This is a genomic window from Kitasatospora sp. NPDC058032, from assembly GCF_042885845.1.
GTDB lineage: Bacteria > Actinomycetota > Actinomycetes > Streptomycetales > Streptomycetaceae > Kitasatospora.
In genome coordinates this window covers 90,810-147,745 of record NZ_JBHVRK010000004.1, presented here as the reverse complement: position 1 = coordinate 147,745, position 56,936 = coordinate 90,810, and the positions used below count along the sequence as shown (strand labels likewise).

Sequence of the window (56,936 nt, the reverse complement as noted above, 5' to 3'; positions counted from 1 at the left end):
GTCCGAAGAGGCGCCTGCCGGTCGATGCCCCGGCCCGGCCCGGCTCGGCCGCGGCCCGCGCCGGGTCCGGCGCGATCCTCTCCGCCTCGCCCAAGGCCCCGGCGCCCGCGGCGCCCGTCACGGCGAAGGCGCCCGGCCTGACCCGCTGACCGGCCCCCTTCCCGTCTCCCCGCCGTCCTTTTCCTCCTTCTGTCCTCACCTGTACTTCCGGAGGTTCCACTTGCCTACATCGCTTACCCGCCTCGACTCCCGGGTGGAGGCCGCGCTCGGGCACAGCATCGCCGCGCTGCACGCCGAACAGGCGCGCCTGGACGCCGCCGCCGCTCGCGTGCTGGACGCTCACCGCACGCTGACCCGAGCGGAGACCACCGTCGCCTTCGAGCGCGTACGGCTGCTAATCTGCGCCGACCGTCAGCGCCGGGTCGACGACCAGCTGCTGGACAACCTCAGCGCACAGCTGGAGGTGCTGGAGGACGCCGCCACCGCCCGCGACGAGGCGGAGAGCGACCTACTCGCCCGGATCGAGGAGCACCAGCGCGCGACCGCGACCGCAGCGGTTGCCGGCCCGCCCCGTGCCGTTCCCGTCGTCCAGGCCGCAGGGCGGAGCCGATGAGCCGGCCGCGGCAGGCCCCGGCGGTGCTCTTCGGGTGGGCCTACGACCACGGGGAGTTCGCCGTCGTCGCCGACGAGTCCTCCCCACTGGTGCGGCTGATCCTCGACCACTGCGGGTTCGAACACCGGATCGAGGAACTGGACGCCTGGGGGATCGAACCGGGCGCCGACGACCGTGACCAGCAGACCACCGCCGCCGGCGTTGCCGTCGAACTCCTGGCCGTGGCCGGCCTGAGGGTGGGCAACTGGCACGAGCCCCAACAGGGAACGGCCGACGTCGTGCGGCACTACCGGTGGCTGCGCAGCACGGATCCGTTCCCTGACGCGGCAGCGGTCGAGCGGGCCGCTGCCGCCGAGGCATGGGAGCGGCTTTCGACCCGTGAGCTGGACCCGGTCTCCCGGCAGACGACCGAGGAGGTCGCCTCCGGGCTGCTGCGGGTGGAGGCCCGGCGCACCCTCGACGGCACGGAGTGGATGCTGGCGACCCCGCAGGGCGAGCCCGACCACTACGTCGGCCTGCGCCACGACCTCAAGGACGGCCGTTTCGGCATAACCGACGACTACGCGACGTGGTTCGCGGGCCAGGCCCGGCGCGACTTCCGCATCGACATCCTGCGCGAGACCCGCCCGCCGAAGTCCGCGCGTGCCTGCGCGGCGGCCCTCGCTGGCGCCCCGGTGCGGCTGTCCGCCGGCCTGGCCGACCGTCCTGTCCATCCGGCTGTCGCGGCGCTCGAAGCCCGCCACCGCTGACCCTCGTTCCCGTTCCCCTTTCCACGAGCAGAGGCCCATCTTGCCTGCAGACATCTCCTTCACCCCCGGTGCGGACGGCGCGATCATCGCCGAGATCGCGCCCGGCCTTCCCGCCAGCGCCCGCCGGCTTCTCGAACAGCACGACGCCGTGCGGGGCGAGAGCGGCACCTACACGTTCGCCGGCAGCGACGCCGTCGCGCGGGCGGCCCGTGCCGCGCTGCTCCTGAACACGGGAGGGCTGCGTGTCGACACCTTCACCGGACCGCTGGAGCCCCCGGTGCCCGCCCCCGTGGACGGCGTGGACGTGATCTTCGCGCGCCACCCCACCGAGGGGATCGTCGCGGCCACCACCAGCGACGCCACCGAGGGCCTGGTGCCCGACGTCCTGCGGAAGTTCGGGTTCACGCACGACGGCAGCGCGCCGGACCGCGACATCTACCTGCAGCCCGCTGTCGCCGACGAGCGCCAGGCCCTGGTGGCCGCTGCCCGCGCCAGCATGGTCCTGCAGACCCTGGGCCTGCAGGTCGCTACCCGCGGGCTCGCCACCCCGCCGGCCAGCGCCGACCGGCTCGCCGAGGCCGCCGAGGACCTCGCCGTCGAGCAGGTCAACATCCGCACCCTGACCGACAGCCGGGACATCGCCGACCTGCTGGACGCCGCAGTCGACGGGCACACCGGCGCCCTGCCCCAGCTCAGCGGCCTGCTCGACGACATCAAGGAGTGGGCGGGCGCCCTGCCGGACGGGCAGGACCAGCAGATCCGCGCCCGGATCGACGAGGCCCGCACCGCTACCGAAGCGCTGCTGGCGAACGTCACCGGCCTCCAGCGCGACCTCACCGTCCTCGGTGCGGTCGTCGACGCCCCCGTTACCTCGCTGCGCTCCACCCGCTCCACCGCCGCCACGGCCGCCACCGCGCATGCCGTGACCGGCGGACCGATCCTCCAGGCCGCCGGGCCGGCCAGGACCACAGCGTTCGTCCCGCAGCCCGTCGCCAACCACGCAGCCTCCCTCTAGGAGCCCCGTATCACCGACCTCCCCTCCATCGAGATCGTCCGCCACCCCGTGCACGGCGTTGCGGTGACCGGCCTCGCCCACGCGACCTACCAGCACCGCCGCCTACTGGGCGACTACGGTTTCACGCCGCTCCAGGGCAGCGACGACCTCGTCCTGACTGCCCGGACCGACAACATCTTCATCCACGCCCGGCAGGCTGTCGTGGCCCTGCGCTCCACTGGCGCCGCCGTCAAGGCGGACCCGGCTTTCGACTACGAGCAGCACCCGGGCCACGCGAGCCCGGCCGCCATGGCCGCCGGACCGAACGCCCGGATCGTCACGCCCTCGGGCCTTTCGGTCCCCTCGGTCGACGTCGCGGTCGGCACGCACCCGGAACACGGCATCGTGGCCACCAACCACTCCGGCGACCCGGCCGCAGCCAAGCTCCTCGCCCAGCACGGCTTCTACCGCACCCCCGGCCACCCGACGCTGTTCGCGCTGACCAAGCAGGACACCGACGGGGTCCGGCGGGCTGCGGGCACCGTCGCCAAGATGCGCGCCGCCGGACTGAACGTCACCGCCGACCTCCCGTACGAGCCGGCTGCCGCCGCCCACGCTGCCGAGGACCCGTTCCAAATCCGCATCGTCAAGGTCGAGGAGAAGGCGCCGGCACCGCCTGCGCACGCCGGACCCGACGACCCGTTCCTGACCAGGGTCATCCCCGTCGAGCGGCCGAACAGCGGTGACCGGGCCGCTGCAGAGCCTGCCGTCCACATCACGGCCGATCCGTTCGCGACCCGGCTGCACCCGGCGCCCGCCGTGCGTGCCGGCGCCGATTCCCGGACGGCCGCGCTGCTGGCCAACCGGCAGCAGACGCTGGCGACGATCGAGGAGATCCTTGCCGGCCTGTCCCAGCAGCTGCGCGACGATCCGCAGGCACTGGACCCCGTGCAGGTCTCGGCCGTTCTCGAAGAGGCGCAGAGCACCCTCGGTGGGGTGCGTCGGGACCTGGACACGATCACGGCCGCCACCTCGGCCCGCCCCCGCTCGGCCGCGCCCGCCGTCACTCGCCCGGCCGCCACCGCGACGCTCGGCGCCCGCGCCCAGGCCGCCCGGGCCACCAGCCTGCGCCTGGGACGGGTCAGCGCCGCACAGCCGGTTGAGGCCGCCGCACAGCCCGTCGACCCGCGGCAGAAGTACAGCATCCACATCCGCTGACCTGGAGGTATTCCTCACATTGCCCGTCAAGACGACATGGGCCGTCACCCACACCTGCGGCGACAGCACCGACTATGACCTCTCCTCCCGTCCGGCGGACCAGCGCGCCGGCTACGCCCGCTGGCTCGCCGGGCGCGACTGCACCGACTGCTGGAAGGCCCAGCGCGACACCGCCGGCGCCGCCGACCGGGCGGCGTGGCTGGAGAACAAGCGCGCCGAGGAACAGCAGGCCGCCACCTCGTGGGCCGCGAAGTTCCGGATGCCCCCGCTGGGCGGCCCCGAGCGGGCCCTGGCCTGGGGCGAGCGCTCGCGCCACCAGCTGATGACCAGCGCCTACCGCGTGCTGGTCGCCGAGGGCGCCCTCGGCGAGAGCGGCTGGCAGGAGATCGAGGACCGGGCCCGCACCGTCGACCGCGCCGGCTGGTGGATCGACCAGCGCGACGCCGCGCCCGCGGACCTGCCGGAGCTGCTGGAAGCCGCCACCGACACCGACCGCAGCACCGAAAACCCTTACTGACACCCACCCGCCCGGAGGTACCCGCCGCCTTGTCCCTCACCACCGCCCTGTCCACCGCCAGCCCCGGCACCACCGAGACCGGGAAGATCGCGGCCTGGGCGATCCGCCGGCTCGGCGACCACCTGCACGACAGCGAGTCCCCGGCCGCCAGCGCCACCGCCCTGGAAGCGGTCGAAACCGCGCTGTACGAGGTGGAGGAAGCACTACGGCTCGCCGCCGAGAACGCCGCCGCCGACGACGGCGCCCCCGCCCGGTTCGTCGCAGGCCAGCTGAGCTCCTCCGCTCTGGACGCCGTGCGCCTGCGCACACGCCTGGAAGCCGTCGCGGTGCGCCTGCGCGGGTACGGCGACGACTTCCCCGCGCCGGACACCGAGCCGGCGCGCCGGAACGCCGCCCGCGCCGAGTCCGCCGTCCTCGCCATCGCGGCGGCCCAGCAGACACCCGCCACGGCCACCGGGTTCGAGCGGACGGCGGACCCGGGCCGCGTCGCCAGGAGCCTGCGCTGAACGTGCCCGCCGGCAAGGCGGTCCGAATCCGGCCCGGACGGGTCGGCCCGGTGGAGGTGAGCGGCGCCGACGAGCACGCCCTGCGCCTGATCGCGCCCCTCGGGTTCCGGCCCCCGCCCCGTGGATCCGGTCCGGTGCACCTGCAGACGACGGACGGGCCGCTCGCCCGCCGGGCCCTGGCCACCCAGGCGGCCGACCGCCTGGCCCGGGCCGGATACGCGGTCGACCTCGCCCCCGAGCTGCGGATCTCCGAGGCCGGAGAGCGCACCCTGGAGCTGCTCGCCGACCTCAGCCGCCACATCGACGAAGTCGTCGACGCCCTAGGCGAGTTGGACGATGTCAACGATCTGGCCGACGCGGCGGCCCAGATGGTCACCGGCCCGTACAACCCGCTCGCCGCGCTGCAGACGCTGTTCCGGCGCGCGGGGGACAGCGTGCGCCGCGCCGACGGCCGCGGCGCAGGCCGCGACGAGCTGGCCGCCTGGTTCTACGAAGGCGCCCAGCGGATGGCCGGCATCGTCTCCGCCGCGGGCTCCGTCGCCCACACCCCCCGCCCCGGCGCGGGCGGTGAGCGCCGGGCGGCGGCCACCGCCCGGTCGGCCGCCGCCCGGACCGGCGCGGGCGCACCGATCCTCACGGCGCCCGCCGTCCCCACACCCGCCCCGCCCACTACCCGGAGGACTCTTTGACCACGCCACCTGACGAGGCAGACCCCGCGAGCCACGCCGCCCTGCTGCGTGCCGCCGCCGACCGGCTCCAGCCGGAGGGCCCCGACCGGACCCTCCACCTGCTGTCCGCCCTGCTCGGCGAGACCGGCATCCTCGCCCTCGCCTCCCGGCTGGCCGCGCAGGCCGCCCGGTCCCTGGACCCGGCGACGCCCCTGGGTCACCGAGACCCCTACCGCCGCGTCCTTCAGGTCCGCCGCAGCCTCGCCGCCATCGCCGAGGTGATCGACGCGGAACTGGAGGAGACCGAGGAGGACAGCGACGACCTCCTGCGGGGCCTGGGCGCCTGGGCCGTGATGAGCCCCGCCGAGATCGCCGCGGCCAAGGGCACCTACGACCCGCGCCCGCGCTCCGCAGGCGCCGCCCCCGAGCGCCTCCACCTCTTCTGGGTCGACGGATCCGACCACGGCCCCTACCCCGGCCTGGTCGGCCCCGCCCACACCACGGGCGGCCTCGGCCCCTACTCCACCGCGGGCTTCACCCGCGAGGTGGCCGAGCGGATCGTCGACGACCTCCGCTCCGATCCCTGTGACCTGACCGCGGCCTGGCAGGACGACGTCGCACTGCGCTTCACCTGGTCCGCGGACTACGACGGCGTCGGCGGCACCGAGGAGCGCCGGCCCGACGAGCGCGGCCTCTACCGCATCGGCGGACTGTGGCCCTGGGACTACTCCAACGTCCCCGCCCCCGAGCCGCAGCCCCGGAACGACGCCGCCCGTGCCCACTCGCGCGCCCGTGCCGACAGCGTCCCGCAACCGGCCGCGGCCACCGTCCCGGCCGCGGCCACCGTCCCGGCCGCGGCCACCGTCCCGGCCGCGGCCTCGACGCCGGCTGCGGTCCCCGCCGTGCGGAAGTCGCTGTGACGAAGTCCCCCTCCACCTGGCTGGCGGCCAACGCCGCAGCGGCGGTGCGCCGGCTCACCGACGACCTGGCCGCCACCGCCGATCCGGCGGCGGCGGCACGCCTGATCGAGCTGGTGACCGCCGACGGGGGCGTCCTCGAAGCGGTGTCCGACTTCCTGGGCGCGGCCTCGCGTTGGACCGACGCCCGCACGGACACCGCACACCTTCGCAACCGCCTCGGCCGCGCCGGCGACGAGGTGTACGAGGCGGGCGCCGACCTCGAGACCGTGCCCGCCGAACTGCGCGCCCTCGCCGCCCGCGCCGCCTCCCCGTCCCCCGCCCGCCCGCGCACCGCCGTGGTATCCGCGGCCCCGGCCGCGCCCCGGCAGGCCGCCCCGCCGCCCCTGCGTCGCTGAGGAAACGTTTCCGCCCTGATTCCCTCCATCACCCGCTACGCCAGGACCCGCGACCTGCTCGCCTCCGCGCAGCAGCAGGCCCGCCACCGCCCGGGCGCCCCCGTGCCCCGGATCATCGCCTCGTGGCGACCCGTCCCCGAGCTGCCGCCGCTGGGCAGCGCTCAGCTGGACGCCCTCGCCGCCGACCTGGACGAGGACCTCGCCCGGCTGCGCCCGGAGAGCGAGCGCCGCCCGGGCCGCTCCCGCGACGTGTGGCACTGCACCCTGCGGGCCCACCCGGACTCGCCCGCACTGAGCGACGCCCGGTGGGCCGAGGCGGCCCGCCGCGTCTTGGCCGCCACCGGCGTCGCCCCCGACGGTGACCCGGACGGCTGCCGATGGCTGGCCCTGCGTGTGGACAGCCACGAGATCCGCATCATCGCCCCGATGGCCCGGGCGGACGGCCGCCCGCCGCGCCTGGAGCGCGACATCTCCCGTGCCCACGCGGTCTGCCAGCTCCTGGACTTCGAGTCCCGCCGGGTTGCCACCGTGAGCACTGCCGTCCCCCGTTCCGCCGCCGCCCGTGCCTCGTCGCCGACGGTGCGGGTGACCGGGCCTGCCGCCGTACACCAGAGCGGCTTCGCGGGCCTCGCCCGCACCGCAGAGGCACCGAGGCGCTGACCGAGCCGTCGCCGCTCCTACCGCCCGGTGCGCCGCTTCCCTCACCAGCCCGCTGTGCGGGCTTTCCCCGCCGACCGCGCCACCTCGGGCCGCGGTCCGGCTTCACCACGCCAACCACGCTGTCCCGGAGCGTGGTTGAGCTTCCTGCAAGGACCCCCCTCTGCCCTCCGCTTCCCCCACCTCACCGTCCTCGTCCCCCGGCACCGACGCCCTCCTCTACACCCTGATCGGCGCCGGCCTCGCCCTGGTCGCCTACGGATCCCTCGCGTGGATCGGCGGCAACACCACCAACCTCCTTGCCGGCCACGGTCCGTGGTCGCTCTTCCAACCGGTCACTGCGGCCCTCCACCCGCAGCAGCTGTGGCCCGACCTGACCGGCCTCCCGCTCCTGATCGGCGCCCGCGTCGTCCCCGCAACGGCCGCCGTCGCCCTCGCCGTGCTGGGCCTTCGCCTGTGGCTGCGACACCGCCGTTCCAAGGGCACCGGGCTCGCCACCAGCCGCGACCTCGCCGTCCTCCTGCCGAAGGAGGTCACGCTCAAGGCCCGCAGCCTGCGCCCGAGCCTGGCCGGCGCCAAGCCCGGGAGCATCCGTCCCGAGGACACGGGCATCCTGCTCGGCAACCTCGGTAGCGGCGGTCCGGAGGTCCGCACGTCCTGGGAGGACGTGGCCGTCGCGATCATGGCCCCGCGCTCCGGCAAGACCACCTCGCTCGCCGTCCCGTCCATCCTGGCCGCCCCCGGCCCCGTCCTGCTCACCTCCAACAAGGCCGCGAACGACGCCTTCACGGTGACCTTCGACGCACGCGCCGAGGCCGGACGCGTATGGGTCATGGACCCGCAGCAGATCGCCCACACCGAACAGGCGATGTGGTGGGATCCCCTCGCCGACGCCCGCGATCTGCCCGGTGCCAGACGCCTCGCCGGACACTTCGTCACCGCCTCCGTCGACGCCTCCAACCAGCAGGACTTCTGGTCCACGGCCGCCGCCAACACGTTGACCGCCCTGTTCCTGGCGGCGGGCGCCGACAGCCGGCCGATCACGGATGTCCTCGGCTGGCTCGCCCAGCCCGCCGACCGCACCCCGATCGACCTCCTCAAGGCGAACGGGCTCACCGCCATCGCCGCCCAGTTGCAGGGAACTGTGTCCGGCGCGGTCGAGACCCGCGACGGCATCTACGAGACCGCCCGCCAGTACGCGGCCTGCCTCCTGGACCCGAAGATCGCCGTCTGGGTCACCCCCAGTGAGACGCTGCCGCAGTTCCGCCCCTCCGAGTTCGTCACCGCACGCGACACCCTCTTCCTGCTGTCCAAGGACGGCGGCGGCAGCGCCTCGGCCCTGATCGCGGCGGCGGCCGACAGCGTTATGCGCACCGCCGTGGTGCAGGCCGAGCGTGACGGCGGTCGGCTCGACCCGCCGCTGCTCGCGATCCTCGACGAGGCCGCGAATGTGTGCAAGATCAGTGACCTACCCGACCTGTACTCGCACTTGGGTTCGCGCGGCGTCATCCCGATCACCATCCTGCAGTCCTACCGTCAGGGCCAGAAGTGCTGGGGCGAGGCTGGCATGGACGCCATGTGGTCCGCCGCGACGATCAAAATGATCGGCTCCGGTATCGACGACGCCGACTTCGCGGACAAGCTCAGCCGTCTCGTCGGCGAGCACGACGTCGAGAGCGTCTCCCACTCCACCTCGGAGTCCGGCCGCTCGACCTCGACCTCGATGCGCCAGGAGCGCATCCTTCCCCCTGACCAGATCCGCGCCCTGCCGAAGGGCACCGCGCTGCTCCTCGCGACCGGGATCAAGCCCGCGATGCTGGAGCTGCGGCCCTGGTACAAGGAAGCCGGGGCCGGCGAGATCGGCAAGGCGTCGTCGCGGCAGACCGCGGCGATCACCGAGCGGGCCAAGGCCAAGGCGGAGGCCGCCGCATGAGCCGCCTGCCCGCCACCCGCCCCGCCACTGCCGGCGCCGCGCCCGCTACCCCGACGCTGCGCACGCTCTCGCTAGGCGCCGGGGTCCAGTCGACCACCTTGCTCCTACTGTCCGCCCTCGGCGAGCTTCCGAAGCTCGACTACGCGATTTTCGCGGACACCGGATGGGAACCGAAAAAGGTCTACGAACATCTCGACCGTGTCGAAAGCGAAATAGCTGAGCCTGCCGGAATACCGATCCTGCGGGTCTCCTCGGGGAACATTAGAAGCGACGCCCTGGACCCGGCCCACCGCTTCGCCAGCATGCCGCTCTACATCCTCAATCAGGACGGCTCACCTGGGATGACGCGCCGTCAGTGCACCGGCGAATATAAAATTTCACCGATCAAGAAGAAGGTCCGGGAAATCCTCGGATACCCGTATCCGGCACGCATCCCGGCCGATATCTTCGCCGAGCAGTGGATCGGCATCAGCACCGACGAATTCCACCGCGCCAAGGACGCCGACGTCAAATACACCCGCAACCGGTTCCCCCTGATCGAACTGGGCCTGTCCCGGGGTGACTGCCTGGGCATGCTGGCCGAGCACGGGCTGGAGACCACGCCGAAGAGCAGCTGCCTGGGGTGTCCGTTCCACGGCAACGCCCAGTGGCGGGAGATCCGCGACAACGACCCCGAAGGATGGGCGGACGTTGTCGAGTTCGATGCCCAGATCAGGGCCGGCAACGCCCGGGCGAACGCGGACGGCAACCCGCTGCTCGGCCAGGCATACCTCCACCGCTCCCGCGTTCCGCTGTCCCAGGCGCCGATCGACAAGCTGACCCGCCGCGAGCAACTCGCGCTCGACGAGCGGCTCGCGGCCGACGAGGCCGAGTTCGGGCCGGCCGACGGCTGCTCCCCGTACTCCTGCCGCAGCGGCGACCCGGCCGTCTGACCACCCCTTTCGAAAGGAGGTGTCCACGCGTGAGTATCTGGAACACTCCTGCCGCCACACGCGTCGCGTCCCTGCGCGAGCAGGCCGAGTACCACGGCGACCCCACTGCGGGCCTGTCCGACCTGGAGCTGCTCAACACGGCGTACGAGTCGGTGCTGCGCGAGCAGATCGACACCCGCGACCACCTGATGGGCCTGCTCACCTCCCTACGCAAGCACGACGACCAGGTCCGCGCTGCCGCGGTTGCCGCGTTCAAGGGCCACGCCGACCGCTACGCGCAGGACCGGGTGCGTGAGCACATGCGGCCCTTCGACGAACTCCTCTACCGTGCGCAGAAGTTGCCCGACCGGCCCGATTCAGCCCAGGTGGACGGGCTTCGGTCGGCCGCCGTGCGGGTCGCCTTCCAGCTCAAGGAGGCGGGGCCCGCCACCGAGCTGATCGACCCCGACGGGGCCCGCCATACCCTGCGGACGCTCGGCAGTGTCATCGGCGTCCTCGACGGACGTGAGGGCCTGGACGGCGCCGACGTGCTGCGTCTGGTCAAGGCCGCACTCGACGGCGGGCCCCTGACCGACCTGTTCGACATCGCTGACTGCGGCACCCGCCCGCCGGATCCGGCGGTGCCGACGCCCCCGTTCGCCGGGCCCGGCTGGAGCGAGGAGCACAGCTTCTGGCTCTTCCAGCCGGACAACTCGGACGCCCACGTGAAGGCGTTCCAGCTCGGCCAGCACTGGCAACTGGAGCTGTGGTCCGGGCGCGGACCGTTGCTCGCGTTCGGGCGCGTTCCGGGCGACGAGGTCGCAGCCCTCGCCCCGGTGCTGACCGCCCGGGCCGGCGCCTGGGCATCGGTGCGCGGCGAGTACGCCTGGCGCCGCTTCGCCGACACCGCCGAGGCGGTTCGTACGGGAGGTGTCCCGGCTCCCGACAGCACTCGGGCGCGTGCCGCCGCCGCGACCTCCCCGGCGCACGCACGTGCCGGGGACGCGGCCACTCCGCTCACCCTCGCCATCACGGATCCGGTCCGGGCGCCGTCCGTCGCCCGCCTTGGCCGCTGACCTGCGTGCCGCGCCGCCTTCAGGAGGCCCATGACGAACACGATCGACGCGCCTGAGGGCGGGACGGCCGGTCATCCGGCCGGGGCCGTTCACCTGTGCCGGGGGACGGCGGCCGTGTCCGTCACCGCTCCCGCCTGCTGGGCCGGTGTTGCGGGGCGGCGCCCGCGGGGGGTGTCGTGGTGAATGCTCAGATGGAGGCCGAGCAGGCCGTCCTCGGTGCGATTCTCCTCGCGCCGCGCCAGCTCCGACTGCTGTCCGCCTGGCTTCGGCCGGCCCACTTCTACCGGCCCGCGCACGCCGCCCTGTACGAGGCGCTGCTCGCCCAGCAGGAGGCCGGCCACCGCGCCCTCGCCTCCGACCGCGCCGAGGACCAGCTCGCCTGGGTGACGCAGGCGACGGCGGCGACGACAGCGGCGAGCCCCGGCTTCACCGCCGCGTACGGCCACACCCTGATCGCGGCCTGCCCCGTTCCCGCCCACGCCGCCTCCTACGGCCGGATGGTGCTGGAGACCGCGGTGCGCCGCGAGGTGCACGAGCGCGCCCACCGGCTGCACGCCGCCGCCCGCACCGGCGACATCGACGCGACGCTGCACCTCACCCGCGACCTGCGTGCCGCGATCAGCCGGCTCGTCGACGCCTGGGGGTCGGTGGACGAGCGCCCCCGTCCCGCCCCCGGGCCGTGGCCGCTGGAGCTGGCGGAGCGCACCGTCGAGGAGACCCGTCGGTACGAGCAGGCGCTGCTCGGCGCCCTGACCGCCGTCCCGGGCGAGCTGGCGGAGATCACCACGTGGCTGCACCCGGCGGACTTCCTGGACCCCGGACACCGGGCCGTCTACCAGGCACTCGCCGCCCTCGGCCGGCGCGGCGATGCCATAGACCCGCTGACCGTGCTGTGGGAGGTCCAGCACCGAGGCGCACTGGCCGGCGGCGACATCACCGCCGACGCCGTCCGCGCGCTCACCCGCACCGGGTTCACCGGCGATCCGGGCTACTGGGCCGAGAAGGTCCTGCGGGCCCGCGCCCTGCGCTCGGCCACCGGCTCGGCCGGCGCGGTACGCCTGCTGAGCCTGGACGCCTCGGTCCCCGCCGCCCGCCTCCTGGGCTTCGCCCTCCATACCCTGCGGGAGACCGGGGCGGTGCACAAGCGCTGGCGCACGGTCACCGGCGGCGCGGAGCCCGAGGCGGGAGAGCCCGAACCCGAGCGCCGCCGCGGCGCCGCCCGCGCCCGCACCCTCGTGCCGGTCCCCGACACCGGCGCCGCCGCGCCACCATCCCCGGCCCAGCAGGCGGCCTCCCCGCGCGCGCCCGTCAGGAGCATGCACTGAACGCCACTGAACCCGTTCCCACCTCTCGTCCCGGCGCCGCCCCTTCGCCCGCGCACGAGGCGGCACCGGGACGCCCCGCCACCAGGAGCAAACCGCTGACCGACGAGAAGCGTCGCGCCGTTCCCCCCGACACCCGCCGCGACCGCTACAACTGGGAACTGGCCCGCGGCCAGCTCACCGCCTTCGGCGAGACGAAGAGCCTGCGTGACTGGGCCGCCGACCCCCGCTGCGCGGTCCGGAAAGAAGCCCTGCGCACCAGACTCGCCCTCGGCTGGGAGACGGAGCGGGCCATCGCCACCGACAAGCACGACCAGACGCTGCCCGAGTACACGCACAACGGGCGGACGATGACCCTGCGCGGCTGGGCCGAGCAGATCGGAACCACCTACCACACGCTCTACAACCGCGTCGTCACCAAGGACTTGAGCATCGGCGACGCTCTCGCCCTCGGCCCCGGATCGGCCAAGGGCGAGGCGCCGCTCACGGCGTTCGGCGAGACGAAGGCCATCCACCAGTGGGCCGTCGACCCGCGCGCGAACGCCACCGCGACCACGATCACCAGACGGGTCGAGGCCGGCTGGAGCGCGAGGCAGGCGATCACCGAGGAGCCCGTCCACCGAGGCGGCCTCGGCCGCGGCGCCCCCTGGGCGGCGTTCGGACGCCGGATGGGCCTGCCGGACTGGGCCCGACTGAGCCAGATTCCCGAAAGGGCCCTGAGCGCGCAGATGGACAACCACTCCATGACGCTGGAGGACGCCCTCCAGTCCATGGGCTGGCTGCCCGACTGGCACGGCCGCGCCGCCGACCTCCTGCAGATCGGCGCCCGCGACCTGCGGCCCGGCGACCTCGTCGTCGAGGTGCCCGCCCCCGACCACGGCGGGGAACAGCTGTTCTCCGTGCGCCGCACCGCCGCGCCCCCGGAGCCCGCAGCCGGCTGCGCCGCCGCCGCCGTCAGCCGCAGCAGCGCGATCCGCCCCGCGCAAAGGCCCGCGAGCCGTCCGGCGCGGCTGACCGAACCCACCACCACGCCGAGCGCCACCCGCGCCCGGTAGATCCTCCAAGGAGCCCCCGCTGTCCTCCCAGACACCACTACGACCGCCGACCCCGACGGCCACCCGGCTGCGCGCCGGCGCCGACACCATCGACGAGCTGATCACCGCAGTACCCGGCGCCTACCGTGAACAGGGCCCGCCGTCGCCGGCCGAACTCGCCGATGTCGCCGCGAAGATCGGCACACACCACCAGCACCTGCTCCAGACCGCTTCGGCGCTGGCCCAAACGCACGCCGATACCGGGCAGCGGGCGCAAGCCCGGGCGCTGGCCGACGCCGGCATGAGGGTCGGCCAGGCACTGGCGACGATCAGCCGGGCGGGCGCCATGGCCGCCCACCTCCACGAGGTCGAGGGCCTTGACGGCCGCAGCCGGCAGGACGTCCGGGAACAGGCGGGCCGCGAGCTGAACCTCTCCCTGTCCCGGACCCGGCTTGCCCTCACCGAGGCCGGCGAGGGCCTGCGCGAGGAGGCACGGGCAGGCCGTAACCTAGCTGCCCCGCGTGCCGGGCGTCACCGCGCGGCTGTCGTCCGCAGCGCGAGTGCCCGCCCGGCGCTCACCGCGGCGCCTCCTTCGGCCGCGGCAGCCTCGCTGCCCGCAGCACTGCCCGCCGGCTCGCACCGCCGGTAGCCCCCACCCCCGCTCGGAGCCAGTCATCACCGCACCCACCACCGCCGGCCCCGCCGCCGAACTGACCCGGCTCACCGATGTTCTCGTCGGTGTGGCCGAAGCACTCAACGCTGCCCCCACCATGCCCGAACACCTCTCCGTGCCCACCTCGGCGGCCCTGGCCACCGCAGCCGAGAACGCCCTCAGTGTGTTCCGGCACTGCTCGACCCGCGCCGACGCTCTCGACGGCGGCGACCCGGATCCCGCCCGGCAGACGGCCGCCCGAGCCTTCCGGGCAGGTCGCGTGCACGCCGCGCGCATCCACCGCCACCTGGCCCACGCGCTGGACTGCGCCGCCGCTCTCGAAGCCGGCCCCGGGCAGGCGGCCGGGCCGCGCGAGGAGGCCCTCGTCCACCAGGTGCTCAACTCGGCGGCGCTCGCCCACAACACCGTCGTGGCCGGCTGGCGGGAGATCGCCGAGATCCGTGAGGAACTGCCGCCCCTGGCATCGCAGACCCCGCCCGTACCGCCGACCCGGCGGACCCGCCCGATGTCCGCCGTACCCGCAGGGCAGAGCGCGCTCCTGCCGGCCGCCGGTCGGCGCCGATGAGCGACATCAAGGCCGAGGACGTCCAGCGGCTCGCCGACCTCGCCGACAACCTCGCCCGGATCCGGCGCGACCTGCGGCACACCGCGAAGAGTCCGCCCGCCAAGATCCCCGATCTGCTGGCGCAGGACATCGCCGCGCTCGCGGACTACATCGTCGCGGCGTCCCTGCTGCGCGCCCAGCTCTCGCACCGCACCGGACCGCGCGCGGCGAACCTGGGTGAGGGCTGGGGGCTCAATTTCGCCGCCACCCGGGCGAGTTTCCTCCTGAACAAGCTCACCGACCTGCTCGACAAGGTGTGCGACCTCGCCAACCAGGTCCGGCCCCGGGGCGAGACCCGCTCCCATTTCTACTCCCCGGGCCTGGGCGACCGGGTGGCGACGCAGTTCGCCGAGGCCGACAACATGCTGACCCACACCCTCGGCGTCCTGCGCGACGCCCGCTCCGGCCTCGCGCGGATCCGCAAGCGCGAACTCGCCCGAGAGCAGGAGGCGCTGGCCGACCCGGGCGGCAAGGCCGCCAGGATGCTCGCCGAGCGTGCTCGGTACCGGGGCGAGCCGCTGGTCATGGTGCCGTCCGGGTTCGCCGCGGAGGCCGCCGCCACCGCCAGCGCGGCGGCCCGGCGCACCGGCAGGACCCGTCTCGTCTCCACGCCAGCTCCGGCCGCCACCGCGGACACTGCGGACACCGCCGCCCCGGCCACCACCGCTGTGCGGCGCTGACCCCGACGATCGGAGCACCCTGACCGACACCGAAACGCCGGCGGCGCTGCGCTCCCTCGCCGACCGGCTGGAGGCCCTGCGCGCCACCCTGCTGCCCGCCGTCGTCTCCGGACACCCGTCCGAGACGGCCTGGCCCATGACCCACCTGGTGGCAATCGCCGTCGACGCCAGCGACGAGTACCTCTTCCGGGTCTCGCAGCCGGGCGCCGACCGGCACCTGCTCGCCACCCTGACCGCCGTGACCGCCGATACCGCCCTGGCCCTGTCCGGCCTCGCCGTCGCCACGAACCGCCTCCTGGCCACGCCGGCCCACCAGGACCCGGGCGTGGCCGCGAGCACCGTCGCCCATGTCGACGACCTCGTGGCCCGCGCCGCCCGCGAACTGCGCGACGCCGCCGAGAAACTCGCGCCCACCCCGCCGACCCCCGTCGCCGATCTGTCGCGGCTGCGCGGCGCGCAGAGCGCGGCGGCACGCGCCCGATCCAAGGCCGTCAGCGCCCAACCCGCCACCATCGACCAGAGCCCTCCGGCCACCCGCGGCGCCACCGTCATCCCCCTGCACCGGGGCCGTTGAGGGCCACGATCCTCCGGAGTCCTTCTGCCTCACACCACCGACCACCAGCGGCGACTGCGGGCGCTCACCGACCGCGTGGACACCGCCCGCGCCCACTGGCCGAACCCGTGGCCCGGCGGCCCGGCCGGTCTTCCCGACGCATTCCTCCTCCAGGCGCAGCTCGCCGTCCTGCGCGACCTCCACACGGAGGCGGTCACCGCAGCGGTGCGGCCCATCGACCCGTTCGCCGCGCCGGACGCGGCCACCGCCTCCCGGCGAAGCGTCAAGGCCGCCGCCCGCGCCGCAACCCTCGTGGCCACCGGCACCCAGCGCCTGGGCGAAGTCCTCGAACTCGTCCTCGCCGGCGCCGGGGAGGCGCGCCCGCCGAGCGCCGCCCACCTCCAGCACGCCGAGGCCCTGTACCGGGAGGCGGGCGGCTACCTCCACGCCGCCGCCCAGCACCTGCGCCTGCACGCCGGGCGCCCCTCCGACAAGCCGCCCGCCACCGCGAACGACCTCGGGGCGGTGCGCCGCACCGCCGCCCGCCTCCGGTCCGCGCTGCGACCGGCAGGCGCGGCCCAACCTACGGCAGCGGCGCCCGCCGACCAACCGAGGCCCAAGGCGTCGCCCACCCGCTGATCCGCCGCGCCCCGGCTCGCCGCCGCCCCCTGCCGCCGGCTCGCCGGGGCGCGCCACTTCGCACCGCCTGCCGTCGCTGACCACTCGCGACCGGGCCCACTTCCCCGGAGCACTTCCTGTACCTCGCACCAGTCAGCCAGGCCGAATGCCTGACCAGCACGGCGACCCTGCTGCGCGGCACCGCCCAGCAACTCGCCCGGCTCTCCCAGCGCCCCGGGACACCGGAGGTCGACATCGTCACCGACCGGCTGACCACCCTCGCCGAGACCCACGCCCACGTCGTCCGCGAGACCTGGAGCCCCCCTGCGTCGCACGACGCCGAGAGCAGCCCCGCCGAACGCCTCGCCCACACCCGCACCACCACCGCCCTCGCCTGGGCCGGCACGCTGACGGCCCGGGCCGCCCTGATCGCCGCCCCGGCCCTGGTGGCCGCAGCCCAGCTCCAATCGTGTACGAAGGATGCCACCCCCGAGGAACTGCAGACCTTCCGCACCGCGCTGGCCGGCTCGGCCGCCGCGCTGGAGGAAGCCGCACAGGCGCTGCTCAGCGTCGCCCGCCACCTCGACGGACCCGAGCCGAAGGTCCTGCGCGACCTCAACTCCCGTCCCGCCGGAGCCAAGGCCGCCAGCACCGCCCGCTCCCGGCCCCGGCCGCCGGGCACGCCCGCTCCCGTCGCCGCAGGGCGCACCCGGTGACCGCCCGCCCGCCGGGCCCGCGCATCGGCTCGCTGTGCTCCGGCTACGGCGGCCTGGACCTGGGCATCCAGGCCGTCCTCGGCGGCACCGTCGCCTGGCATGCCGACCCGGCGCCGGCCGCCTCCGCGATCCTGGAGCGCCACTGGCCCGGGGTGCCGAACCTGGGCGACATCACTGAGGTGGACTTCACCGCCGTCGAGCCGGTGTGCGTGCTCGCCGCCGGGTTCCCTTGCACCGACGTCAGCGTGGCCGGCACCCGCCTCGGCCTGGCCGAGGGCACCCGCTCGGGCCTGTGGCACACCATCGCCCGCGCCATCTCAATTCTCCGACCCTGCATGGTGGTTCTTGAAAACGTCCGCGGACTGCTCTCCACCCCCGCTCGCTCGGCAGCCGATTGCGACGTGGAATTCTGCCCGTGGTGTCTGGGAGACACCGGCGATGAACATCATCTGCGGGCACTCGGTGCCGTTCTCGGCGACCTGGCCGACGCGGGGTTCGATGCGCGCTGGCAGGTGCTACCTGCCAGCGCAGTCGGAGCCCCTCACCGACGTGAACGGGTCTTCCTCGTTTATCTGGACAATGTGGAGTTCTTCGCCGGGAGAATTCGCCCGATGGGGTGGCTGCTACTCAGTGGCCTCGGGCGTGTCGTTGGTGGACGTGTGTTGGTCCGCGAGTGCGCACAGTTCGTCGATGAACTGGCTCGGCGCCAACGGCCTGAACTGGGCCTCGTTCCACTGGTCCCAGAGGCCGCCAGGGGCCAGGAAACGGGCGGCGTGTTCGATTCCCGTGCGGCTGTCGATGTGGAGGAGCGCGCTGATGGCCCAGTGCTGGTCGTACTGGCAGTCGGGGCGTTGGAGGTAGCGGTCCAGGTAGGCCGTCAGGTGCAGGGCGTCCTCCTCGGTGCCGAACTGCGCGAGGGCAAAGCAGTAGCCCTGCCCGGAGAAGCAGAACTGGCTGGCCAGGAGCAGGTCACCGAGGATGTCGCGGAAGTGCTCACGCCGGTCGAAGCCGATCAGCCAAGCCGCAGTCAGGCGGGAGCGCCATTCGCTCTCCAGCAGGATCTCGAGTTCCTCGTCGGTGATCTTCCGGGCGGCAGCACTCAGCGACTGGAGAAACGGGGTGCGCTCACTTTCCTCGTCCCGCGAGAAGTTGGCGTGCAGGAGGTGCAGGTAGCGCCCGACTTCCTGTGTCGTCGGCTTGACGTAGCGGTCGATGACGTCGAGCAATTCGGGGTCGGAAGCACGAGGAAAGCGCATGAGGGCATCCTCGCGTTGTCGGCGGCCCCTGACCAGGGGTTTCCGCATTCAAGCCTCGCCGGACGGAGGCGTGATGTGCGGCTCGCCGAGGTCGTTGAGGAGCTCTCGAATGCGATCAGCGGTGCGCTGGTGGCGCTCGACCTCGCGTTCCCAACCGCGCGTTTCGGCATCTGTGACGAGCTGCTGTTCAACGCAGAGGCGGTCGCGGAGCCGCGGGGCGTACTGCGGGGTGGTGATGAACTTCGCGCAGCTCAGGTAGAGGTCGCACTCGCAGGGGCCTTCCTGGGGAAGGCGCATGCAGCGGCCCAGCTCAAGCTCGGTTTTGTAGAAGTTGGTCTTGAGCCAGTTCAGGGCGTCCTGGTCGAGCCTTCCGGCACGAAGGGTCTCGGCGAGGGGGCCGGCGATCACCGCGCCGGGCTGGAGGACAGCCTGGTAGTCGGCCAGAACGGTCGGGTCCGAGATGTGGGTGTAGGTCATCGACATGCCGGGACTCTTGTGGCCGAGGACCTTCATGATGGTCTGCATCCGGGCGCCTTTCTCGGCCAGCTGGGTGCCCAGCGTGTGGCGGAACCGGTGAGGGTGGATCGCCGGTTTGCCGTCGCCGTTGAGGATCGTCAGCTCGCTGCAGATCTCACCGAGTGGGTTTGCGAACAGGTAGTCGGGGTGGGCGAGGCCGCCGTTTCGCAGGAAGAGGTAGCGGACCGGGCGCCCCAGATCGGCGTCCAGGATGCCCCGGTCGGGCTGGGCCTCCCGCAGCCTGACCAGGTCACGGATCGCCTCGGCGGCTTCCTCGTGCAGCGGGACGGTTCGTTCCTTCAGCGCCTTGCCGGCAGCCAGCCGAAGGCGGGGCGTCCCGTCCGGGTAGGCGTCGAGGCAATCGAGGTGGAGTTTGCGGATCTCGGTGCGTCGGGCTCCGCTCCAGCGCGCGACCAGCAGCGCGCATCGCTGCAACGGGCAGGCCAGAGTGCGCACTTGCTCCATAACTGGTTCGAGCTGGTGCTCTGGGATGAAGCGCGGGACTCGCTCGATCCGGCGGGGCATGTCCGCGTGGCTGATCAGCGGTCGCGCCGGGACGTCATCCCACTCGGCGAGTGCGGCATGGCGGAAGAAGACCGCGGCCGCGGAGATGATGCCGGCCCGGTAGGCCGGGCCGATCGGCTGATCAGGGTGCTTGATCTTCCGGAGTCGGTGGACCGACTCCATGAAGGCGACCATGTCGGCGCGGTTCAGCTGGGCGAGGCTGTCGATGTGCGGGCGCTCGGTGTCCAGCCACAGGCCCAGTCGGCGAAGGCCGGCTCTGGCGCTGCTCATGCTCTCCGGCCGGAAGACCAAGGCTCGTTCAGCCAGGAATCGTTCCATGACGACGGCGATACGCGGCTTGCTGCTCAGCGGAGGGCGGGGCAGGCCGCCATGCCGGGCGGGAGGCCGATCGGTGATACCGCCATGGAACAGCGCCATCCCGGCGCGGTAAGCGTTGGTTCCCCATGCGCTCTTGCTACTTGGCCATCGGGACGGGTCGATGACGTCAGCGATGCCGGGGATCTCGTCGAGGTTCTTGATGGCCTCGCGCATCCGGTCGACGTCGTCGGCGGTGATGGCGCTCAGGTCGGGGTCGCCGCGATGCAGGACCAGTCTGACCAGCGCCCAGGAGAGGCGGAACGTCGCATCGTCCCGGACGTGCCCGAGAGCGATCAGTCGTTCGCGCAGGTCGCTCGCCTGCCGACTGAGGGGCAGGCCCAGCTGGTCGGCGACCAGGAACGGCTTGAGCACACCGATTCCCAGAAGCCATCCCCAGTCCAGGCGCAGACGGCTGGTCAGCGCGAGGTAGGTCAGGTAGTGGCGGGCGTTGAAGTTGATCCAGCCCAACGTCGAGTCGAAGTCGAGCTCAGGGCCGTTCCGCCGGTTCTGGTCCTCTCCGGTCCGCCAGCCGAGCCGTTGTCGCAACGGTTGGTCGAACCAGTCCTCCAGCTCGGGGTAGGTCCGCAGGAAGCGAAGATGGTAGTTGGCGTGCTTGCGGCGCCATGCCTCGCTGACTGGAAGAGCAGCGACGAAGTTCGCGTACTCCTTCTCCGGGCAGTGGCGCGAGCTTCGCGGCTCGGAGGAGAGCGATGAAGCCAGCAGTGGAGCAGTCGAGTTCATGCCTTCTGCTCCCCGATCGCCAGGCGGTAGTCCTTCACGACCTCTGGATCACTGACGCGTGTGTAGATCTTCATGGAGTCCGGTGTGGCATGGCCGAGCCTGGTCATCAGGGTCAGCTCCCGCATGCCACCCTCGAACATCCGGGTGGCATGGGTATGCCGCAGACTGTGGGGTGTCAGCCATGCATCGCGCACCCCCGCCCTCTCGGCGGCCCTGGCGAACATGCGCACCATTCCGTCGTAACTCAGAGGCTCGCCACGGCGCTTGCCCTTGCCGCCCACGAGGAACACCCAAGGGCTGTCCGTATCGGTGGGCCGTTCCCGCATCACGTAGTCGTTCAGCGCCGGCAGCGCGCGCCCCTCCAGGAGGTCGACGACGCGGTCACGGCGCGACTTCTGCTGCACCCCGCGTGGGTGATCGTCCCGCTTGCGGACCGTGATGCGTCGCTGGCCGTAGGAGATGTCCTCCAGCCGCAGCCCCAGGACCTCCCCAGGCCGCAAGCCGCCCTCCCACATCACCTCCAACAGGGCCCGGTCGCGGCGGTTACGCAGTTCCCCCAGCAGTGCGCCGTAGACCTCAGCGGCCATCGGACGTGGAACGGCCTCAACTGTCTTAACCCTCAGCACTCTTCGGACCGGACGTTGCCTGGCCGCATTGCTCAACGGCGGCCGGTAACGGTCTGGCACCCGCGCGGCTGCCCGGTCGAGCACCTTCACGATCGGATTCTCCCGGCCCGAGTATTGCTCGCTGGCGATCAGGAACTCGTAGAACGACGAGACCGCGGCCAAGACCCGGTTGCACGTCTTCGGCGACAGGACCCGCCCCTGGCCGGTCGCTACGGCCAACTCCAGCCTCTGGGCTCGTCGGGAAGACGAAGCAAGCCGCAGCCAATGCAAGAAGTCCATCGCCCGGGCCGGGGTGAAGTCCGACGGCGTCAGCCCCGCCCCTTCAAGGAACAAGAAGAGCTTTTGCAGATCATGGGCGTAGGCCCGCAGTGTGTTCGGCGAGTACTCCCGCACCGCGAGCAGCTGCAGGAACCCGTCGACTTCGACCACCGGCTCGCCGGTCCGATCAACCAGCCGCACCCGCGGCTGCCCCGGACGAACATCCACCACCTTGACCACACGCATAGCCGGAACCCTATGCGCCGAGTGCAGTACGCACAGTCACCGATTCGGGCGACCTGTCCAGATAACACCGTCGCGTGGCCTGCCGACACCGCGGGCCCGCGACTTCAAGGGCCCGGATGCGCGCCGGGAGGACCTGAGCCATGTGGTCACGCTGCTGCTGACCCCCACCTCCAACCTGGGCTCGATCGGGGGCTCGCAGCACCCCGACCGGCGAAGGGAAGGCGGCCACGGCCCGAACCTCTCGGACCTGGTGGAGCACCTGCTTCCGACGCCGAGGGCCACCGACGGGACGAAGGGGGGCCCGAACCAACGCGGTTCGAAGGGCGACCTGACGATGTCGAGCGCGGCGGCCCGGCTGGCCCCCGGCGGCCCGAGCCCCGCCAGCCCCCCGAAACATCCTGGCGTCCCGGCGATCCCGCAGGAGGCGCTGCCGATGTGGACGGAGCCACAGGGCTGAGCCGCTGGGGCGAGTACGGTCCGGCCATCGCCCGCTGGGAGCGGGAAACCCGTCCGGCGCCCGATCCGCTCGATTCCCGGGGCCGCCTGTCGCCCGAACTGGTCGAATGGGTCATGGGCCTCGAAAAGGGCTGGGTGACGCAGATCACAGGACTTTCCAGGTCGGCGAAACTGACCGCGCTCGGGAACGGCGTGGTCCCCCAACAAGCCGCTGCTGCACTCAAGTTGATCACGCCGGGAATTCCCCTGTGCGGAAATCACCGAATTCCTTGCGTGTGAGAAACGGGGTTGCATACCCCACCTGATATCCCCCGGACAAGGACAGGGGGAGAGGGCATTGTTTGGGACGTCGCCCCGCCTCCCCGACGTTCGGAGCAGCCCTTGTCCCTTTCCAATCCCGACGATCCGCCGGGCCGTCAGACGGTCACCGATGAGACCGTGGCCGAGTGGCGCGCCACGCTCGCCGCGCTCCAGGCGAAACGCGACTCGCTCGCCGTCGTCACCGACCGGCTCGCCGAGGACTTCGCCGAGGACTTCGACGAGGAGGACGACGATCTCCTGGACATCGAGGAGCCCTTCAGCGAGGCCGACGGTGATGCGGAGGCCGAGGCCGAAGGCACGTCGCTGACGATCCTCGCCTTCGACGACGACGCGTTCGCCGAGGAGATCCGCACGATGACGCCCTGGGTGGACCACATCCTGCTGGGCGCCTTCGGGGCCGAGATCACCTCCGGGCGGCCCTGGTGCGTCCGCTGGCCCGAGCACGACGAGGCGGTCGCCCGGATGTACCACTGCTGGCTGGCCTGGCAGGAGTTGACCGACTCCCGCTCCGGGGCGACCGGCCCGAGCGTGTGGCAGCGCGACCACCTGGAGCCTCTGCTGCTCAAACTCCGCAGCCCCGACGGCCCGTTCGGGGCCTGCACCACCAACCCCGACCACCCGCACCACCGCCTGCTGCCCCACCCGCCACACACCGACCCCACCTCGCTGCCCGTCCCCGGAGAGCCGCGGACCAGCGTCTGACCCTGCCGAAGGAGCCCGCCCGTGACCGCCACCGCCGTGCTCCTCGGCTTCGACGCCCACCCGGCCGCGCTCGCCGACCTCGACCGCCTGCCGCCCGCCGTCCAGGAATCGGCCGTCACCCACCTGCGCACCCTGGTCAGGGCCGAGCAGCGCGGGACGGCCCTGGACCGGCGGGGCCCGTGGGACCTGACCGGCTGCCGCAAGCTCTGCCTCGACGACGACAAGCGGTGGCGCCTGGTCTACCAAGAGCGCCCCGCCCGGCCCCTGTCGCCGCATCCGAGCGAGATCTACCTGCTCGCCGCCGGAGCGCGAAGCGGCCACGAGGTCTACAACACGGCCGCTCGCCGCCTGCAACTGCTCACCGCCGGCCGCTTCTCCGCCTGACCCGCCGCCGGGCCCACCATCCCGCTCCACCACCCGTGAAGGACTCCTTGATGCCTACCTCCATCGTGCACGATCTTGCCCAGGCCCAGCAGGTGCAGCAGGCCATGTCCGTGCTCGGCCCGCCCGCCACCGTCGCGGTGCTGCGCACGCTGGACCGCAACGGCGGGGAACTGCCCATCCAGGGGTTCGCCGACGCGATGCCGTGGATGGGCTCCCGGCTCGCCCCCCGACTGACGGCGATGGAGGCGGGCGGCCTGGTGTCCAAGGCCCGATCCGGTCAGGCGAGTGTCATCTGCCTGACCGCGGCCGGGCGCGACGCCCTGCGGATCCAGATGCCGTTCACCCGCTGGGCATCCGCCCACCAGGCGGTTCCGGAGTCCGGTACTGGCATGGGCGCCTACACCGAGCAGGCCCTCGCCTCGCTCAACCGTACCCACACCGTCGCCACCCTGTGGGCGCTGGCCGCCGAGGGCGAGCCGGTGTACCCGTCGGAGATCCAGGACCAGGTCCTGCCCGCCGACGGCCCGCACCCCTCGGCGCTCTACCGCCGGCTGGCGCAGCTGGAGGAGGCGGGCCTGGTCGAGCGCTCGGGGGAGCGCCACGCCTACATGTACGCCCTCACCCAGGCGGGCCAAGACCTGATGGAGCCGCTGGAGGCCCTCGCCCGCTGGGCCGATCGGCACGTGCCCGCGCCCGCGGCCCGCCCCGCTGCCTCGGCGCCCGTCCGTGTCGCGGCCATCGCGCCCGTGACCCCTTCACCGGTCAGCGCGCCCGCTGCAGGGCAGCCCTCGCCGGCCGCACAGGCGGCGGGCCGGGCCCAGGCCGCCTCGGTGCGGTCGGTCACCACCGCTCTGGCCTTCAGCCACCACCCGGCGCCGCAGCCTGCCCCGCTGGTGTCCAACTCCGCGTCCGCGCGCCAGCGCTGACCGGGGAGAGGCGACATGAACGCGACCCCCGCAGTTTTCGACCCGCTGCCCGCCTCCCGGCTGGCTGCCGCAGCGCTCCCGTACCCGACCGCCGTGCCCGCTCGGCTCGCCCGGACGTACGTGGAGGTCCGTCCCGCCTACCTCGCGCCGGCCACCGCCCGCTTCACCGCCATGGCCCTGCGCACCCTGTCGGCCGCCCTGTGGAGGAGGACGTCCCAACCGGACGGCGCCGAGTTCCGCCACCCCCCGACCGCGACCGTCGTGACCGTCAGCGCCAGGAGCGTGCGTACGGCGGACCGGCTGGTGGCGAGCGGCCCCAACTGGCAGGCACGGTTCAGCGCCGCCGCGCCCGACGAGGTCCTCGCCCACGCGGTCGCGGCCCTCGTCGAACACGCCGCCCACGGGTCGCCGGACGCTGACCCGGACGCCGCCTTGGAAGGCTTGTCCGAGGCCGGATGGAGCGGCACGCACCACGACGGCACCCTCCGCAGCGCCTCGCCCGACTCCCTGGCCCACGTGAGCTGGGGCCGGGACGAGGACACCGGACAGCCGAGCCTTCGCGTCGTCGCCGGCCACCCGGGAGGCCTCCAGTGGGACGCCGAGGTCAGCGGCGCCGCGATCCCGGACCTGCTCACGGAGTCCCTCCTGTCTTACTTGGCCAGTCCCGCCCCGGCCCGCCGCCGCCTCGGGGACGTCCCGGCCGACCTTCTCCAGGACCTCGACGTCGTACCGGAGAACGCCCGCTCCGTCGCGGCGGTGCGGACCTCCGCGGGCCCGTCGCCCGCGGCCGGATCCGCACCGCAAGGCGTGCGGATCCTCACCCCGCCGGCCGCCGACCGGCCCGTTCGGAGGCCCCGTTGACGTCCCCGCCCAGCTCCACCGGCGGCCTCGTCGCCGACCTCGTCGAGGAGAGCGAACAGATCCAGGCCCTTGCCCGCTCGCTCGACCTCCCGCTGCACTCACCGGACCCCGCCAGCCTGCTCGGGCGGCACCTGCTGAGCACGCTCGTCCACCAGGCCAGGGCCACCGCGAGCGCCGCCGCCGTCGTCGCCCTCGCGGACCCCGCCACCACCGGCCGCCTGCGCGCGCTCGCCCGCATCCACTCGGCCCTGTCCTGCCTGCTGTCCGCGAGCGGCTCCATGGCCACCGTGCTGGACCAGCTCGCCACCGGCCGGCCCGTCACCGACATCGCCGGACTCGTCCAGGCCGGCCGGGTGCGCGGCGCGATCCTGCTCACCAGCGCCTCCGCCCACCTGGGCGCCGCCGCGTGCCTCCTGCGTACGGCCCCGGCCACCACCCTGCCCGCCCCACAACCGGCCGCCACTCGTCCGACACTTCCCTCCCGGAGCCCGTGACTCACCCCGACCCGCACCCGCCCGGCCTGCGCCGAGTCCTCGCCACCCCTCACGTCACGCCCCTGCTCGTCGGCACCCTCATCGGACGTCTGCCAACCGCGATGGCCCCCATCGCACTCCTGCTGGCCGTGCGCGCCGAGGACGGCCCGCTGCTCCTGGGCGCCACCCTCGCCGCCCTCTACGGCCTGGCGAGCGCGATCGGGCAGCCACTGCTCGGACGCCTCGTCGACCGCACCCGGACCGCCCCCGTCGTCGCCGCCTCGGCCACGGTCAGCACCGCCTCGTTCACCGCACTCGCCGTCCTGGGCTGCACCCCGCAGCCGGTAGCCGCCGCGTTCCTCGCGGTGCTCGCCGGAGCGGCGACCCCGCCACTTGAGCCATGGCTGCGCGCGATGTGGCCCCGCCTGGTCGCCGCCGAGGACGAACGCGCCGCGTTCACCCTCGACAGCACCAGCCAGGAGATGGTGTTCGTCGCAGGACCTCTCGCCGTCACCGCGCTGTGCCAACTCACCTCCCCGGCCGCGGCCCTGGCCGTGTGTGCCGCCGCCGGAGCCGCCGGAGCCCTGGCCGTCGCCACCCGCCAGCCCGCCCGGTGCAAGCCCCGCCCGCGACCCAGCACCCACTGGAGCGGACCCCTGCGTTCACGCGGCCTGCTGCTGCTGCTCTTGGCCATGGCCGCCCTGGGCGTGAACCTCGGCAGCTTCAACGTGCTGGCCATCACCCTCGCCGACCGGCACGCCAGCGGCTGGCTCGCCGGGATACTGCCCGCAGCTCTCGCTGTCGGCAGCCTGATCGGCGGCCTGGTCCACGCCCGGTCCCCGTGGCCCGTCCCACTGTCGCGGCAGATGGTCCTCGCCGCCGGTGGGTACGCGCTGTGCTTCGCGCCGATGCTGTTCGCCACCGCTCCGGCGGTGGCCGTGGCCCTGAGCGCCTGCCCCGGCCTCTACCTCGCGCCGATGCTCGCCATCTCGTTCATCCTCTCCGACCGCCTGGCACCACCGGGCACCACCACGGAGGCCGCCGCCTGGATGATCGCGGTCATCGGCGTCGGCCACGCCCTGGGCACCGCCGCCGCCGGACGGCTCGCCGACCACGGCCCCGCCGCCCTCGCCGTCCTGCCGGTTCTGGCCGCGGCCCTGGCCGCCGCCGTCGTCCTCGCCCGCACCGACCTGCTCACCCCCGCCAACACGCCTACGGAGACGTCCGCTTGACCCACCGCACCACCACCGCCGTCCGCATCCGCATCGTCTGGGACTGGAACGGCACCGTCCGCGACGACCTCGGCGACCACGTCGCCGCGCTCAACGCCACGCTCCCCACCCTTGGTGGCCGGCCGGTCAGCATCGACACCTACCGCTCCCAGCACCGGGTGCCGATCCGCTCGTTCTACGACCACCTCCTCGGCCGCTCGATCAGCGACGAGGAGTGGGCCAGCAACGACGCCGCGTTCCTCGCCGTGCTCGGCCAGCGCCCGGTGAAGCTGCGTCCGGGCATCCGGCAGGTGATGCTGGGTCTGCGAGCCCGTGGGATCGGGCAGTCCCTGCTCTCCCTCGCCCCACACGAGCGGCTGATCCACGAGGTGCAGCAGGTCGGCATCGCCGGGCTGATGGATCGCATCGACGGCCGCGTTGGTCCCTCCGTCTCCACCAAGGCGCCAGCGCTCGCCGCCCACCTCGCCGCCCTCGGCCCCGGCATTGACCCGGCAGGCGTCATCGTCATCGGCGACAGCGCCGACGACGCGGTCGCCGCCCGCGCGGTCGGCGCCGTCCCGGTGCTGCACACCGGCGGTTTGCACTGCCCCGAGCGCCTGGCCACCGCCGGCGCCCCGCTGGTGGACACCCTGGCCGAAGCCGTCGAGGTCGGACTCGCCGCCGTCCGCGCCCGAGTGACGGCCACGCGGTGAACCAGCCCTCCGACACTCCCACACCCGCGTCGACCGACCCGACGATGATCGGCGCCGCGATGGTGCTCAAGGAGTTCGGTGTCGGTCGCCTCAGGGACATACCGGGCGGGCACGACGACGAAGGAGGCCTGCTCGCCAGCTCGGCCTCCGAGGTCCTCCGTGTTGCGCGCCGCCTCGACCACGTCCAGCAGAGCATGGTCGACAAGGCCCGCAGCCTCCGCGGCGACCTGCAGCGCGTCATCGACGGCCTCGACGCCGACATACCGATGACCACCGGCGTGATCGGCACCAGCGCCCACGCGCTGGACCTCCTGTGCGCACGCCGCGCGGAGCCCCACCAGAGACTGGAGCGGCTCATCGGGCTGCACCAACTGCTGGCCGCCCGGATGCCGGCCGAGCCCGCCGCACCGGACCGCGCGCCCACGCGGCAGCGCGGTCCGGCTGAACCGTCCCGGCCGATGAAGCTGAGTCCCTCCCAGCGCCTGGCTCTCGACGCCGTCGCACGCGGCGAGGTCACCGTCCATTCGATGAGCATCCGGCAGGGCCAGCGCGTCATCAGCCCGGGAATGCGCGTCAGCTCCGTGTCCGTCACCTGGTTGCTCGACCGCAAGCTCGTCGAGCACGACCGGAGCCGGTCCCTGTACCACGGGCAGAAGGTTCGCCTCACGCCCGCCGGTGCCCGGGTCCACGCCACCCTTGCCGGAATCGCCCGCGCGGAGGCGGCATCCCCGTCCGTTGCGGCGGCGCAGACACTCAGCGCCGATCCGGTCCGGGAAGGAAGGCCGGCACGATGACCACCGTTGAGCCGGCCACGGGCTCGGCACCCGCCACGCTGGTCGGCGGTGCCCCGGCGTTCGCCGGGCGCCTGCTCGTCCTGGAACAGCTCGGCCACGCCCCCGACACGCTGCTCGACCGCCACCCCGAACCCGGCGCGCCCCGCTCCCTTGCCCGCCTGCTGTACCGGCACGCCGAGCGCGTCGACACGCTCGACGACGAACTGCGACGCACCGCCGACCAGGTGATCAAACGCCTGTCCCGCACCCGTGGCGGCGACCACCGCGACATCCAGCCCTGGGGCCTCCTGCGCGCTCTCGGCAGCGACATCGAGACCGTTGCCGCCCGTTACCACCTCGCCTTCGAGCAGCTCGGCCTGACCGTCCATCTCTATCGGCAGGCCCTCGCACCGCCCGCCGACACGCAGCGCCGCGACGCCGCGCAGGCCCGCACCAGCGCCGCCATCGAAGTGCCGGCCCCCGGCGCCGCGCTCGTGAGTACCGCGGCGACCACCTCCGCACCCCCGCACCCCCGCACACCGGCACGCTGAGCGCAGCCGACCACCCACCGAGGAGCACGCACCGCTATGGGCACCTGGGGCATCGGCCCGTTCGAAAGTGACCACGCCTGCGAGTTCGGCGACGAGATCGACCTCGCCCTTCCCGAGATGCGGTACGCCGTCATCGAGGAGCGGCTGGTCCGCTACCTCGATGGCGGCGCAGGCCACTACCTGCGAGACGAGGCCGTCGCCGCCGCGTCCCTGGTCGCCGCCCAGTGCCCAGGCGGTGCGGACGCCCTCTCCTCCGGCTACGGGCCGAAGGAGCCGATCCCCGAACTGCCCGCACGCCTGCTCCCGCTGGCGGCCCGCGCGCTCGACCGCGTGCTGTCCGACGTGCAGGGCGACATGGACGCCTGGGCCCGCATCGGACGGCAGGAGAAGGGCGAGCAGTGGCTGGACGGCCTGGAACGCCTGCGTGTGGCCCTCGACCCGGGCTCCCCGTACACCGTCGTCTACACCCCAGGCCCGCTCCTGCCGCACCAGATCGGCACCCGCACGGTCCACCATGCCTTCGGGGTGGACCGGATCCGCGCCCTGCCCGGTGCGGGCGAAGGCGCCACCGGTCAGCTCGTGCGGCAGATCACCGAGGCCGCAGCGCAGTTGGACCAGGCACACAAGGACGTGCGCTCCGACGCCGACTACGCGCTTCAACGCCTGGACGCCTTTCGTGTCCGTCTCCAGGAAGTTGCCCTCGGCGACGGCAGCGGCGAGTTCCACCCGAGCGACGTACCGGTGTTCACAGTCCCCGCCTCGCTCGGCCAGGGCATGGCCCAACGCGCCGACCGGCACCGCCACCTGAGCGCCCTGATCGACCTGTACCGGGCGACGACGGTCCCCGCCCCGGACGGGAACCCCCGGGCCGCAGCCGCCCGAACCCGCGCCGCCGCCGCCCACAGCGCCGTCGGCCCCGCCACCTCCGCGGCCGTCCGACCGACCGCGACCTCAGCCGCTGCGACCCCGCACCGCTGAGAACCAGAACCGCCGAGGACCACCGGCCCGAACCCGAGGACGCCCAACTGACCACCCCGCCCCTGACCGAAGCCCAGCAGGCCCTGCGGATACTGGCGCCGCCAGGTACCGCCCGAGTGCTGCTCGCGGTGCGCCACCACGAGATCCCCGTCGCCGACCGCCCCGCGGAAGGTCCCGCCACTGAGGGCATGGACGCCGCCGAGCTGCGCGACCACGTACGCCGCCTCCAGGACGCGCGGCTACTCACCCGGAGCGGCAGCTACGACATCGACCAGCAGGCCACCACCGAGACCGCCCGCGAGCTGTGGCCGGTGTGGACCGCTGCCCTCCAGTTCGTCCACGCCATTGAGCCCGAGCACCCGCAGAAGCCTGTCGCGGCAGCCATCGAAGATGCGCTCTACGTCGCCGACCATCCGAGCGCTCTCAAAGCGCTCCACGCCGTGCAGGGCGCTTCCGCCCCGATGATGGTCATGGTCCGTGGCCTTGCGGGCTTGATGGACCGCCTCGAACGCAGGAAGGCGGACAGCGGGCAACCGACCAATCGTGCGGCGATCGAAGGACTTGACCGCCTGGCGCAGTTGCACACCGCCCTCGGCGACTGGCACCGGATCCACTACGCCGCCGCCCGGTCGGCCGCCGCCACCACCCGCACCATCGCCCCCACACCGGACCGCCCAGTCGAGGCCGTACCGCCCCCGCCCCCCGCCCCCCGCGCCGCCCCGGCGCCCGCCCGCGGCCCGAAGACGCCGGGCCGGTGACCGGGCCCGATACGGAAGGCACGGACTTCGGCCTGGCCGGCCTGGAGCCCGCGACCGCGGACGACGGCGCGAACGCGGCGGCCCTGTTCGCCAGCGGCCTCGCCTTCGCCCAGGAGCACGAGCACGGCCTCGCCGCGAGCAACTACCTGGGCACCGGCGCCCAGCAGGTCCTGGCCGCCCGCGTCACCCGCGACCAGGAGGCTGGCACCTACACCGTGCGCCTGCACCGGGCGGGTGACGCCTGGGAGGGCCTGGCCTGGCTGAAGGCCCGGGCGGCGGAGCAGCTGGACCCCGCCGCCGACCGCCGCGCCGCCGCCCTCGCCCGCAGCGCCCGCACCGTGCCGCCTCCCCGGTCGGCGATGCCCCGCACCGCCGCCGAACAGCCCCGGGCCCCCGTCCGCAGGCGCTGACCCGACCACCGGAAGACACCCGCCATTCCCCAGCACCCCACCACCACCGCCGACTTCGGCATCGGCGACCTGGAACCCGGCGACCCGGCCAGCGAGCACACCGCCGACTACCTCGCCGTCACCGCCACCGAGCTGACCGCCCTGTCCGACCAGCACACGGCCAACCCGCACACCGCCGACCTGACCAGCAGCTTCTACGTCATGCTCGACACCGCCACGGTGTGGCACGCGGTCCCGGGCCTGGCTTCCTTGCGGGCCGTCCATGTCGAACGCGACCTCGCCGACCGCGTCTTCAAGGTCGCGTCGGCTCCCTTCCCGCTGGAGGCGATGGCCCAGGGCTGGCTCGTCGAGCGCGGGGCCGACCCCGCCGCGTTCACCTCCCGCACCCCCATCGGCCCGGCCGACGAGGAGACCCGGCGCATCGAGGAGCTGCTGCGCGGGGCAGGCCCCGGGCGCCTGGCCGTCCACGAGGACTACACGTACTCCACCGAGCCGTACGACATCTGGGTCATCGCCACCGACACCCGGGCCGAGGATCCACGGCTGCCGGTGCGGGTCTTCCACGAGCGGCGCCAGGTCGACGACGACACGTACACCCTGCGCGAGGGCCATTTCCCCACCGTAGCCGCCGCCCGCACCTGGACCCAGGACCCCGACGCGCCGCTGCCGCAGCGTTCCTCCCCGAGCGCCCGCGCCGCAGCCGCCGCCCGCGCCAGCACCTGCACCGCTACGGGGCCCGTCGTCAGCGCCGCGTCGGCCGCCGGCCCCATTGTGCCCCGGACCGAACCCGCCGCGCCGCCGCCACGGCCCACCCGGAGAGCCGCACTGTGACCACTTCCCCGACGACCACCGCGCACCAGGGCCTTGCCGCGTTCACCGAGGCGCTCGCAGCCCGCCTTCCCGGCCGGTGGACCCCCTCCACCACGACGCTCACCACCAGCGCCGCCCGCAACGCCGTCCACGACCGGCTCTGGGACCTCGCCCACGCCTCCTGGGCCCTGCAGACCTTCGTCTACGAGCGCGGGGGACTCCTGCGCGGGCCCGGCGGCCGGGAGCTGTTCGTCCTGCCCCGGCCCCACCCGCACACCGGCCAGTACATCGCCGCCCCCCTGCTGCCCGAGGTCCTCGGCTCTGCCTACGACCACCAGGCCCTCGCGCCGCACGGCATCGCGGTCGGCGCCGACCCGGCGCGCGCCGCCGCAGCCGTCACCGACCGCCTCCTGCCCCGCTACGAGCAGGCGCTGCGCCGGATGCTGGAGCACCTCGACCCCGACGCGGACCTGCCCGCCACCACCCAGGACACCGACCCGCCCGTGCTGCGCGGCGCCGTACGCAGCCTGCTGCTGCTCGCCGAACTGCGGGTGGGGGACGGGACAGCGGACCTTGCCGAGACGCTCGCCGGCCTGTGCGACCACCTCCGACTCGACTACGACAAGGCCGCGCTGTACGAGGCCGCCGCCGTGCAGACGCTGCTGGCCGCCGCCGGGATCGACAGCCCCTCGCTACTCGACCCCGCCGTCCCCGACTACCTGCGGCGCCTGTCCGCCCTGCCCCTCGCCGACAAGCGGGACCTGCTGCGCCGGGCCGTCGCCTCCCTCGACGACCTGCCGGACACCAGGGCCCGAGCAGCCCGGACCCGGACCTGGATCGTCTCCTCCACCCCGCCGGCCGCCGCCGCAGCGCAGGCCCCGCTGCCGGCGACCGCCCCCTGCGCTCCCGCGCCCGACCGCTGACCAGCGCTGTCCCGATCACCAGAAAGCCCCCGCGTGACCACTGCCCCCGCCGACCACATCTTCGTCCACCCGCTCCACCTGGCCGGCCGCGGCAACCCCGGCTTCGGCCCCGACCTCGTCACCCACTTCGGCTGGCGCGTCCCCTCGTCCGGCGACGGCGACATCCTCCTCACCAGCCCCGACGCGCAGGCCCACCTGACGTGGCGGCCCGGCCCTGCCCGATGGGAGGTCACCGCCCCCAGCCCCCACTGGCCCCGCGCCCGGTGGAGCGCCGTCTTCGACGACCGCGCCCCGGCCGAGATCACCTCCTCGTTCCTCTACGCCCTCGCCCATGCCCTGGAACACGAACCCCAGGAAGTCCTCTACGCGCCGTCAGGCCACGACGCGGCGCTCGGCGTCCTGCGCCAGGGCGGCTGGACCTCTGGGCAGCGCGACGGCCACGAGGTCCTGCTCGCGCCCGACCGGCTCGCCGTCCTCACCCGCCCGCTTGGCACCGACGACGCCCCCACCGTCCTGACCGGCACCGGCGAACAGGGCACCTGGACCGTCCAGTTCGGCGACCGCACCCCGGCCCTGCTCCTGCAGGCCGCCGCCGCCACCTTGCTGCGCCCCGCCGTGCGGCACGTGGACGAGGTGCCGGCCGCGCACCGGGGCCGGCTGTCGGCGCAGCCGGTGGCACAGGGGACCGCGCACCGCGCGCTCGTCTCGCCGCGGCGCCTGGCTGGCCCGGGCACCGGCGCCGACCTGCTTCCAGAGGCTTCGGCGCTGTGGCACCGCACCCGGCCGGGGCGGCTGGACAGCTCCTGCGGGCGGGCGCGGATCGAGACGCCGCCCGGGGGCGGGGTGCGGGTGAGCGCGGGACCGGACGGGCCAGGGCAGCGGCTGGCCTGGACGGCCGAGTTCACCGGCGCGGTGCCGCCCGAGATCGCCAGCGCGTGGCTGGACAGCCTCACCGACTCCCTCGCCGCCGACATCGACCTCGGCACCGGCGCTTCGTTCGGGCCGGGCCCCGGCGCGAGCATTGGGGACGCGCTCCGGCCGCTGACCTCGGCCGGGTGGAACGTCCACACCGACGACGCTGACCTGCACCTGGTCGCACCCGACGGGCACACCACCGCCCGGATCACCCATGGGCTGCTCACCCCGGCGACCACCACCGACCGGGCCCTCGCCCACACCGCTCACTGGGGTGCCTCCGTCGACTGCGCCGGGGCGCCGGGCCACCGCTGGCGCGCCGCCGTGTCCTCCCTCACCCCGCTGCACCTGGTCGGCGCCCTCGCCGTGGCCGTCACCGACCCGGCCCCGGTGCCGCGACGCCTCGACCGCATCCCGGCCCAGTACCGCGCGGTGCTGCGCGCCGAGGCGGCCGAGCGCCCGCTGTCGCAGGCCGCGCGGGCCACCCTCGCCCGCACCGCCGTCCGCCCCGCCGCCCGGCCGGCCGTCGTCTCCACCGCACCGGCCGCAGGCCCGACGCCCGCCTCGAGGCTGCCCGGCCGCTGACCCGCCCCTCTCCCCACTCCCCGGAGGTCCTGCCTTGTCCCCGTCCCCGGCGTCCGATCGGGGCGCCGCCCTCGACATCTACTCCCACGGCCGCGCCGCCGTACGCGAAGTGCTCCACGATACCCGCCTGCTCGCCGGGCAGGCGCCCCTCGCGGCCCTGCTGACCTCCTCGGCGAAGACCCGCAACAGCCTGGGCTACGCCTTCTCGCCGGTCGTCGCGGCGGACGCGGCGTTCCTCCTCGCCCACGCGGCCGACCCGATGGTCGGGCACGCCCTCGACGGGCGGCTGCCCCAGATCCTCGCCGACCTCGACAGTGCGTCCGCGGCCCGGCGCGAGGAGGTGATCGCCGCCGCCCAGCGCGCCGCCGACCCCGGCCGGGCCCTCACCGGCGCCGACCCCTCACCCGCCACCCGCACCGGCGTTCCCGGCCGCTCCGATTCGTGGCTGCACGACAACGAGCTGCGCGAGCGCCTGGGCTCGGCCGTGCGGGCCGGACTGCAGTCCGCGGAACAGCGGTTCACCGGCCAGGACCGGCCCGGCGCGGCCTGGACCCCCGCCACCCGGCCTATCTGGGACGCAGTAACCGGCGTCAGCGCCACGGCGACCCGAGGGGCCGGGCTCACCCCCGGCTGGTCCACCTTCGTGGAAATCCAAATGATCCACGCCATCGCCCGGGCCAACGACCTGCCCTCCGCCGCCGGCCCGCTCGACGACCGCATCCCCGCCCGCATCCGCCAGCTCCCGACGTTCGGTGTCGTCGCCCAGGCTGACATCCTCCACAACGCCCACCACTACCTCACCCCGCACTCCCTCCCCACGACGGCGCCGCGCATGCAGGCGGCCACCATCCGCACGGGCCCGCCCGCCGCGCCCGCCCGCGCACTTCCCGCCACCACTACCGTCCCGCCGCAACCGGCGAGGAAGTCCCGGTAAGCGCCGGACCCGGCCACCGATCGTCGCGGCTCGCCCGTCCCGGCAACGCTTCCCGTACGCCCGCCGCCCGCGCCCGCCGGAGCGGGCAGCAGTCCTGGGCGTGCGAACACCTTCCCGCCCCCTCTACCTCCGGAGACCTCCCTGTCCGCCACCTTCCGCGACCTGATCCAACGCCAGGACTGGGCCGAACCGTCCGGCATGGTGACCGTCGCCCCCCGCCACATCGTCGGCCCGGGACGCGACGCCGAGCGGCTCATCACCGAACACTTCCTCGCCCGAGGCTGGCAGGAGAACGGGGGCCGGCTCTCCCGGCCATGCGGCCGGCTCGGCATCCACCGGCCCACCGCCGAGACGAACCTGTGGACCGTGTGGGGAGCCCAGCACCGCGGCGCCGAGATCGCCTGGAGCCTCACCGTCCGCCCGGCCATCCCCCCGGAGGTGCTGGCCGCCACCGTGGCCGAGGCCGAAGCCGTACTCGACGAGACCCCGGACCCGCGCGCGCCGTTCGTCCGCGGCGTCCTGGCGCTCGGCGTGCTCCCGCTGGCCCGGGCCGGCTGGAAGGACGAGGCCACACCCCAGGGGACGCTCACCCTCCGACCGCCCGACGGCTACGCCAACGCACTCGTCACCGCCCCCTCGGCCCTGAGCGAGCTGCGCGGCAAGCCCGCCGCGAAGATCTCCTCCTACGGCCCGAACTCCTACTGGGAAGCCGAGTTCACCGCCGGAACACCCTCGCGCATCCTCGCCGCGTTCACCCGCGAACTCGCCGACCCCGAGCCGCTGCTGCGCACCGCCGACATCCGGGAGCAGAGGCTCACCGTCAAGCTCGCCACCATCCTCCCGTTCGCCCCGGACGAGGGCGAGCAGCTCTCTCCCTCGGCGCAGGCGGCCCGCAGCCGAAGCACCACCCCCGTCGCGGCGGCCCCCGCGCCCGCCGCCGCGGTGTCGGCGGACCCGGCGCGTGCCGGCGCCCAGGCGCAGCCTTCGGGCAGGTCCCGGTGAACGACGGCCCCCGACCCGAGCCGGTAGCCGTCCGCCCGCTCGCACTCGCCGGCCCCGGGACGGCGCCGTTCGACCTGCAGACCCGCCTCGCCGAGGACCACGGCTGGCGATCCCTCGGCGCCCCGGGAGTGCGCACGCTGCTGGTCAGCCCCTGCCTGCGGATGACCCTGGAGCGCAGCGACCGCGTGATCGGCAACCGTTGGCTCAAAGACGCCTTGGTGCTCGCCGCCCGCCGGAGCCCGGGGGACAGGGACGAGTGGTGGGCCGCCTTCAGCCCCCGGGCGCCCTACGAACTCGCCACCGCCTTCGTCCTGGGCGCCACCGAACTCCTCGTCACCGATCCGGACAGCGTCCTGTCCGAGCGGCCACGCACGGACGTGGTCGAGCTGCTGTCGAACGCCGACTGGACGGTGGAGCACGGTTCCTACCGCACCACCATCGGCTCCCCCGGAAGCGAGACCGGTGTGCTGCACCACCCGGACCAGCCCTGGCGGCCCCTGAGCTTCTCGATGCTGGAGACCACCAGCGACCTCGCCTGGAGCGTCACCATGTCGCCCCAGGCGCCCGCGGCCCTGATCACCGCGATGGCGACGGCCCTGGCCGACGGCCACGCGCTGCGCCGGCCCGACGAGATCCCCGCCCACCACGCACACCGGATCCGGGTGGAGAGCGCCGACCGGCGGGAGAAGGCGGCGCTGGTCCGCAGCCGCGACCGCAGTTCCCCGTCCCCGGCGATCCCGCCGCAGCCCGCAGGTCCCCGGGCCCAGGACCCTCCCCGGCCGCGGCGCTCCCCCTGACCACCCACTACGTGCGGAGTTCCACATCCCCGATCCCCACGGCCCGCCCCCGCTCGTCCACGTCGCACCGCCCTACCTGGCCGGCGGCCCGTACGACTTCAACCGCGCCAGGGCCCTGCTGGCCACCGACCACGGCTGGACCCGCGTCGAGCACATGAACGGGATCCGCCAGGCCCGAAGCCCCTGCGGGCAGGCGCTGGTGAGCGACCCGAGGCGCGGCGCCGACCGTGTCCTCACCGTCGACGTCGCCTCCGCCGGCCGGCCCCGGTGGCACGCGGCCATCACCGCGCACACCCCGGAGGAGATCTCCCTCACCCTGCTCCACGCGACGGCCAGGCTCCTGGCCGAGGACCCCGAGCGGGCCGTCGGCCCGGTGGACCCGGCCGACGCCTACCGGCCCCGCGACCCGGCGCCCGGCTGGAGCCTGGCCTTCGACCATCCGGACGTCGAACTCCACGCCTCCCCCGACGGGCTGGCCGCGTTCGCCGCCCGGCGCGCCCTGCCCACCGACACGGCGGGCCCCCGGGCCGATCCGCCCGGCACCTACCTCATCGGCGGTCCCGGGCTGAGCCCGCACCGCTGGTCCGTCACGCTCTCCACCGGTGCCCCGCCCGAGCTCGTCGACCTCCTCCACGCCGAGTTCACCCACCCCGGCCCCGCCCGCCGGTCGGCGAACACCATCCCCGCGCACCACCTGCCGTACGTGACGATCGGATCCATCGACGATCCGTCCCCGACCCGGGCCGCGGCCCTGCTCCGCTCGATCCTGCCGCACACCGCTGAGCCGCACATCACCGGCGGTTCGCCGCCGCCCGGCCCGAGCTGTCCGCCGCCGCGCCCGGCCCGGACACGAACCCGCTGACCAGACCACCCACGATCGGAGACGCCATCCGCGACCCGTCCACACCCATCGCGGCCATCACTGCCGCCGCCCGCGGCATCCAGGAGGCCGTGGACGCCTGGGACACCGTGAACGACGCCTTCTGCGACGAGGACGGCCACGTGGTCGACACGGCCAGCTGGGACAAGCACGTCGTCGAACGCGACCTCACCGCCTGGAAGCACTTCACGGCCGTCCTTGAGCACGGAGGCGCCTTCCTTTTCCACATGAACCGCCTCCTGCGCGCGCGGCCGGATGCTGATCTCACCCACCTCCGCAGGGAACTGTCCACCGCCTACGCCTCGGCGCACCGGACCGTCGACGAGATGCTGGGGAGCGGAAAGGACCTCGACCACCCGCTGCGCGAGGAACTGGCCGCGGAGACATGGCACGAGATGGTCACCTGGGCCGAGAAGGCTCCTGCCCTCGTCAATGCCTACCGGAGTGCCGAAGCTGTCACCCGCTCCCTGCACAGGCCCCCCAGGGCCGAGCGCCTGCCGCCGACCGCCCACCAGACGGTCCTCGCCGCCGCTGCCGACCCCGACCACCTCCTCGCCGGCGACTCCCACCAGCGCACGCTGGAGTACCTGCTCGCACACGGCTTCGTCCGGATCCGCCCGCCGTCCACCGGCCACCGGTTCACCCACCCCCGTGCCCGCAGGCCCGCCGTTCACCTGACCGAGGACGGCCGCCAGTACGCCGAGCGCCACCGAGCCCCCGCACCACGGCGCCGGGCCGTCGTGGTGTCCTGCGGCTTTCGCAAGGCCCCGGCCCCGCCCGGGGCAGGCACCCTGCCGGCCGGAGACCTCTACACCGGCAGCTACCACCGGGCGCTGCGCCGGGCCGCCGAAGCCCTGACCGAGGGCTGGGGCACGGTCTACATCCTGTCCGGCCAGTACGGCATCGTCCGTACCGATCAGCCGCTCGTCCCATACGACATGGTCATCACCGACCGGGAAGCCGTTTCAGGCGAGCAACTGCTTCGGGACGCCGAGGCGTTCGACCTCGGCGCCGCCGATGTCCTGTTCCTAGGACTTGTCCGCCCGATCATGTGACTATCGCCTGACTTGCTCGTTGGTCCGGGCATGGGGCGGGGAGATCTGACAGATGCCGAGTGGGAACGGCTGCGGCCGTTCCTGCCGGTCAGCAACAAGCGTTGTGGCCGGTGGCGTGACCACCGGCAGGTGATCGACGGGATTCTGCACCGGGTGCGGACCGGCGTGCACTGGCGCGATCTGCCCGAGCGATTCGGGCCCTGGAAGACCGTCTACGAGCGGCACCGGCTGTGGTCGGCCGACGGGACCTGGGAACGGCTGCTCCAGCAGGTCCAGGCCGAAGCCGACGCGGCCGGCGACATCGACTGGGACGTCTCCGTCGACTCCACGATCGTGCGGGCCCACCAGCACGCGGCCGGTGCCCGCACGGATCCGCCGCCGGCCCTGGCCTCAAAGGGGGCTGGGCCAGGGGAACACCAGGACGAGACGCCGTGGCAGAGCCTCGTCGCCCGCCTGGTGGAGGTGGTGCTGGAGGCGAGGGCCTGGGCCGCTCGCGCGGCGGGTTCACCACCAAGGTCCACCTGAGCGCGGACGGCCGCTGCCGCCCGCTGTCCCTGATCGTCACGCCGGGACAGCGGGCGGACTGCACGCAGTTCGAGCCCGTCCTGGAGAAGATCCGCGTCCCACGGACCGGCCCGGGCAGGCCCCGCAAGACCCCAGACAGCCTGGCCGCCGACAAGGCCTACAGCAACGGCCCGTGCCGCACCTACCTGCGCAGGCGCGGCATCCCGCACACCATCCCGGAGAAGACCGACAGCCGGGCCGCCCGCCTGCGCAAGGGCTCACACGGCGGACGGCCACCGGGCTTCGACGAGGAGCGATACAGGAAACGCAACACCGTCGAACGGGCCATCAACAAGCTCAAACACGCCAGAGCCGTCGCCACCCGATACGACAAACGCGGCTACGTCTACCTCGGAACCGTCACCGCAGCCGCCCTCGTCATCTGGCTCCGCACGTGATCGACCGGACAGTCCCTAGGCGGCGCGAAGTACGCCGAGGTCCTGCACCCGGTGGTGCCCCACAGCGTGATGCCGCTCGCCGGTACGCGCGGCATCGGCGAGCAGATGGGACTGCTCAAGGCCCAGTGCGACCCCGAGGTCGGGCCCGGTCTGCGGTCCGACTGGTGGGCGCAGGCCGAGGAGCGGGCGAAGAGCGTGCGCGCGGCCGGGCCCGGACAGGTGTTGGGGGACCGCCCGCAGGACGCCGCCGTGGCCCGGACCGTAGCCGGCCCGACGACGTCCTCCACCCCGGCGTTGCCGCCGCGGCCCGTCACCGCCGCCACGGAGTACCGCGTCAGGTGCAGGCCCTGACCGCCCGCCCGTCCCGTGCGCCGCACCCGGGCAGATGTACGGGGCGGGCGCGTCACTGCGGTGCGGCTCCCGGCAGCCCGTGACGTGCTTGGGCCGACCTCGTTGGACGGGCGGTGGGCGGCGCGCGGCCTCTAACCCCCGGGCATGCGCCGCCCCGCTCACGGTCCCCAGCCCCCGCAGTCCGCCCGGTGGGTACTGATCACCATCACCGTGGCGCCGAGTGTCACCCGCCGGGCGCGGGTGATCGCACAGCAGTCCGGCACCGTAACCGGCGCGGCGGCGTCGACCACCGGCGCGGCCGGTTCCACGGCGACCGAGCCGCCCTCGGCCGGCTGCTGGAGTTCGTACAGGCTGACAGCGAGGTGCGCGGCGCGGGCGCGACGGCGGCTTCGGCGGGGTCCGCGAAGCTTCATCGCCCCACGATGCCCGCCAGCAGGAACCTGATCCGACCCGGCCGCGGACTGTCAGGCCGAGGTTGCCGTCGTCACCCCCGCAGCGGTGAGACCCCCAGGCCCCGCACCACCGAGTCCCGCACCCCGGCTGGCACCGCAGCCCAAGCCCTCCCCCCGAACCGACCATCACGGAGGAATCCTGACCCCGCATCCTCTCGACTCCGTCGCCAGCGTCAAGGCCGGCGCCGTGGCACTGCACGAAGTCGCCGACCACCTCACCGCCGTCGGCACCGATCAGCTCGATCAACTTCTGGAGCACCTCCTGCGGGACGGCGGCCTGCTCCACGCCGCCGAGCGGCTTGTCACCCGTGCCCGTACCGCGGTCGGCCCCGACCTCGACAGGACCCACCCCGACCCGGACTCCGTCCCCGCGTACACGCTCATGCACGCCCTGGCCAGGATCGGCGAGGACCTGAACGACCGCCGCAGGGCGGCGCCCGACACCTTGCCGGCGGCCCACGCCCTTGTCGTCCTGGGGCCCTCGCCCGTCCCCGAGGTGGCGGCGCCAGCAGAGCGCAGCACTCAGCCGTTCGTGACGATCCGGCACACCAGCACCGGCGAGATCACCACCACCGGCTACAACGCCGCCGCCCGGCGGATCCTGCTCCGGGTCGGCTTCGAGGAGGCTCCTGGCTGCGCCTGCCCGGCGACCGAGACCAGCACGGACGGGACGCGCGGGCCTGCTCGGCAGTCGGCGAGCTGCTCGTCGCCAGCGGCCCCGTGCGCCTGGACCGAGCCCTCGGCCGGCTGGTGAGGGCCGACGGTACGCCCCTGCCGGGCACGCCCGTACAGACCGGCGACGAGACTTCCCACGCCGGGCCGTCCGCCTGGGTGAGCGGACGGTCCGGTGTACCCCCTGCCGGGCCGGTCGCCGACGTCGGCCCAGCCCGTGATCCGTTCCGAGAGCGGCCCGCCTTCCCAGCACATTGCCAACACCGCCCGCCCGCGAACCCGTTGGAGGATCCTCGCTTTGACCACACCCGGACCGCCCGCTAAACCAGCACACGCCAGGCCCGGCGAGCTGCGGGCCAAGGTGGCCAGAATGTTGGCCGACCGGCCGGCGGACACGCTCACCATCGGGGAAATATCCAAGGCACTGGGTCACTCCCACGGTGCTGTCCAGCAAGCGGTCACGACCCTGGTGCGCCGCGGCGAGGCCGACCAGCCCGGCGCCGGGCCGCAGTTCCGCGCGAACGGGAAGACGGCCGCCGCCGCGGCAGTCGCGGTGATCAGTCCGCCAGGAACACACTCTCCCCGTGCTCAGGCGGCCACGGCCCGCACGACCGCTCCTGCAGCTCCTGCAGCGAACACGCTGCCCAAGCAGGGCGGCGGTGGCCCGATACGCCGTCCGGGAGGCCAGCTCTACCACCCCCGGGAGCTAGCCTCCCTGCCGGACGTCGAAGCGCTGAATCGCCTACGCGACGCCGACGTACCGGTGCTGCTCTACGGCCCCCCGGGCACCGGCAAGACGAGCCTGGTCGAAGCGGCGTTCCCGGACTTGATCACCGTCGCTGGTGACGGCGACACCACGGTCGGCGACCTGATCGGCGAGTACACCCAGGACGACGCCGGCAACTACGTCTTCCAGTACGGCCCGCTGGTCACCGCTATGACCGAGGGCCGCGCCCTCCTGATCGACGACGCCACCCTCATCTCACCCAAGGTCATGGCCGCGCTCTACCCGGCCATGGACGGGCGCCGCCAAATCCAGGTCAAGGCCCACAGGGGTGAGACCATCAAGGCCCAGAAGGGTTTCTTCACGATCGCGGGCCACAACCCCGGCGTACACGGCGCGATTCTGACGGAGGCGCTCGCGAGCCGGTTCAGCGTGCAGATCCAGGTCGGCACGGACTACGACCTCGCCCTGGCCCTGAAGATCGATGCCCGGGTGGTCCGGGTCGCCCGACACCTCGCTGGCCAAGTCGAACTCGGTGAACTGGGCTGGGCCCCCCAACTGCGGGAGCTGATCAGCTTTCAGAGGGCTGAGGCCGTCCTCGGCACCAAGGCCGCGCTCGCGAACTTGGTCGGGATCGCGCCCATCGAGGACCGCGACGCCGTCGCCGCCGCGGTGAGCAAGATCGCCGGCGTCAAGCAGGTCGCGCCCCTCACCCTCGGCCGACAGCTCTCCGCCGCGACCGCTTCGGCCGCCCAGCAGCCTCCGGGCAGCACCGCAGCCGCGCACCGGGGCCGCCCACGATGAGCACCCACCACCATGTCCAGCCCGCCACCACCACGCCCGACGACGACGCCGACCTCGCGCGCTGGGACGACGACGGCGCCCCACCCCCGCAGCCCCTCTCCTCCCCGGCCGCGTGGCTGCGCGTGGGCGCCGAGATGGGCGACCGGCTGGTCGCCCTGTCCGGCCGCCAGGACCTGCTCGTCACCTGCCGCCCCGGCACCCGTAGCGGCGCACCGGCCGCCTACTTCCCCAGCCTGGCGGAGATCGAGTTCGACTCCGGCCTGTTCGCCCCCCTCCAACCCCACGAGATCCACCCGCGGATCATGGGCGATGAGGAGCGCTACCCGGCCGCCTGGGGCGTTCTCGTCCACGAAGCCGCCCACGCGGCCCACTCCGTCTGGCGCCAGCCGGTCGGCGCGGACCCCCGCGTCGTCGAGGCCGCACTCCTGCTGGAGGAGAGCCGTGCCGAAGGCGCCCACCTGATCAGGCGGCCGACCGACCGCACGTACCTGCGTACCAGCGCCCGGACCCTGGTCATGCCCGACATCGCCAACCCCACCGTCCAGGGCATCAGGCACGCGGCCAGCGTGGCGGCCCTCATCCTCGGCCGCCGGGACGCTGGCATCCTCGACGCCGGCGAGACCCGGGCCGTCGCCGACCTGTGCGAACAGGTCCTGGGCGCCGAGCTGCTAGCCACCCTCACCGGCATCTGGACCGCAGCCCAACGAACTGCCGACCACGACACCGCCACCATGCTCGCGCACGCCCAGGAGTGGTGCGACGCGCTGGACACCGCTGTCCCCGCCCTGCCCATGCCGGAGGACCTCACGGATCTGCTGTCGGACGCCGTGGTGGTCGTCATGGACAGCATGGCCGCCAACGACGCCGCCGACCTCTCGGCGCAAGCCGCCGCGACCAACGCCGTGGCCGCGCGGTCCAGGGCACAGGCCCAGGACCGCGCCCAGCAGGCCGGCCAGCGACGCAAGGCCGCCGCCACCGCCAAGTCGGTCTTCAACCCACGCGGCACCACCGTCAGCCCCGACGGCACACCGGCGCCCTACAGCAACCCCGTCACCGGCACGCGCAAGCCCACCGCCGCCGAGCAGACCGCTGCAGCGCGCCTGAGCCGCGCGCTTCGAGTCGCTGCCTATCGCGAGCGCACGGAGGAGCGGACCACCAGCCCGACCCCGCCCGGACGCCTCAACATGCGCCAGGCCCTCGCCCGCGAGGCCCAGCGCGCCATCGGCGCGGTGCCCACCGCAGAGCCGTTCACCCACACCCGCCGCCGCAACTCACCCACCCCACCACTGCGTGTGGGCATCGCCGTCGACGTCTCCGGCTCCATGCGTGCCGCCTGCGGGCCCGTGGCGTCCGCTGCCTGGATCGTGGCCCGCGCGGCAGCCCTGACCGACCCCGACTCCCGTACCGCCACCATCGCCTACGACATGCATCTGACCGCACTGACCCGGCCCACCCACCGGGCACCAGACCGCGTGTCGATGTTCGACGCCCGCGGCGTCAGCCACAAGCTGGGCGACGCCATCGACGCACTTGAGCACGGCCTCGACCTCAGCCGCCCCGGCGCTGGCCGCCTCCTCGTCCTCGTAACTGACGCCAAGTACACCGACGGTGAAACTGCAAACGCTGTCACCCGCATCAAACGCCTCACCGCCGCCGGCTGCGCCGTACTCCAGCTCACCCTCACCAAGGAATCCCTCCACCTGCCGGGGACCACCCTGCTCCACCTGCCCCAGCCCTCCAGCGCCCCCGCCGCCATCGCCAGGGCCGCCACCGACGCCATCCGCAAAACACGCTGAGACGCCGCCACACGACCACGGTGATCAGACGCAGAAGCCCCTGTCCGCCAACTTCACCGAGACGACTGGTCCACCACCGGCCAAGCTCACCGGGACTCCGCTGGGCTTATCGGGACAGGACACCGACCGCCGCCGGGATGTCACCCGCGCCCACCCGGCGCCAGTGTTCGCCTACGGCAGACGTAGTGGACTACGAGAACCAGTCGGACCCAAGCAAACATGGACGCTTCCCTCCTCCCCGAACAGGAAGGCGAAGCGCCTTGACCGTGGCGATCACCGCTCCCACCGTCCCCGGACTCAAGCCGGGCGCCAGCATCGAGCACCGGAGCTGGCTCGTCGGCCCCGGCAGCCCCTACGCGGTCTCCGAGTTCCTGGCGGCCCGTAACTGGAGCTGGGTAGTCGACCCCCGCGGAAGCCTCCACGCGGCGAGCCCCGACACCCGCGTCTACCTCGGCTACGCGCCCGACGACCCGAACGCCGACACCTGGACCGTAGCGGTCACGGGCACGGCCCGTCACCCCGGGTGGAAGGCGACCTTCGACCGCGAGGCCCCCGTCGAGCTGGTGCTCGACCTTCTCGCCGCTCTGTACGAGCGCCCCACCCGCTGAGCACCGCGAAGGGATAGCACCATCACCACCGGCTCCACCTCCCCGGACGCCAACCTCCTCCGCCTCCTCGCCTCGGCGTACTACCTCGCCATCGCCAGCACGGTCTCCACCGCCGCCACCGCCGCCGTCTGCGCCGTTCTCCACCTCGGGCTCCTGAGCGTCACGCTCGCCCTGACCTGCTGCCAGCAGATCGCACTCCAGAACAGGATCCACCGGCTCCAGAACGCCGCACGCGCTGCGGCTGTCACCGCGCGGATGCCCCAGCAGCGCGGCCCGTCCGACTAGCCACCGAACGCCGGAGGGCGTGGCCCGCCCCACGCCCTCCGGCCGGCCGCCCCGTTCCCCGCCGAAGGAGAAGCCGTGAAGCCGTCCGCCCGCCCTCGCCCGTGCGTCCGCACCGTCAAGGCAGCAGCCCTAGCCTGGGCCGTCGCAAGCACCGCCACCGCCATAGCCGCCGCAGCAGCCGTCCTCCACGACGCCGTACGCCACCACGTCGTCGCCAGCGGGTACCTGCTGGTCACCGCGCTCGCTGCCATCAGCCTCCGGCTGGCGACCTCGATCCTGGACGACATCACCGACACCGAAGTCCTGCACCGCCTGCGCCTCGCCGAGACCCCCAGCAGCGCTGCGAACCTCGCCCGCCACCTGGGCCGCCGACGCGGGCCCGTCGAACTGAGCCTGCTGCGCCTCCTCCGCGCGGGCCTCGTCACCCCGGTCGACTCCGTCAACGGGGTGGTCCGTTACACCTGCACCGCCGACTGACGCGAGGGGAACGCCGGCCACGCACCGGGAGAATACGTGGAGCCCGCACCGCGCAAGCGGTGCGGGCTCCACGTGTTTCGGCTCCGCAGCGGACGCAGGGCTGCAGAAGACCGGGGAGCGGCACGATGCCCGGCGGACAGGGGCCGATTACCGAACCGACTGTCCCGGAGTCTTGCCCCCCATGCAACGCCGCTCGTTAGCCGAGGTACGTCATGCGGAACAGGCCGTCGAAACCGAGGCCGGCGTACAGCTGCTCGAAGCTGTCCCACTCCCTTTCGGGGCCGTCGGGGTTGCGGGCGCCGTCGACCTCGCCGGCGTCGAGGTCGTGCTCCTGCCACTCGTGCGCGCAGCGGCAGCGGACGAAGACGAGGTCGCCAACCTGGATCAGGAGCCAGTCGCGGCCGGCGCCGCAGGCAGTGCAGGTGATGATGATGCCGCGCGGGCGCAGGGCGGCGGGGTGGGGAACGGCGAGGACGGCGGCCGGCGCGGGCGCGGGCTCGGGGGCCTCGCCGTAGCGGAAGTGGGTGTATTGGGGAGTCTCGGGGTCGCGGCCGTCATCGGGAGTGTTCAAGGGGCCCCTCTCGCGTGGTGTACGGGAGTAAATGCTCCGAGGTGCGCGATTGGTTCCCCGATGTCCGATATTCCGGAGTGATCCGGAGCACACCGACCGATGTCCCGTCAGGGTGTCAGCAGGGACCTTTCGTTGAGTAGTCGCACGAGAGCGTCGTATCGCTCGAAGAACACCACCCGCAGCTCGTGCAACTTGTGCTCGGTCACGCCGGGCCTGTACTGCCCCGGGCGCAGGACGTAGCTGTCCTGCGGGTGAGCCAGCCCGTCCAGTGCGGCCAGTGCTGCTGGGGTGAGCGGGTCCGCGAACAGGCCCTCCGTCGCTTCGTTCAGGTCCTGGGCTGCCTGCTGACATGCGGCATCCGCCTCGTGCAAGGCCGGGTCTACGTACCAGACCGGATCGGTCATCAGCTCGGTGACGGCCTCGTCGAAGAGGCGGTCGACCTTGCCGGAGTGCGTGTAGAAGTTCTGGGTCCGCAGCCCTCGGAGCCATGGTGCGTGGGGGGGAAGGGCGCGCAGGAACCGCTGTGCCTTGTCCCGGTCGCCAGGGTGTGGGGGGCCGGCAACAGGCACGGCTGCCTGCGGGCCGGGAGTCTGGGATGCCTCCAGCACGTGGGTCCGCAGCGCCTGGTAGACGTCGGCGTCCGGGGAGGTGGGCCGGATGATGCCGCTGTGGTCGCCGGCGAGCATCCGGGGCTGGGGGAAGTTGCTCTGGGCGGAACTCCTGCGGACGATGTTGTCCTCGGTGCCGCCGTAGACATGGAACGGGATCGGGCACGATCCCGGTCCCAGTTCCTTGGCGTAGACGATCTTCTCGAGCACCCTCCGCTGCGCGTCCTGTACCTGCTCGTGAAGCGGTCGCAACTGCTGTTCCTGGGGGTTGCGCAGGAATCGGACACGCAGGGACAGTGCGAATTCCGAGCCCTCGTTCGGGCAGGCGAACAGAACGACGGATTTGATCGAGGCGAGGTCGGGGCCCCGGGTGTCGGCGATCACGCGTGACAGGAACCGCTGGACCACGAGGCCGCCCTGACTGTGCGCCACCAGTACGAAGCGCTCGTAGCGGTCTGCTCGAAGTTCCAGGAACGTTCTCAACCGATCCGCGAGGTCGTTGAAGTCGGGGATGCGCCGATCGGGCCGAAGCCGCAGCTTCGGAGAGCTGTACGGGAACCGGTGCACGTCGGCGAACTTCATCTCCTCGTCCTCCTCCAGGAGGTTCACCAGCGGATCCCAGGTATGGGGACCGGAGAAGAATCCGTGAACGAATACGACGGCGACACGATCCCGCGCGGGCATCATTTGCGGCCTCCAAGGGGGTTCGGACTGCCCGAAGCAGCGGGACGCGATGATTCTTCCGCAGCGCGGCTACAGCCGCAGCCAGTTCAGCGGGCTGGAGCCGACTCGGCCGTCGTGGAGGGCGGCGCCTCTCCTGGCGGAGGGACTGAGAACAACGAGTGCCGGGGCCTGCCGCGGCTCGCACGAATGCGCCCGTAGCCAGGCCGGATGTACCAGCGGGGCCGGGGCCACACGCGGTGTGCGGCCCCGGCCCGTTTTCGTCGGGTCAGCTGACAGCGATGTCGAGCTGGTGGCGGGCGTCGGCGAGGTGCTGGAGGCAGATCTCGGCGGTGGTGGCGGTGGCGACGAGGTGGGCGACACGTGCGGTGCCGAGGTCGCCGTCGGGCGGCAGGATGACGTGGTCGCCGGCCTGCTTCTCCCACACCAGGCGCTCCAGCCAGGGCTCGTCGCCGAGGGCGGGGTCGGCGTCGGCGCGGGTGAGGCGGCCGGTGGCGGGGGCATAGACCAGGCTGATCGCCGCTGCCCGGCGTCGGGTCGGTGCGAGGTCGGGCTCCAGGCCGAGGGCGATGTCGGCGGCGGCGAGCGGCAGATCGATGCCGGTGGCCTCCCGCACTAGGTGGGGGATCAGGTCTCCGCCGAGACGGCCGTTGACCTCGATCAGGCGGGGGCCGCCGGTGTCGGTCAGTCGCATCTCCACGTGGCTGACGCCGTTGGTGAAGCCGAGGGCGTCCAGCGCGGCGACGGCGACGGGACCGGCGACGGCCAGGAGCGGGTCGCCGGCCTCCACCGAGTGGCCGACCTCCTCGAAGAACGGCTCCTGGCCGAGCTGCTTGCGGGTGAGTGCTACCGGGGTGGTGACGCCCCGCACGGTGACGCACTCCACGCTGATCTCCGGCCCGTCCAGGTACTCCTCCACCAGGACGTTCGAGCCCTCGTCGTCGGCTGCGGCCCAGGCGGCCCAGGAGGCGTGGGCGTACGCGGCGGCGAGGTCGCCGGGGCCTTCGGCCTTGATGACGCCGATGCTGCCGGCCTGGCGGGCGGGCTTGAGGACGAGCGGGTACCCGGTGGCCGCGGCGGCCACTTCGGCTTCCTCCCGGGTGGTGACCAGGGTGCTCCTGGCCGAGGGAACGCCGCGGGCGGCGAACGCGTCCCGGCTGGCTGCCTTGTCCCGGCAGGCGGTGGCGGTGGCGGTGGAGTTGCCGGGCGTGCCCAGCAGGGCGGCGACGTGGGCGGCGCCGACCAGGGAGAACTCGTCCCAGGTGAGCACGCCCCGGATGTCGTTGGCGAGGAGGTCGTCCACTGCGCCGACCAGGTCGTCGAGGTCGTCGAGGTTGGCGACTTCGTGGTCGGCGATGTACGGGCCCTCCCAGCCCGGCCCGCTGCGGCCGATCAGGACGACCCGGTGGTGCGCGGCGATCTGCGCGAGCGAGTACTCCCTGTAGGCACGGTCACCGGAGTTGATCACGAGTAGCGAGGTCAGAGTCGTTCCTTCGGTAGAGGGGGAGGAGGTACGGGCCCGGCTGTTCACCACGGCAGGTCCGCGTGGTGGCGCAGGGCCTGTTCGCCCAGGCGGCGCGAGAGGCGGGTGAGGGCATCGGCGGTGGTGTCGGAGCCGGCGGGCAGGTGGATGACGGTGCGCAGGACGTGCGGCCGGTAGCCGAGGCGCTTCTTGGCCAGGTAGTTGGCGCGGCCGGCGTCGATGCGGATGGCGCCGTGTTCGAGAGCCCAGCGGGGGGCTTCGGCCATCAGCCAGGTGTAGGCGTTACGCCCGAGGGGGTGCCGGTAGTCGATGCCCGAGGCCCACAGGTAGAGGCAGCGGTCATGGAGGAAGGCGAACATGCCGCCGACGAGGTGGCCTTCAGCACGGGCGGCGAGCAGGACGGCACCGGGGACCTGGGCGAGGTGCTCGAACATGTCGGGCCCGTAGAGGGCGGTGCCGTGGCGCTCGGCGGTGCCGACGGCCAACGCGGTGAACTCGGCCAGGTGCGGCAGCATCCGAGGGCCGGTGAGCGGGTCGAGTGCCAGTCCGGCCTCGGTGGCGCGGCGCCACTGGCGGCGGGCGTCGCGGCGGTGGCCGGCGGGGGTGTCGGCCCACCAGCGGTCCAGGCCCTGGTCCGGGGCGAGGTCGCGGACGTGGGCGACGTCGGTGGCGAGATCGAGGACGCGGGCGGCGCCCTGGTGGCGTCCGGCGGCGGTGAGGCGGCCGGCCTGCTCAGCGCCGAGGCCCGGGTAGACGACGGCGTGGGCACCGTACTCCTCGGCCAGGCGAAGGCCCGCGTGCGCGGCCAGGTGGGCGCTGGCGTCGGTGGCGGCTCCGGCACCGCCGTACTGGCCGTGCGGGCTGCCGGAGTAGAGAACGGGGCCGGGCCACACCGGTGCGACGCCGGCGTCGGCTTCCTGGCTCGACCAGTACGGGCAGCCGCAGGCGGGGACGAGGAAGTACGGCACCGTCTCGGTGATGCCGGCGTCGAAGTCCGTGATCTGGAGGTGACGGTGGGCGTCGATCCGCTCGGTGGTGAGCCGCTCCCAGGCGGCGCTCCACGCACGGGTGCGGGAGGGGTGGGCCGCGGGGTGGCTGTCGGCGGGGGCGTCGGCGATCGTGTCGTACCAGACGCCGAGGGCGTGGGTGACCTCGTCGTCGGCGTCGCTGGTGATGGTGTCGGTGCTGGTGGTGATGGGTCTCTCCCGTGGATCTGTCGGGTGGACGGGCCGGTCCGGGCGCGGTGGGCACCCGGCCGGGTGGATGGTCAGCGGGTGGGCCGGTGCCGGCCTGGCGGCGGTGCCGCGGTCGCGGCCGGCGGCGAAGTGAGTGAGGGGCTGGCGGGGAGGTTGCCCGCGCGGGCGAGGGCGGCCTTCATCTGCTGCTCCCGGTCGGGGACGGGCGCTCCGATCCTCGGCGTGATGTACGCGGCGAGGGCCGTGAGCGGGCCTTCGGCCAGGCGCTGGGCGTGCGGCCACGCTTCCTGGTTCCGCAAGTCCTCGGCCTGGCGGCGAAGCCAGGAGCCGTCGGGCGTGTCGACGAAGGCGGCGATCTCCTCCTGCCATCCGGCGCGGATTTCCTGGAGGCGGGTGAGCGCGCCCTCGGTGAGGGTGAGCTGCTGGAGGTCCTTGCGGACGACCGGGTCGAGGCGGTCTTCGGCGACGGTGAAGGCCCGGATCGCGGCGGCGACGGCCGGTGCGGCGGCGATGGCGGTCTCGATGTGGCGCCAGGCGGCGCGGCCACGGACCGCCTCGGACTCGAACGTCTCGCCCGCTCGGCGGCCCGCCCGGCGCGGCCTGGTGATCCGGGCGCTGCAGAGGTCCCGGAGCGAGTCGATGGCGAACGTCATGGAGCCCACGCGGGCCTGCCAGGCCGCCTGCCGGTAGCGCGGTGCGATCACGCTGGTGATGGCGGTGGCGGCTGCGGCCGTCGGCCCCACCGACAGCGGGGCCGGCGGTCGGGCCTGTCCGAGGTCGAAGGGCCGGACGCCGTCCGGGACGGCGGCGCCGACGAGGATCGGCGCGTCCGGGAGGAGCCGTACCGCGAGGAGCCGTTCCCCGGCCGGGCCGGTGAGGTCGGAGGCGTCGTGTGGTCCGGCGGTGCTGGTCCATTGGCTTCCGCCCCAGCCCCAGGTCTGCTCTTCGAGTTCGACGAGAGCGCGGCCTGGGGCGAGGTGGCAGGCTTCGACGGACCAGCCGGGCAGGTGCTCGGCCAGGTCTTTGGAGAGTGGGGAGTCCGGCCGCGGGCTGGCGGGGCGGTCGGGGAGGGCCCGGCCGTCCTCGTCGAAGAAGACCCGTACCACGTCCTCCGCCGCCGGGGAGGAGTCGGTGAACGCGAAGCGGAGCGGGCTGTGGAACAGGGCGTAGGCGTACTCCCATGTCCCAGGGGAAGAAGTGCTGCTGGTGGAGAGCAGCATCTCCCACTTCGGGTGGATGAAGGGGTGGCCGTCGCGGCGTGCGGCGAGCAGGTGCTCGAAGGCGGTGTAGTCCGCCGGAACGAGGGCGGCGTGGTCGGTGTAGGCGGGGGTGTCGTCGGTCATGGGAAGTTCCTTCCTCCGGTCGGTCAGGCGGCCTTCAGGGCCGGCTCGGTGTCCTGGGCGGCCGTCCAGCTGGTTCGGTGGGCGCGAAGTCCGCGGAAGCACGCCCAGGTGCCCGTCGAGACGGCGGCTGCGGTGATCGTGACCAGCAGGCGCAGGTGGTCGGCGGGCCACAGGGCGACCAGCAGGCCGGCCAGGGGGAGCGGGGTGAGGACGAGCAGCACGGTGGCGGCGAGTGTGGAGCCGAAGGCCCGCTCCGGGATGAGGCGGGCTCGGGCGGTTCGCAGGACCACGGTCACCGCGCCCTCACCGGCCATCAGCAGTCCCACGGCGGCGGCGTAGAGGGGGAGGGTGGGGGCAAGCGCGCTGGCGAGGGTGGCAGCGCACATCGCGGCGGCCGAGGCGGTGCCCACGCTCAGCAGGCCCCACCGGTCGATGGCCCGGTGGGCGGCGGCGACGGCGGCCAGGGAGAGCGCGGCGGCGATGCTCCACACCAGGCCGACGGCGGCGCTGGAGTGGTGCAGGGTGCGGGTGACGGTGATCGGCGCGGACACCTGCAGCAGACCGGAGGCCAGGTTGACGCAGGCGAGAGCGCCAACCAGCCAGGCCAGCGCGGGGGTGCGGCGCAGGACCCCCAGGCCGGTGGCAAGCCCGGTCAGGGGGCGGGGGGCGGCGGTGTCGGTGACCAGGTGGAGGTGGGGCCGTCCGGTGCGGACGGTGAGGGCGACGGTCGCAGTCAGCGCGGAGAGGATCGCGACGGCGGCCAGCAGCAGGGCGGGGCCGGCGAGCAGGAGCAGGCCGCCGAGGAGCGGACCGATCAGCAGGGCGACCTGGTCGGTGCCGGTCAGGACCGCCTGCACGCGGTGGGCTCGGTCTTCGGCCCGGCGGCTGGCCTCGCCCCCGAGGGCCTCGTTGGCGAGGAAGGACGCCTCGGCGAGCATCCCGGCGGCAACCCCGAAACCGAGGACGAGCCACGGGCCGGTGCCGACGGCGAGGCCCGCCAGGGTGGCCAGGGCGGCGGCGGCCCGCAGCAGACTGGTGACCAGGATCGCCGAGCGCGGGCTGCGCCGGTCGATGATCGGGCCGGCGCCCGCGATGGCGAGCAGCCGGGGCGCCCACTCGAGGAGGAACGCGAGGCCCGCCCAGCCGGGGGAGTGGGTGAGGGTGAGGACGAGCAGCGGGACGGCGTACATCACGACAGCGGCGGCCAACGAGTCGGTGGCGCGCAGGAGGTAGCAGCGCAGCAGCCAGTCGCGTTCAGCCGCGCTGGGGCGGTAGCGGCGCCGTGCGGCGGAGGTGGGGCTGGGCATGGCGGTCTCCCGGATGGGCGCGGTGTGGGGGCGGTTACACGGCCGCCGGCGGAGCCTTGGTGGCGTCCGTCGGCGGCCGGGTCAGCGGCGACGCGGCGCGTCGGAGGCGGTGGTGCTGATCGGGGCGGCGGTGGCCGGGGGCGGCGTGGCGTCGGCGCGGCCGGGCGCGGCGGCCCGGACGGGCGGCTGGGTGCGGGTGGGGACGGGAAGGTCGGCCAGGCGGCGAACCCGCCATGTCAGGACGGCGCTGACCGAGTCGGCGCTGCCCAGTTCCCGCCAGGAGCGGGCCCGTTCCAGGAGCGCCTGCGGGTCGTGCCCGGCTGCCTCGGCCTCGGCAAGGACGGCGGCGAGCGCGTCGAACTCCGGCTCTGCCAGCAGTCGGCGGCCAGCCTCGCCGGGGACGACCCGGCGCAGGGCCTGCTCCTGGCGCTCGCGCACGGGCCTGGGCAGTTGCCGACCGCGCTGACGCAGTGCGGCCATCGGCCGGGTGGCTGCCTGGCGGTAGGCCGCGCGCAGGTGTTCGGCGGTGGCGCGGGCGGCAGCGGCCTGCTGGCGATGCCCGCGTTCGGCGTGCCAGCGGCTGCTCGCGATCACCAGCAGCAGCAGGGCGGCGAGCAGAGTGGCCGCCGCGGTGGCGTCGGGCGCCTTGTTGGTGGTGTAGCCGCCGGCCAGGATCTGCCGGGCGGCCGAGCGGACGCTGCGGGTCTCGGCGGAGGCGGCGCGGATGTGCGATCGGGACGCCCTCTCGTACGCCCTGGCCGCGGCCAGCAACTGGGCTTTCTGTGCGGGCAGCGCGGTGCCCGCGAGGGCGTCGAGGACCTCGCCGGTGTCGGTGATGATCCCGGCGGCAGCGGCGTCGTCCTCGCCGTCCAGCACGTCGATCGCCTCGTCGACCGCGTTCGAGGCGGCGAAGCGGGCGCGGGCCGGGGCCGAGCGTCGCCCGGGCGTTCGGTCGACGCCTTGCGGCTGGCGCTCCTCGTCGGCGCGCTCCTCCAGCGGCACCGCGAGCCGCTGGCGGATCCTGGGCAGGGTGAGGTCCGGGGCGAGCTTGTAGCCGCCGAAGAGCACCGGCTTGCCGTCGGAGTCGTGCTCCCCGACGACGGCGACGCTGTAGCCGAGCACGTCGCCGGACGGGCCGGCCTTGCGCTGGACCAGTACCCCGGCCGTCTCCAACCGGGCGAAGAACTCCTCCTCGTCCGTCGCGCCGGCCAGCGCCTGGCGGACGGCGTCGCGCAGCAGCTGGCGGCTGGTGTCCTCCCGGCCGAGCCGGGTCGCCTTGTGCTTCTCGCGGTTGGTCGGCTCCTTCGCCGCGGTGCCGTCGCCTGGGTTGAGCCGGCGCAGTCCCCACTCCTTCTCGATCTTGCGGCACTCGGCCTGGGCCCGGCGGAAGTCGTGCTCGATGTCGGCCTTGAGTAGGTCGCCGCGCACGATGGTGGCGGCGATGTGGACGTGGTCCTCGGCGTGGCGGACCGCCACCCAGCGGCAGCCGTCCGGGTCGCCGTCCGGCGCGATGCCGGCGGCGGCGACAACCCGGCGTGCTGCCTCGGCCCACTCCTCGGTACTCAGCGGCCGGTCTCCGGGGTCGGTCCGCAGCGAGCAGTGCCAGACGTGCTTCTTCAGGGCGCGGCGCTTCCCGCGCTGGTCGACGCGCATGTCCAGGACGGTCTGGAGCTGCTTGAGGCTGGCGGCGGGGTCGCGGCCCGGGTCGGGGGCGTAGCCGTCCCATGAGGCGATCAGATGGGGGTCGACGTGTTCGTCGCGCCGGCCGGGACCGTAGAGGTAGGCGAGCAGGCCGTACGTCCGCGAGCCGCGCGTGATGTTCGGCACCACGGCGTCTATCTCTCCTTTGCGATCTTGGCTGAGGCGGTGTCGATGGCGGCGATGGTGCTGCGGACGCCGGTGAGGGCGGCGACCAGGTCGGCGGGGTTCGGCAGTCCGCCGCTGTTGAGCTCGCGGGCGATCTGGTTCAGGTTGTTGCCGCAGCGGGCGACTTGGTGGCGGGCGGCGGCGAGTTCGTCGAGTGCGTGGTCGCGGCGCTCTTCGGGGTCGTGGTCGGCAGTGAGACGGCGGGCGGCGTTCAGGCTGCTCGTGGCGATGAAGCGGGCGACAGTCAGCGTGCGCTCGGCGGCGGCGTGTTGGATCTCGGCTTCTTCGTCGGGGCTGACTCGGATGGTGAGCTTGCGTTGGCGCTGCTGTGGCTGGTGGTGGCGGCGGCGCGGACGGTGCACGGCGCTCTCGTCGTCGTCGACGGCGGCGGTCATCGGTGTGCTCTTCCTGTCTGTTCCTGCCTCCGGAGCCCCCTGGCTCCGGAGGTCCGGAGTCGAGACGAGCGCCCCCGCTCGCCTCGACTCCGAACGTCCCGGCCCCCTGGCCGGGGCCGAGCCCCCGGACCGTCCGATAGGACGGTCCGGGGGGATAGCTCGCTCCGCCGTAGGTGGCAACACGGTCGGGATGCGAGCGGGTCGGCCGGGGCTTCGAGGTTGGGGCGTGCTCAGGTCCGGTTAGAAGTCGAGGCTGTCGTCGGCCAGACCGTGGGCGGCGAATGCGGCGATCAGGTGCTCCATCACCAGCTCCTCGACCTGGTCGCCGGCGAGGACTTCGACCGGAGCTGTGCCGGTCCGACGGACCTTCCAGCGGCCGTCTTCCTGCTGTTCGGCGGTGTGCAGGTGGCAGTGGTCTGCGAGGACGTGCATGAAGTCGCTGACGATGTCGTGGTCGGCGAGAACGGCGGTGGTGCTCATGGGTGTGCTCCTGGGTGGAGGGCGGGAAGCGGGTGCAGGTGAGGAACAGTCAGCGGCGGTGTGGTGGCGGTTCGTCGGTCCGCAAGATCTGCAGGATTTGCCCGACCCGCTCGTTCGAGGCGCTGTGGCCTGCCTTGCGGATGGCAGTGGCCACCACGGTCCGGGAGGCCCGGCCCGCGAGGGCCGCTGCCTCACGGCTGATCGCCAGCAGCTCTGGAGGTGGGTCGGATGGCTTGGACGGACCGGACCGACTGTGCGGACCGGACGGCTTGGGCGGTCCGTGCGGACCAGACCGATCGGCTGGTCCGGTGGTGTTGGTGTGCGGACCGGTGGACGGACCGGACTGGTTGGACGGACCGGACGGCTTGAATGGTCCGGACTGGTTGGACGGACCGGGCTGGTTGGACGGACCGGGAGGCGGACCGGGCTGGTTGGGTGGTCCGGTGGTGTTGGTGTGCGGACCGGTGGACGGACCGGGCTGGTTGGACGGACCGGGAGGCGGACCGGGCTGGTTGGACGGACCGGTGGTGTTGGTGTGCGGACCGGGAGGCGGACCGGGCTGGTTGGACGGACCG

The 56,936-nt window shown here is 73.6% G+C and carries 64 protein-coding genes and 1 pseudogene (1 of these 65 only partly in view); 51 read left to right on the top strand and 14 right to left on the bottom strand.

Features of this window, described 5'->3' with window-relative positions; translation table 11 throughout:
• The 23 genes and pseudogenes from ACFVUH_RS08485 to ACFVUH_RS08375 all read left to right on the top strand — a co-directional run.
• Window positions 1-149: the end of a hypothetical protein gene (locus tag ACFVUH_RS08485; RefSeq protein ID WP_387912002.1), read on the top strand. 280 nt of this gene lie to the left of the window's left edge; only the last 149 of its 429 coding nucleotides appear in the window; its start codon lies off the left edge, out of view; the stop codon is at window positions 147-149.
• A gap of 71 nt (window positions 150-220) precedes the next feature.
• Window positions 221-613 (top strand): hypothetical protein, encoded by a 393-nt coding sequence (locus ACFVUH_RS08480; RefSeq protein ID WP_387912000.1) that lies wholly within the window; start codon window positions 221-223, stop codon window positions 611-613.
• The gene (locus ACFVUH_RS08475; RefSeq protein WP_387911998.1) at window positions 610-1,362 is read left to right on the top strand and encodes a hypothetical protein; all 753 of its coding nucleotides are present in this window, start codon (window positions 610-612) and stop codon (window positions 1,360-1,362) included. Before ACFVUH_RS08480 ends, ACFVUH_RS08475 begins: the two co-directional genes overlap by 4 nt.
• 40 nt (window positions 1,363-1,402) lie before the next feature.
• Complete coding sequence (locus tag ACFVUH_RS08470; RefSeq protein ID WP_387911996.1) at window positions 1,403-2,377, top strand: hypothetical protein; 975 nt, start codon at window positions 1,403-1,405, stop codon at window positions 2,375-2,377.
• A gap of 48 nt (window positions 2,378-2,425) precedes the next feature.
• Window positions 2,426-3,574 carry a hypothetical protein gene (locus ACFVUH_RS08465; protein WP_387911994.1) on the top strand — a complete coding sequence of 383 codons (1,149 nt, stop codon included), beginning with the start codon at window positions 2,426-2,428 and terminating at the stop codon, window positions 3,572-3,574.
• Window positions 3,575-3,593: 19 nt separating this feature from the next.
• A complete protein-coding gene (locus tag ACFVUH_RS08460; RefSeq protein ID WP_387911992.1) occupies window positions 3,594-4,091 on the top strand; it encodes a hypothetical protein in 498 nt (165 codons plus the stop codon).
• A gap of 29 nt (window positions 4,092-4,120) precedes the next feature.
• Window positions 4,121-4,597, top strand: coding sequence for a hypothetical protein (locus tag ACFVUH_RS08455; protein WP_387911990.1), 477 nt, complete (start codon window positions 4,121-4,123; stop codon window positions 4,595-4,597).
• Between the two features lie 2 nt (window positions 4,598-4,599).
• The gene (locus ACFVUH_RS08450) at window positions 4,600-5,286 is read left to right on the top strand and encodes a hypothetical protein (protein ID WP_387911988.1); all 687 of its coding nucleotides are present in this window, start codon (window positions 4,600-4,602) and stop codon (window positions 5,284-5,286) included.
• Complete coding sequence (locus ACFVUH_RS08445; RefSeq protein WP_387911987.1) at window positions 5,283-6,185, top strand: hypothetical protein; 903 nt, start codon at window positions 5,283-5,285, stop codon at window positions 6,183-6,185. The genes ACFVUH_RS08450 and ACFVUH_RS08445 overlap by 4 nt, the downstream gene beginning before the upstream one ends.
• Window positions 6,182-6,580 (top strand): hypothetical protein, encoded by a 399-nt coding sequence (locus tag ACFVUH_RS08440; protein ID WP_387911985.1) that lies wholly within the window; start codon window positions 6,182-6,184, stop codon window positions 6,578-6,580. Before ACFVUH_RS08445 ends, ACFVUH_RS08440 begins: the two co-directional genes overlap by 4 nt.
• A 102-nt stretch (window positions 6,581-6,682) precedes the next feature.
• A complete protein-coding gene (locus ACFVUH_RS08435) occupies window positions 6,683-7,240 on the top strand; it encodes a hypothetical protein (RefSeq protein WP_387911983.1) in 558 nt (185 codons plus the stop codon).
• A 160-nt stretch (window positions 7,241-7,400) separates the two neighbouring features.
• Window positions 7,401-9,170 (top strand): type IV secretory system conjugative DNA transfer family protein, encoded by a 1,770-nt coding sequence (locus ACFVUH_RS08430; protein ID WP_387912330.1) that lies wholly within the window; start codon window positions 7,401-7,403, stop codon window positions 9,168-9,170.
• Window positions 9,171-9,268: 98 nt separating this feature from the next.
• Window positions 9,269-10,102, top strand: coding sequence for a hypothetical protein (locus ACFVUH_RS08425; protein ID WP_387912329.1), 834 nt, complete (start codon window positions 9,269-9,271; stop codon window positions 10,100-10,102).
• Between the two features lie 29 nt (window positions 10,103-10,131).
• Complete coding sequence (locus ACFVUH_RS08420) at window positions 10,132-11,157, top strand: hypothetical protein (RefSeq protein WP_387911982.1); 1,026 nt, start codon at window positions 10,132-10,134, stop codon at window positions 11,155-11,157.
• A gap of 176 nt (window positions 11,158-11,333) precedes the next feature.
• The gene (locus tag ACFVUH_RS08415) at window positions 11,334-12,482 is read left to right on the top strand and encodes a DnaB-like helicase N-terminal domain-containing protein (RefSeq protein ID WP_387911980.1); all 1,149 of its coding nucleotides are present in this window, start codon (window positions 11,334-11,336) and stop codon (window positions 12,480-12,482) included.
• Window positions 12,483-12,829: 347 nt separating this feature from the next.
• Window positions 12,830-13,534 carry a hypothetical protein gene (locus tag ACFVUH_RS08410; protein WP_387911978.1) on the top strand — a complete coding sequence of 235 codons (705 nt, stop codon included), beginning with the start codon at window positions 12,830-12,832 and terminating at the stop codon, window positions 13,532-13,534.
• 280 nt (window positions 13,535-13,814) lie between these two features.
• Window positions 13,815-14,162, top strand: a complete 348-nt coding sequence (locus tag ACFVUH_RS08405; RefSeq protein WP_387911977.1) for a hypothetical protein — start codon at window positions 13,815-13,817, stop codon at window positions 14,160-14,162.
• 91 nt (window positions 14,163-14,253) lie between these two features.
• The gene (locus tag ACFVUH_RS08400; protein WP_387911976.1) at window positions 14,254-14,751 is read left to right on the top strand and encodes a hypothetical protein; all 498 of its coding nucleotides are present in this window, start codon (window positions 14,254-14,256) and stop codon (window positions 14,749-14,751) included.
• Window positions 14,748-15,470, top strand: a complete 723-nt coding sequence (locus ACFVUH_RS08395; protein ID WP_387911975.1) for a hypothetical protein — start codon at window positions 14,748-14,750, stop codon at window positions 15,468-15,470. Before ACFVUH_RS08400 ends, ACFVUH_RS08395 begins: the two co-directional genes overlap by 4 nt.
• A 148-nt stretch (window positions 15,471-15,618) precedes the next feature.
• On the top strand, window positions 15,619-16,044 hold the full coding sequence (locus tag ACFVUH_RS08390; protein WP_387911973.1) for a hypothetical protein: 426 nt from the start codon (window positions 15,619-15,621) through the stop codon (window positions 16,042-16,044).
• A gap of 75 nt (window positions 16,045-16,119) precedes the next feature.
• A complete protein-coding gene (locus ACFVUH_RS08385; RefSeq protein ID WP_387911971.1) occupies window positions 16,120-16,662 on the top strand; it encodes a hypothetical protein in 543 nt (180 codons plus the stop codon).
• A 425-nt stretch (window positions 16,663-17,087) separates the two neighbouring features.
• Complete coding sequence (locus ACFVUH_RS08380; RefSeq protein ID WP_387911969.1) at window positions 17,088-17,357, top strand: hypothetical protein; 270 nt, start codon at window positions 17,088-17,090, stop codon at window positions 17,355-17,357.
• Window positions 17,354-17,875, top strand: a pseudogene (locus ACFVUH_RS08375) (DNA cytosine methyltransferase); the annotation flags it as partial. The gene ACFVUH_RS08380 and the pseudogene ACFVUH_RS08375, both read left to right, overlap by 4 nt.
• A gap of 105 nt (window positions 17,876-17,980) precedes the next feature.
• Here ACFVUH_RS08375 and ACFVUH_RS08370 read toward each other — a convergent pair.
• Genes ACFVUH_RS08370 through ACFVUH_RS08360 form a run of 3 tightly spaced genes read right to left on the bottom strand, consistent with a single transcriptional unit; the run spans window position 17,981 to window position 21,882 of the window.
• Complete coding sequence (locus ACFVUH_RS08370; protein ID WP_387911967.1) at window positions 17,981-18,613, bottom strand: DUF6000 family protein; 633 nt, start codon at window positions 18,611-18,613, stop codon at window positions 17,981-17,983.
• A gap of 48 nt (window positions 18,614-18,661) precedes the next feature.
• Window positions 18,662-20,752, bottom strand: coding sequence for a tyrosine-type recombinase/integrase (locus ACFVUH_RS08365; protein ID WP_387911965.1), 2,091 nt, complete (start codon window positions 20,750-20,752; stop codon window positions 18,662-18,664).
• Entirely contained in the window at window positions 20,749-21,882 is a 1,134-nt protein-coding gene (locus ACFVUH_RS08360; RefSeq protein WP_387911964.1) for a tyrosine-type recombinase/integrase, read from the bottom strand. Before ACFVUH_RS08360 ends, ACFVUH_RS08365 begins: the two co-directional genes overlap by 4 nt.
• 435 nt (window positions 21,883-22,317) lie before the next feature.
• Here ACFVUH_RS08360 and ACFVUH_RS08355 point away from each other — a divergent pair, with 435 nt between their 5' ends.
• From ACFVUH_RS08355 to ACFVUH_RS08245, 23 genes are all read left to right on the top strand, one after another.
• Entirely contained in the window at window positions 22,318-22,617 is a 300-nt protein-coding gene (locus ACFVUH_RS08355; RefSeq protein WP_387911963.1) for a hypothetical protein, read from the top strand.
• A 102-nt stretch (window positions 22,618-22,719) separates the two neighbouring features.
• Window positions 22,720-23,361 carry a DUF4913 domain-containing protein gene (locus ACFVUH_RS08350; protein WP_387911961.1) on the top strand — a complete coding sequence of 214 codons (642 nt, stop codon included), beginning with the start codon at window positions 22,720-22,722 and terminating at the stop codon, window positions 23,359-23,361.
• A gap of 21 nt (window positions 23,362-23,382) precedes the next feature.
• Window positions 23,383-23,745, top strand: coding sequence for a hypothetical protein (locus ACFVUH_RS08345; protein WP_387911960.1), 363 nt, complete (start codon window positions 23,383-23,385; stop codon window positions 23,743-23,745).
• A 50-nt stretch (window positions 23,746-23,795) separates the two neighbouring features.
• Entirely contained in the window at window positions 23,796-24,671 is an 876-nt protein-coding gene (locus ACFVUH_RS08340) for a helix-turn-helix domain-containing protein (protein WP_387911959.1), read from the top strand.
• Between the two features lie 15 nt (window positions 24,672-24,686).
• Window positions 24,687-25,532, top strand: coding sequence for a hypothetical protein (locus ACFVUH_RS08335; RefSeq protein ID WP_387911958.1), 846 nt, complete (start codon window positions 24,687-24,689; stop codon window positions 25,530-25,532).
• Complete coding sequence (locus tag ACFVUH_RS08330) at window positions 25,529-26,026, top strand: hypothetical protein (RefSeq protein ID WP_387911957.1); 498 nt, start codon at window positions 25,529-25,531, stop codon at window positions 26,024-26,026. Before ACFVUH_RS08335 ends, ACFVUH_RS08330 begins: the two co-directional genes overlap by 4 nt.
• Window positions 25,939-27,237, top strand: a complete 1,299-nt coding sequence (locus ACFVUH_RS08325) for an MFS transporter (RefSeq protein WP_387911956.1) — start codon at window positions 25,939-25,941, stop codon at window positions 27,235-27,237. The genes ACFVUH_RS08330 and ACFVUH_RS08325 overlap by 88 nt, the downstream gene beginning before the upstream one ends.
• Complete coding sequence (locus ACFVUH_RS08320) at window positions 27,234-27,929, top strand: HAD family hydrolase (protein WP_387911955.1); 696 nt, start codon at window positions 27,234-27,236, stop codon at window positions 27,927-27,929. Before ACFVUH_RS08325 ends, ACFVUH_RS08320 begins: the two co-directional genes overlap by 4 nt.
• Window positions 27,926-28,723 carry a hypothetical protein gene (locus ACFVUH_RS08315; RefSeq protein WP_387911954.1) on the top strand — a complete coding sequence of 266 codons (798 nt, stop codon included), beginning with the start codon at window positions 27,926-27,928 and terminating at the stop codon, window positions 28,721-28,723. The genes ACFVUH_RS08320 and ACFVUH_RS08315 overlap by 4 nt, the downstream gene beginning before the upstream one ends.
• A complete protein-coding gene (locus ACFVUH_RS08310; protein WP_387911953.1) occupies window positions 28,720-29,253 on the top strand; it encodes a hypothetical protein in 534 nt (177 codons plus the stop codon). Before ACFVUH_RS08315 ends, ACFVUH_RS08310 begins: the two co-directional genes overlap by 4 nt.
• A gap of 36 nt (window positions 29,254-29,289) precedes the next feature.
• Entirely contained in the window at window positions 29,290-30,231 is a 942-nt protein-coding gene (locus ACFVUH_RS08305) for a DUF4259 domain-containing protein (RefSeq protein WP_387911952.1), read from the top strand.
• A gap of 116 nt (window positions 30,232-30,347) precedes the next feature.
• A complete protein-coding gene (locus ACFVUH_RS08300) occupies window positions 30,348-30,989 on the top strand; it encodes a hypothetical protein (protein WP_387911951.1) in 642 nt (213 codons plus the stop codon).
• The gene (locus tag ACFVUH_RS08295; protein WP_387911950.1) at window positions 30,986-31,399 is read left to right on the top strand and encodes a hypothetical protein; all 414 of its coding nucleotides are present in this window, start codon (window positions 30,986-30,988) and stop codon (window positions 31,397-31,399) included. Before ACFVUH_RS08300 ends, ACFVUH_RS08295 begins: the two co-directional genes overlap by 4 nt.
• Window positions 31,400-31,600: 201 nt before the next feature.
• Window positions 31,601-32,230 (top strand): hypothetical protein, encoded by a 630-nt coding sequence (locus ACFVUH_RS08290; protein WP_387911949.1) that lies wholly within the window; start codon window positions 31,601-31,603, stop codon window positions 32,228-32,230.
• Window positions 32,227-33,132: a hypothetical protein gene (locus ACFVUH_RS08285; protein ID WP_387911948.1), complete on the top strand. Its 906-nt coding sequence runs from the start codon at window positions 32,227-32,229 to the stop codon at window positions 33,130-33,132. The genes ACFVUH_RS08290 and ACFVUH_RS08285 overlap by 4 nt, the downstream gene beginning before the upstream one ends.
• A 33-nt stretch (window positions 33,133-33,165) precedes the next feature.
• Window positions 33,166-34,632 (top strand): DUF317 domain-containing protein, encoded by a 1,467-nt coding sequence (locus ACFVUH_RS08280; RefSeq protein ID WP_387911947.1) that lies wholly within the window; start codon window positions 33,166-33,168, stop codon window positions 34,630-34,632.
• A gap of 34 nt (window positions 34,633-34,666) precedes the next feature.
• Window positions 34,667-35,566, top strand: coding sequence for a hypothetical protein (locus ACFVUH_RS08275; protein WP_387911946.1), 900 nt, complete (start codon window positions 34,667-34,669; stop codon window positions 35,564-35,566).
• 198 nt (window positions 35,567-35,764) lie between these two features.
• Entirely contained in the window at window positions 35,765-36,568 is an 804-nt protein-coding gene (locus ACFVUH_RS08270; protein WP_387911945.1) for a DUF317 domain-containing protein, read from the top strand.
• Entirely contained in the window at window positions 36,565-37,365 is an 801-nt protein-coding gene (locus ACFVUH_RS08265; RefSeq protein ID WP_387911944.1) for a hypothetical protein, read from the top strand. Before ACFVUH_RS08270 ends, ACFVUH_RS08265 begins: the two co-directional genes overlap by 4 nt.
• A 154-nt stretch (window positions 37,366-37,519) precedes the next feature.
• Window positions 37,520-38,227, top strand: coding sequence for a hypothetical protein (locus ACFVUH_RS08260; RefSeq protein ID WP_387911942.1), 708 nt, complete (start codon window positions 37,520-37,522; stop codon window positions 38,225-38,227).
• An 89-nt stretch (window positions 38,228-38,316) separates the two neighbouring features.
• Entirely contained in the window at window positions 38,317-39,300 is a 984-nt protein-coding gene (locus ACFVUH_RS08255) for a DUF6884 domain-containing protein (protein ID WP_387911941.1), read from the top strand.
• A 30-nt stretch (window positions 39,301-39,330) separates the two neighbouring features.
• A protein-coding gene (locus ACFVUH_RS08250; RefSeq protein ID WP_387911940.1) for an IS5 family transposase occupies window positions 39,331-40,262 on the top strand; the annotation gives its coding sequence in 2 pieces (ribosomal slippage) (window positions 39,331-39,682 and window positions 39,682-40,262; 933 coding nt in all).
• Window positions 40,263-40,313: 51 nt separating this feature from the next.
• Entirely contained in the window at window positions 40,314-40,613 is a 300-nt protein-coding gene (locus ACFVUH_RS08245) for a hypothetical protein (protein WP_387911939.1), read from the top strand.
• 158 nt (window positions 40,614-40,771) lie between these two features.
• Here the strand turns inward: ACFVUH_RS08245 and ACFVUH_RS08240 are convergent, their stop codons facing one another.
• Entirely contained in the window at window positions 40,772-41,026 is a 255-nt protein-coding gene (locus ACFVUH_RS08240; protein ID WP_387911938.1) for a hypothetical protein, read from the bottom strand.
• Window positions 41,027-41,597: 571 nt separating this feature from the next.
• Here ACFVUH_RS08240 and ACFVUH_RS08235 point away from each other — a divergent pair.
• The 4 genes from ACFVUH_RS08235 (at window position 41,598) to ACFVUH_RS08220 (ending at window position 45,669) form a co-directional block, all read left to right on the top strand.
• Window positions 41,598-41,819, top strand: a complete 222-nt coding sequence (locus ACFVUH_RS08235) for a hypothetical protein (protein ID WP_387912327.1) — start codon at window positions 41,598-41,600, stop codon at window positions 41,817-41,819.
• A gap of 279 nt (window positions 41,820-42,098) precedes the next feature.
• Entirely contained in the window at window positions 42,099-43,265 is a 1,167-nt protein-coding gene (locus ACFVUH_RS08230) for an AAA family ATPase (RefSeq protein WP_387912325.1), read from the top strand.
• A complete protein-coding gene (locus ACFVUH_RS08225; RefSeq protein WP_387911937.1) occupies window positions 43,262-45,061 on the top strand; it encodes a hypothetical protein in 1,800 nt (599 codons plus the stop codon). Before ACFVUH_RS08230 ends, ACFVUH_RS08225 begins: the two co-directional genes overlap by 4 nt.
• Before the next feature lie 266 nt (window positions 45,062-45,327).
• A complete protein-coding gene (locus ACFVUH_RS08220) occupies window positions 45,328-45,669 on the top strand; it encodes a DUF317 domain-containing protein (RefSeq protein WP_387912324.1) in 342 nt (113 codons plus the stop codon).
• Between the two features lie 80 nt (window positions 45,670-45,749).
• Here ACFVUH_RS08220 and ACFVUH_RS08215 read toward each other — a convergent pair whose 3' ends face one another.
• The gene (locus ACFVUH_RS08215; RefSeq protein ID WP_387911936.1) at window positions 45,750-45,917 is read right to left on the bottom strand and encodes a hypothetical protein; all 168 of its coding nucleotides are present in this window, start codon (window positions 45,915-45,917) and stop codon (window positions 45,750-45,752) included.
• A gap of 112 nt (window positions 45,918-46,029) precedes the next feature.
• Between ACFVUH_RS08215 and ACFVUH_RS08210 the strand changes: the two genes are divergently transcribed.
• Complete coding sequence (locus ACFVUH_RS08210) at window positions 46,030-46,431, top strand: hypothetical protein (protein WP_387911935.1); 402 nt, start codon at window positions 46,030-46,032, stop codon at window positions 46,429-46,431.
• 196 nt (window positions 46,432-46,627) lie between these two features.
• Here the strand turns inward: ACFVUH_RS08210 and ACFVUH_RS08205 are convergent, their stop codons facing one another.
• The 9 genes from ACFVUH_RS08205 to ACFVUH_RS08165 all read right to left on the bottom strand — a co-directional run bounded on the left by ACFVUH_RS08205 (window position 46,628) and on the right by ACFVUH_RS08165 (window position 56,361).
• Window positions 46,628-47,002, bottom strand: a complete 375-nt coding sequence (locus tag ACFVUH_RS08205) for a hypothetical protein (RefSeq protein ID WP_387911934.1) — start codon at window positions 47,000-47,002, stop codon at window positions 46,628-46,630.
• Window positions 47,003-47,109: 107 nt separating this feature from the next.
• Window positions 47,110-48,294 carry an esterase/lipase family protein gene (locus ACFVUH_RS08200; RefSeq protein ID WP_387912322.1) on the bottom strand — a complete coding sequence of 395 codons (1,185 nt, stop codon included), beginning with the start codon at window positions 48,292-48,294 and terminating at the stop codon, window positions 47,110-47,112.
• A gap of 265 nt (window positions 48,295-48,559) precedes the next feature.
• On the bottom strand, window positions 48,560-49,759 hold the full coding sequence (locus tag ACFVUH_RS08195) for an ATP-grasp domain-containing protein (RefSeq protein WP_387911933.1): 1,200 nt from the start codon (window positions 49,757-49,759) through the stop codon (window positions 48,560-48,562).
• Between the two features lie 59 nt (window positions 49,760-49,818).
• Window positions 49,819-50,742, bottom strand: a complete 924-nt coding sequence (locus tag ACFVUH_RS08190; protein ID WP_387911932.1) for a GNAT family N-acetyltransferase — start codon at window positions 50,740-50,742, stop codon at window positions 49,819-49,821.
• Between the two features lie 299 nt (window positions 50,743-51,041).
• Entirely contained in the window at window positions 51,042-52,313 is a 1,272-nt protein-coding gene (locus ACFVUH_RS08185) for a hypothetical protein (RefSeq protein ID WP_387911931.1), read from the bottom strand.
• Window positions 52,314-52,336: 23 nt separating this feature from the next.
• Complete coding sequence (locus ACFVUH_RS08180) at window positions 52,337-53,620, bottom strand: MFS transporter (protein ID WP_387911930.1); 1,284 nt, start codon at window positions 53,618-53,620, stop codon at window positions 52,337-52,339.
• Between the two features lie 81 nt (window positions 53,621-53,701).
• Window positions 53,702-55,450, bottom strand: a complete 1,749-nt coding sequence (locus tag ACFVUH_RS08175; protein WP_387911929.1) for a relaxase/mobilization nuclease domain-containing protein — start codon at window positions 55,448-55,450, stop codon at window positions 53,702-53,704.
• Window positions 55,451-55,455: 5 nt separating this feature from the next.
• Window positions 55,456-55,881, bottom strand: coding sequence for a plasmid mobilization protein (locus tag ACFVUH_RS08170; protein ID WP_387911927.1), 426 nt, complete (start codon window positions 55,879-55,881; stop codon window positions 55,456-55,458).
• Window positions 55,882-56,121: 240 nt separating this feature from the next.
• Window positions 56,122-56,361 carry a hypothetical protein gene (locus tag ACFVUH_RS08165; protein WP_387911926.1) on the bottom strand — a complete coding sequence of 80 codons (240 nt, stop codon included), beginning with the start codon at window positions 56,359-56,361 and terminating at the stop codon, window positions 56,122-56,124.
• Between the last annotated feature and the right edge of the window lie 575 nt (window positions 56,362-56,936).

Bases quoted from the DNA above. Each gene is read 5' to 3' on its own strand.
- ACFVUH_RS08225 (WP_387911937.1), top strand. From the start codon at position 43,262: ATGAGCACCCACCACCATGTCCAGCCCGCCACCACCACGCCCGACGAC.
- ACFVUH_RS08335 (WP_387911958.1), top strand. From the start codon at position 24,687: ATGAACGCGACCCCCGCAGTTTTCGACCCGCTGCCCGCCTCCCGGCTG.
- ACFVUH_RS08200 (WP_387912322.1), bottom strand. From the start codon at position 48,294: ATGCCCGCGCGGGATCGTGTCGCCGTCGTATTCGTTCACGGATTCTTC.
- ACFVUH_RS08305 (WP_387911952.1), top strand. From the start codon at position 29,290: ATGGGCACCTGGGGCATCGGCCCGTTCGAAAGTGACCACGCCTGCGAG.
- ACFVUH_RS08340 (WP_387911959.1), top strand. From the start codon at position 23,796: ATGCCTACCTCCATCGTGCACGATCTTGCCCAGGCCCAGCAGGTGCAG.
- ACFVUH_RS08185 (WP_387911931.1), bottom strand. From the start codon at position 52,313: ATGACCGACGACACCCCCGCCTACACCGACCACGCCGCCCTCGTTCCG.
- ACFVUH_RS08165 (WP_387911926.1), bottom strand. From the start codon at position 56,361: ATGAGCACCACCGCCGTTCTCGCCGACCACGACATCGTCAGCGACTTC.
- ACFVUH_RS08260 (WP_387911942.1), top strand. From the start codon at position 37,520: ATGAACGGGATCCGCCAGGCCCGAAGCCCCTGCGGGCAGGCGCTGGTG.
- ACFVUH_RS08360 (WP_387911964.1), bottom strand. From the start codon at position 21,882: ATGCGTGTGGTCAAGGTGGTGGATGTTCGTCCGGGGCAGCCGCGGGTG.
- ACFVUH_RS08240 (WP_387911938.1), bottom strand. From the start codon at position 41,026: ATGAAGCTTCGCGGACCCCGCCGAAGCCGCCGTCGCGCCCGCGCCGCG.
- ACFVUH_RS08395 (WP_387911975.1), top strand. From the start codon at position 14,748: ATGAGCGACATCAAGGCCGAGGACGTCCAGCGGCTCGCCGACCTCGCC.
- ACFVUH_RS08365 (WP_387911965.1), bottom strand. From the start codon at position 20,752: ATGAACTCGACTGCTCCACTGCTGGCTTCATCGCTCTCCTCCGAGCCG.
- ACFVUH_RS08475 (WP_387911998.1), top strand. From the start codon at position 610: ATGAGCCGGCCGCGGCAGGCCCCGGCGGTGCTCTTCGGGTGGGCCTAC.
- ACFVUH_RS08370 (WP_387911967.1), bottom strand. From the start codon at position 18,613: ATGCGCTTTCCTCGTGCTTCCGACCCCGAATTGCTCGACGTCATCGAC.
- ACFVUH_RS08270 (WP_387911945.1), top strand. From the start codon at position 35,765: ATGGTGACCGTCGCCCCCCGCCACATCGTCGGCCCGGGACGCGACGCC.
- ACFVUH_RS08170 (WP_387911927.1), bottom strand. From the start codon at position 55,881: ATGACCGCCGCCGTCGACGACGACGAGAGCGCCGTGCACCGTCCGCGC.
- ACFVUH_RS08290 (WP_387911949.1), top strand. From the start codon at position 31,601: ATGCTCGACACCGCCACGGTGTGGCACGCGGTCCCGGGCCTGGCTTCC.
- ACFVUH_RS08405 (WP_387911977.1), top strand. From the start codon at position 13,815: ATGAGGGTCGGCCAGGCACTGGCGACGATCAGCCGGGCGGGCGCCATG.
- ACFVUH_RS08310 (WP_387911953.1), top strand. From the start codon at position 28,720: ATGACCACCGTTGAGCCGGCCACGGGCTCGGCACCCGCCACGCTGGTC.
- ACFVUH_RS08410 (WP_387911978.1), top strand. From the start codon at position 12,830: ATGACCCTGCGCGGCTGGGCCGAGCAGATCGGAACCACCTACCACACG.
- ACFVUH_RS08180 (WP_387911930.1), bottom strand. From the start codon at position 53,620: ATGCCCAGCCCCACCTCCGCCGCACGGCGCCGCTACCGCCCCAGCGCG.